This window comes from Streptantibioticus ferralitis, assembly GCF_029223525.1.
Taxonomy (GTDB): domain Bacteria; phylum Actinomycetota; class Actinomycetes; order Streptomycetales; family Streptomycetaceae; genus Streptantibioticus_A; species Streptantibioticus_A ferralitis.
Genome location: NZ_JARHTQ010000013.1, coordinates 112,506 through 170,176, shown reverse-complemented (window position 1 = coordinate 170,176; position 57,671 = coordinate 112,506). Strand labels below are relative to the sequence as shown.

Below are 57,671 nucleotides of genomic sequence, written 5' to 3'. Positions count from 1 at the left end.
ACATATGCGCCGATCCGGTACGTCATCGTCTGGCCGTGCCCTTCCACGCCGTGTCGATTTCGTCTGCGGTCGATTCAACGACCCTTCGGCGCGGTCAACTTGCACAGACCTTGCACAACCGAAGAGCGTCTTGAGGCGTGGCCTGTAACTATGGGACGTAAGGGAACGGCGATCGGGAAGACGTGACCCATGACTGGTACGACTAGGATCCCTGGGCCAGGCACCAACGTTGCGATCCTGCGCAAGGCGCGGGAGATGAGCCAGGCGAAGCTGGCGCGTCGGGCGGGTGTCTCCGTCTCCTTGCTGAGCAAGATCGAGGTGGGGGACCGCGCACTGAGTCAGGGCGTCGCCGCCGCGTTGGCGACCGCCATGGGTGTGACGCTCGACGAGCTGCTTGGGAAGGCTCCCGTCGAACGCCAGAACGCGAGCAGCCTCAAAGAGCTGGATGCCGCGATGCGACGCTTCGACCTTCCCGGCGACGCGCCCCACACGCCGGAGACGATCCGCGACGACCTGGCCGAAGTGATCAGGCTTCGCGGTGAAGCGGATATCTCTGGCGTCACGCACAAGCTACCTGGGCTGTTGGCCAAGGCTCAAAACCATGCACATGCGACCGGTCAGCGGGGAGACTGGGCGGTGGTGGCGGATGTCTACAGCGCGGTCTACTGGCTGGCGGCCCGGCACCGTTGGATGCACATGGCAGAGCTGGCAGTGATGAAACAGGCCCGCGCGGCCGAGCGTGGCACCCCGCTTGCCGCCGCCATCAGCGCTCGCGACGAAGCGGGCACCTTCCTCAACGGCGGTGATTTCGCCGGGGGTTTGGCGGTCGTCGACAGGGCGATCGTTCAAGCCGAGTCGTCCCTGGAAGGCCGTGACAGGGCTTTCGGCTTGGGCCTGCTCCATCTACGTGGACTTACTCTCGCGGGTCGCCTCAAGGACAAGGCCGCTGCGACGCAGCACTCCAAGGCGGCTTGGCGCGTGGCGGATGAGTTTGCCGAGGATGTGCACGATCACGGCATCACGTTCGGTCTGAACAACACGGCAACTCACGTCATCGCCACCAACGTTGACATGGAACAGCATCGGAAAGCGCTGGACACCGCCGAAGACCTGATGCGTGACGCCAGCGACCTGCCAGCCACGCGCCTCGGGCCGCTGCACATGAACATCGCCAGAGCGAAGCTGGCACTTCATGACCGAGATGGGGCCCTGAGCTCCCTCAAGGAGGCCTGGGACGCGGCGCCGCAGATGGCGAAGGTACATCCCACCAGCCAGGAACTGATGCGGGTACTCACCTCCCTGCACAAACGCAGCAATCCCACGCTCTTGGCGTTGGCCAAACGCGCAGGGGTGAAGCTCTGAACGCGACCGAAGGGTCCAACGTCTGGCAGACACGTGCGTTTGGCGCTGGTTGATGGGACAGCGTTCCTTGCGCGGCAAACGTGGCTGCGGTGCTTACTGCATAGCCGCAGTCTTGTGGCGTCTTCGCATCAACGTAGGGCCAGGGTCCGCGCCTGACGATATTCGCGCGAAGGGGATGATACGGCGGTTGTCGTGCAGGTTGTATGTGTGGTTTCGCGTACTTGATCTGGATTGGCTGAGTGGTCGTGCGGGCGCTGGCATGACTGTAAACGATCAAGGGGGCTGGCCTCGAAGATCCGTTCTGGCATGGTCCTGCCGACCAGCCTCTTCGTTCAAGGGGGAACCGCTATGCGTAGGACCTGGAAGAGGGCGGCAACGGCCGCTGGGGTGACTCTTGCCGCGGCGGCCATTCCGCTGACTGTGGCCACGTCCGCACAGGCCGATCAGATGCAGTGCCTGAACTATCTGAAGGCTCACGGCTATGTGGTCGGCTCAGGCGTCGAGCGCGGGTGCAGTGCTGGTTCCCATTCTGGGGGCGTCGCGGGGATCGGGGGCTATGCGGGTTGCTACAGCGATCTTCAGATCTTGCACGTCAAGAGCAACGACGCGGCGGAGGCGTGCGCCCTTGCGAGGGGAGACGGCTGAAGCCGTGACCGCGTAGGCGTGTCGCATGGCTGAGGGTGCCCCAAGGCGCTGGGGCACCCTCCATGTCTACGGCACTTACTTCTTGACGCGTATCTCGCTGCGGAGCTTCGCGGTGGTCTGCGCCCAGTCGGAGATGGACGGCGCCGTCGGAATGTTCCCCGTGGCGGCCGTGGTGGGGTTGGGCGTCCACATCAGGATGCCGACGGTGCTGCTGTCACCCCACGCGCAGAAAGGCGACTTGTAGACGCCGAAGTCCCTCGCGCCGCACTTCATGACCTTGCCGTCGAATCCGGACGGAGTCTCGCTGGTGGTCGTGGCGCCACCGCCCACCCCCGACGTCGCCGCGTCGATCGCGGCCGAGGGGTCGGTGATGTTGCCGTAGGCGCCACCGAAGATGAGCTCGTCGGAGTCGCTCTTCCAGGCGCCGTTGACGGTCGTGCCGTTCGTGATGCCCTTGTCGTTGCCGGAGGTCGACGCGGGCATCTTCGATGCCATCGACGGGTCCTTGCTGTACTTACCGCCCAGCACCGTGTCCGGCGTCGTCAGCTTGTAGTCGCCGCCGCCGCTGGCGCCGCCGCCCAGTACCGCGAAGGCGATGCCGCCGCCCGCCACCACGACCAGTGCGGCGACGATGGCGATGATCTTGCCCGCGTTGCTCTTCTGCACCGGCGGGGGCGGCGGGACCTGGCCACCCCAACCGGGCTGCTGGCCCTGGGGGTTCATGCCCTGGGGCGGTACGCCGTACGGGGCGTTGGCCGGGGGCTGGCCATACGGGTTGGTGGAAGCCTGCGGCGGCTGGCCCGGCTGACCGTACGGGTTCGGCTGCGGGGGGACGCCACCTTGCGGGGGGACGCCACCCTGCTGGGGGTAGCCGTAGCCGGGCTGCGGGCCGGGCTGCTGGCCGTATGGGTTCGGTGGCGGCTGGTTGAAGCTCATGGGTGTTGCGTCCTCCCGTTGAATGTCTTACGAGCGCCACATCCTTCCTCATCCCATGAGCACGTCAAAAGCCGGGTCCCCGTCCTGTTACGTCACTAAAGCCGTTCGGAGACCGGGCGGTGCCGCCCCTAGAATTGCCGCGTGACCGACATGAACCAGCGCCCCCAAGGCGGGGCCAACAGCAGCCCTGACCACCTGCCGACCCAGTACGTTCCGGCCGAGGTAGAGGGGAAGCTGTACGAGCGCTGGGTAGAGCGCGGTTACTTCGAGGCGGACGCCAAGAGCGACAAGGAGCCGTACACCGTCGTCATCCCGCCGCCGAACGTCACCGGCAGCCTGCACCTCGGCCACGCCTTCGAGCACACGCTGATCGACGCCCTGACCCGCCGCAAGCGGATGCAGGGGTACGAGACGCTGTGGCAGCCCGGTATGGATCACGCCGGTATCGCCACCCAGAACGTCGTCGAGCGCGAGCTGGCCAAGGAGGGCAAGTCCCGCCACGACCTGGGCCGGGAGGCGTTCGTCGAGCGGGTGTGGCAGTGGAAGGCCGAGTCCGGCGGCCAGATCTCGGGGCAGATGCGGCGCCTCGGCGATGGCGTCGACTGGTCCCGTGAGCGGTTCACCATGGACGAGGGCCTCTCCCAGGCCGTCCAGACGATCTTCAAGAAGCTCTACGACGACGGACTGATCTACCGCGCCGAGCGCATCATCAACTGGTGCCCGCGCTGTCTGACCGCCATCTCGGACATCGAGGTGGAGTACCAGGACGACGACGGCGAGCTGGTCTCGATCCGGTACGGCGACGTCAATGACGGCATCGTGGTGGCCACGACCCGCGCCGAGACGATGCTGGGCGACACCGCGGTCGCCGTCCACCCCGAGGACGAGCGCTACAAGCACCTCATCGGCACCGAGATCGAGCTCCCGCTCACCGGCCGTCGGATCCCGATCGTCGCCGACGCCCATGTCGACCCCGAGTTCGGCACCGGCGCGGTCAAGGTCACCCCGGCCCACGACCCCAACGACTTCGAGATCGGCCAGCGGCACAACCTGCCGTCGCTCAACGTGCTGGACGAGCACGGCATCATCACCGCACACGGCCCGTTCCAGGGCCTGGACCGCTTCGAGGCCCGCTCGACGATCGTCGGCGCACTGCGCGCCGAAGGCCGGATCGTCGCCGAGAAGCGCCCGTACACGCACTCCGTCGGGCACTGCTCGCGCTGCAAGACCACCATCGAGCCGCGGCTTTCGCTGCAGTGGTGGGTCAAGGTCGGCCCGCTGGCGAAGGCCGCCGGTGACGCGGTCCGCGACGGCCGGGTGAAGATCCACCCGAAGGAGATGGAGTCCCGCTACTTCGGCTGGGTCGACAACCTCCACGACTGGTGCATCTCACGGCAGTTGTGGTGGGGGCACCGCATCCCGGTCTGGTACGGGCCGAACGGCGAGGTCGTCTGCGTCGGTCCGGACGAGCAGCCGCCGACAGGTGACGGCTGGCACCAGGACACCGACGTGCTGGACACCTGGTTCTCCTCCGGCCTGTGGCCGTTCTCCACGCTCGGCTGGCCGGAGCAGACCGACAGCCTGGCGAAGTTCTACCCGAACTCCGTCCTGGTCACCGGCTACGACATCCTCTTCTTCTGGGTCGCCCGGATGATGATGTTCGGCCTGTACGCGATGGAGGGCACACCGCCGTTCCACACCATCGTGCTGCACGGCATGGTCCGCGACCAGTTCGGCAAGAAGATGTCGAAGTCCTTCGGCAACGCGGTCAACCCGCTGGACTGGATGGACGCCTACGGTTCGGACGCCGTCCGCTTCACGCTGGCCCGCGGCGCCAACCCCGGTGTCGACGTGCCGATCGGCGAGGACTGGGTGCAGGGCTCCCGCAACTTCGCCAACAAGATCTGGAACGCGACGCGCTTCGCGCTGATGAACGGCGCCACGGTCGAGGGCGAACTGCCGCCCGCCGAGCGGCAGTCGACGGCCGACCGGTGGATCCTGTCCCGGTTGAACTCGGTGGTCGCCGAGGTGGACGCGTACTACGACGACTACCAGTTCGCCAAGCTCTCCGACACCCTGTTCCACTTCGCCTGGGACGAGGTCTTCGACTGGTACGTGGAGCTCATCAAGACCACGTTCGCGGCGGGCGGCGAGGCCGCCGACGTCTCGCGCCGGGTCCTCGGTGAGGTCCTGGACGTCACGCTGCGGCTGCTGCACCCGGTCGTCCCGTTCGTCACCGAGACGCTGTGGACCTCGCTGACCGGCGGCGAGTCGCTCGTCATCGCCGACTGGCCGAGCGACAGCGGCTTCCGGGACGCGGCCGCCGAGCAGGAGATCGCCACCCTGCAGCAGGTGATCACCGAGGTCCGCCGGTTCCGCTCCGACCAGGGCCTGCAGCCGGGCCAGCGGGTCCCGGCGCGGCTCGACCTGGACGGTACGCCGCTGGCGCCGCACGAGGACGCCATCCGCTCGCTGCTGCGCCTCCAGCCCGCGGGCGAGGGCTTCCACGCCACCGCGTCGCTGCCGGTCGCGGGTGCCACGGTGGCCCTCGACCTGTCCGGGGCGATCGACTTCGCGGCGGAGCGCAAGCGGCTGACCAAGGACCTGGCCGCCGCTGAGAAGGAGTTGGCACAGGCCACGGCGAAGCTGGGCAACGAGGCGTTCCTGGCCAAGGCGCCCGACCACGTCGTGGACAAGATCCGCGCGCGGCGCGAGGCCGCCGAGGCCGATATCGCCCGTATCGGCGCCCAGTTGAAGAGCCTGCCGGAGGCCTGAGCGCCCCCGCCAAGCCGACCGTCAAGGCCCCGGAGCACCTGCTCGGGGGCCTTGACCGTTTCTGTCGGTCCCCCTCCGTAGACTGGTCACCGTGAGCGAGCGCCCCCAAAACGATGCCCCTGGTCCGGACGAGTTCGAAGAGATCGTGGCGAACGAGACCGAGCGGGACCCCGACCTTGCCGTGATCGAGGCCGGGAGCCGGACGCTGCGCGCACAGGTCCCCCCGACACCCGCCGACGACGCGCCCGCCGGGCCCAGGACGCCCGAGGAGGCCCAGGCGCTGCGCGAGGTCGAGGCCGAGCTGGCCAGCCGCTGGCCGGAGACCAAGCTCGACCCCTCGCTGGACCGGATGACCGCGCTGATGGACATCCTCGGCGAGCCCCAGCGCTCCTACCCGTCGATCCACATCACCGGCACCAACGGCAAGACCAGCACCGCTCGCATGATCGAGACGCTGCTGCGCACCTTCGAACTGCGCACCGGCCGCTACACCAGCCCGCACGTCCAGTCGGTGACCGAGCGGATCAGTCTGGACGGCGCGCCGATCTCCGTGGAGCGGTTCGTCGCCACGCACCGGGACATCAAGCCGTACATCGACATGGTGGACGGATCCCAGCCGCACCGGATGTCGTTCTTCGAGGTCCTCACGGGCATGGCGTACGCGGCCTTCGCGGACGCGCCGGTCGATGTGGCGGTCGTCGAGGTCGGCATGGGCGGCAGCTGGGACGCGACGAACGTGGTGGACGGCGGCGTCGCCGTGGTCACCCCGATAGCGCTCGACCACACCGACCGGCTCGGCGAGACGCCCGGTGAGATCGCCGAGGAGAAGGCCGGGATCATCAAGCAGGGCGCCACGGTGGTGCTGGCCCAGCAGCCGGTCGACGCGGCGCAGGTGCTGCTCAAGCGCGCCGTCGAGGTGGACGCCACGGTGGCCCGGGAGGGCATGGAGTTCGGCGTGACGTCCCGCGAGGTCGCGGTCGGCGGGCAGATGCTGACGTTGCGCGGGCTCGGCGGGGAGTACGACCAGATCTTCCTGCCGCTGCACGGCGCGCACCAGGCGCACAACGCGGCGGTCGCGCTCGCCGCGGTCGAGGCGTTCTTCGGCGTCGGCTCCACCAGGGCCGCCCGCCCGCTGGACGTCGACACGGTACGCGCCGCGTTCGCCTCGGTCACCTCACCGGGCCGCCTGGAGGTCGTACGCCGCAGCCCCACCGTGGTGCTGGACGCGGCGCACAACCCGGCGGGCGCCCAGGCGACGGCCGAGGCGGTCCAGGAGGCCTTCGGCTTCACCCATCTGGTCGGAGTGATCGGCCCCAGCGCGGACAAGGACGTACGCGGGCTGCTGGAGGCGTTCGAGCCGATCTTCGCCGAAGTGGTGGTGACCCGGAACTCCAGCCCTCGTTCCATGGACGTGGACGAGCTCGCGGCGGTCGCGGTCGAGGTCTTCGGCTCCGAGCGGGTGCAGGTCGAGCCGCGGCTCGACGACGCGCTGGAGGCGGCGATCACGCTCGCCGAGGAAGAGGGCGAATACGCGGGCGCGGGCGTGCTGGTGGCCGGTTCCGTGATCACCGTTGGAGAGGCCCGGCTGCTGCTGGGCCGGAAGTGAGGGCCGATGCGAACGCTGTGTGCGAGCACCCTGATTGGTGAGGCCTTCGTCATCGGCCTGGCGGGTCTGGTCGCGATGAACCTCTCCGGCTATTCGACGGCCACCGTGTGGACGGTATGCGGCGTCGCGATGGCGGTGTGCGTGCTGCTGTGCGCGATGATCACTCGGCCGGGCGGGGTCGCGGTGGGCTGGCTGCTCCAGGTCGGCCTGGTGGCGTCGGGGTTCGTGGTGTCGATGATGTTCTTCCTGGGTGCGGCGTTCGCCGGTCTGTGGTGGGCCGCGGTGCACTACGGCCGAAAGATCGATGAATTCAAGGCGAAGCACGCCGCGTCGGCCGCGTAGCCGCTGGTCAAAGGTGCTGCTTCGCCCGATAGGGTCAGTGCACTTCGGAAGCACCGTGTAATGCAAGGAGCCGCAGCATGAGCCAGCGCACCCTCGTCCTCCTCAAGCCGGACGCCGTACGGCGCGGCCTGGTCGGCGAGATCATCGGCCGTATCGAGCGCAAGGCCGGTTGGACCGTCGGCGCGTTGGAAATGCGCACCCTGCAGCGCGCCACGCTGGAGCAGCACTACGCCGAGCATGTCGGCAAGCCGTTCTACGAGCCGCTGGTGGAGTTCATGTCCTCGGGGCCGTCCGTCGCCCTGGTCGTCGAGGGCGAGCGGGTGATCGAGGGGCTGCGGGCGATGGCGGGCCCGACCGACCCGATCGCCGCCGCGCCCGGGAGCATTCGTGGTGATTTCGGCACCATCGTGCGCGAGAACCTCATCCACGCCTCGGATTCCGCGGAGTCCGCGGAGCGGGAGATCAAGATTTTCTTCCCCGAGCTCGGCTGAGCCCGGTTGACAATCCGTCATACGGCGACCGGCGGATTTCCGGTCGCCGTAGGGCATACGTCGAGCTGTTTCGGGAACCAATAGCCCCGACACGTCGTCACCATTACAGGGGACGACCGCGTGTTCTGCTGACAATGGCCGAGGCGTCCTCGCGCCCCGTCCCGCGGGCACACTTAAGATGGACCCGCCGCTACGGACCCCGCAGCACATCGCACCTCCGCGCCCTCAAGTCCCCATCGCTCCAGCTCGGGAAGGCCAGACGTATCCTCATGGCGAACAACATGTCGTTCATCGGCCGTGACATGGCTGTCGACCTCGGCACCGCCAACACGCTGGTGTACGTCAGGGGTCGCGGGATCGTCCTCAATGAACCGTCTGTCGTCGCCATCAACACCAATACCGGCGGCATCCTGGCGGTCGGCGCCGAAGCCAAGAAGATGATCGGCCGCACCCCTGGCAACATCGTTGCGGTCCGCCCGCTCAAGGACGGCGTGATCGCGGACTTCGAGATCACGGAGCGGATGCTCCGCTATTTCATCCTCAAGATCCATAAGCGGCGTTATCTCGCCCGCCCGCGCGTTGTGGTCTGTGTTCCCTCCGGTATCACCGGAGTTGAGCGCCGCGCCGTGATCGAGGCGTCCAGCCAGGCCGGTGCCCGCCAGGTGCACATCATCGAGGAGCCGATGGCGGCCGCGATCGGCGCCGGGCTGCCGGTGCACGAGGCCACCGGCAACATGGTCGTCGACATCGGCGGCGGCACCACCGAGGTTGCCGTCATCTCGCTCGGCGGCATCGTGACCGCGCAGTCGATCCGGGTGGCGGGCGACGAGCTGGACAACGCGATCATCCAGCACATCAAGAAGGAGTACAGCCTCCTCCTCGGCGAGCGCACCGCCGAGCAAATCAAGATCACCATCGGCTCGGCCCATGACTTCGACAAGGACGATCACACCGAGATCCGCGGCCGCGACCTGGTCAGCGGTCTGCCCAAGACCGTTGTGATCTCGGCGGGCGAGGTCCGCAAGGCGATCGAGGAGCCGGTCAACGCGATCGTCGACGCGGTCAAGACCACCCTCGACAAGTGCCCGCCGGAGCTGTCCGGCGACATCATGGACCGCGGCATCGTCCTCACCGGCGGCGGCGCCATGCTGCGCGGCCTGGACGAGCGGCTGCGCCGCGAGACCGGTATGCCCATCCACATCGCCGAGGATCCGCTGGACTCGGTCGCCCTCGGCTCCGGCAAGTGCGTCGAGGAGTTCGAGGCCCTGCAGCAGGTGCTGGACGCCCAGCCCCGGCGGTAGAGCCCAGGCGATCCGCCGTACGGGTGACCGCCCGGCCCGGCGGCGGATCGTTTCCCAACCGACAACGACACATCCCAGGTTCGCCCAGGTACGACATCGCTGACCGGCCGAGGCCCGCAGCCGACCGGTCCGACGAGGAAGGCACGGCCGCCGCACGTGAGGGACACACGAGAGAGCCGGTTGCTCTTGGTTCTACTGGTCGCCGTCGCGTTCGCGCTGATCACCGTGGACATCCGCGGCGGCGACCAGTCCCCGCTGGACGGCGTGCGGTCCGCCGCCGCGTCCGTCTTCGGGCCCGTGGAGAACGGGGTCGCGTCCGCCGTCAACCCGGTCGGCAACGCCATCGAGGCGGTACGGGACTCCGGCGCCCGACACGACAAGATCGCCGAACTCCAGCAGCAGAACGAGGAGCTGAAGCAGAAGCTCGGCAGCAGCGATGTCACCCGCAACCGTGCGACCGAGCTGGACAAGCTGCTGAAGACCGCCGGAGCGGGCCAGTACGGCATCAAGGCTGCCCAGGTCATCGCCATAGGAGCCACCCAGGGCTTCTCCTGGACGATCACCATCGACGCCGGAAGCAATGACGGCATCCAGCGCGACCAGACGGTCATCAACGGCGATGGCCTGGTCGGCCGGGTGACCACGGTCGGACCGTCGACGTCCACGGTGCTGCTCGCCGTCGACCCGGACTTCACCGTCGGCGCCCGGATGGAGAAGTCGATGGAGCTCGGCTTCAGCACCGGTCAGGGCGACCGCCCGATGCGCGTCCAACTGCTCAACGGCAAGGCCAATGTGAAGCCCGGCGACCGCATGGTCACCTTTGGCTCGCAGGGCGACAAGCCGTTCGTCCCCGGGGTGCCGCTCGGCCAGGTCGTCGGGCTCGACCCGGGCGCTGGCGGGCTGACCAGGACCGTCGAGGTCCAGCCGTTCGTCGCCTTCAGCCGACTGGACATCGTCGGCGTCGTTGTGGTGGCGCCGCGTCAGGATCCGCGCGACTCGGTGCTGCCGCCCGCTCCCAAGGCGACGCCCACACCGACGGTCACCGTCACGGTGTCCCCGAGCGCCTCGGGGTCCGCGTCGCCGTCCTCGTCCGACTCGCCGTCCCCCTCCGGGTCCCCGTCCCCGTCTCCGTCTGCGAGCTGACCGATGCGCCTCAACCGGATCCTGCTCACCACCGTTCTGGTGGTCGTCGCCCTCGTCCTGCAGGTCAGCGTCCTCGCCCGGCTCCATCTGCCGGGCGCCGTCCCCGACCTGATGCTGCTCGTCGTCCTCGGCCTGGCCATCACCTACGGCCATGTCGGCGGCGCTCTGGTCGGCTTCGGCGCGGGACTGCTGTCCGACCTGGCCCCGCCCGCCGACCATGCCGCCGGGCGCTACGCCCTGGTGCTGTGCGTCATCGGCTACCTGGCCGGCCTCGCCAAGCCGGAGAGCGGCCAACTGCGCTCCGCCGTCATGCCGATGGTGGTGGTGGGCGCCGCCGCGATCGGCTCCACTCTGCTGTACGCGGGCGTGGGGGCGCTGGTCGGCGACACCGCCGCCCGCCATGTCGGCATGGTGAAGCTGCTGTTCACCGCCACCGTGTACGACCTGCTGCTGGCGCCGTTCACCGTGCCGTGGATCATGGCGCTGGCCCGGCGGGTGGAGAACGACCCCATCGCCGGCGACACTTCGGGCGGCGCCGGAGCCGGCCCGTACCGCTGGCTGACACCCGGCACGCTGCGTACCTCCCGCCCCGGCCGGGGCGGAAGACTCACCCGCGGCGGCATCGGCAGCCAACGCGGAAGCCTGCTGAAGGGCGGCCGGAAGCTGTGACGCCCACCACCGCGCCCACCTCAGGCCCCACGGGCCGCCGCTCCCGCCCGTCGCCCACCACCACCCTCATCGGAGGCCCTACGGGCCGCCCCGACGTCCCCAAGTCGCCCACCACGACCCTCAACGGAGGCGCTGGCGCGCCATGAGCAACATCCCTGAGACCGGCCGCACCCAGCGCGTCACCATCCGGCTGATCATCCTGCAGATCCTGGTCGTCTCACTGCTGCTCACCCTGGGCGGCCGCCTGTGGTACCTGCAGATCCGCAACGGCCAGCAGTACACCCAGCAAGCCGCCAACAACCACATCCAGGAAGTCGTGGACCCGGCGACCCGCGGCCAGATCCTCGACGCCCGGGGCGTCCCGCTGGCCGACAACCAGACCCGACTGGTCGTCACCGTCAACCGTACCGACATCATGAAGATGAAGGACGGCGGCAAGGCCGTGCTGCGGCGGCTCGGCGGCGTGCTCGGCATGAAGTACCAGGACGTCGCCGACAAGGTCCGGCTGTGCGACGCCAAGACCCCCCGCCCCTGCTGGAACGGCTCCCCGTACCAGCCGATCCCGATCACGGACACGGCCACCACCCAGCAGGCCCTGCAGATCATGGAGCGCCGCGAGGACTTCCCCGGCATCGCCGCGCAGCCCACCGCGGTACGCCGCTACGCGGGTCCGGACGGCTCCAACACCGCCCAGGCCCTCGGCTATCTCTCGCCGGTCACCGACGACGAGATCCAGGCCTCGATGAAGAACGGCCAGCCCACCCTCCAACGCTCCGACCAGGTGGGCCGTTCCGGCCTTGAGCACACCTACGACAGCCAACTGCGCGGCAAGGCCGGGATCATCCGCTACGAGGTCGACAACCGCGGCCGGGTGATCGGCGACGCGGGCGACACCCCGGCGGTGCCCGGCGACTCGATAGTGACCAGCATCGACTCCCGAGTGCAGGCCATAACCGAGCAGCAGCTCGCCGCCGCGATGAAGGACGCCCGCAACACCTACGACAACGTCACCCACGAGAACTACAAGGCCGACTCCGGCGCGGCCGTGGTGATGGACGTCCACACCGGCCGGGTCATCGCGATGGCCAGCGCGCCCACCTACGACCCCAACGAATGGGTGGGCGGCATCTCCGCCAAGGACTACGCCGCGCTCACCGGCAAGGACTCCGACTACCCGCTGCTCAACCGGGCCATCCAGGGACAGTCCGCGCCCGGCTCGACCTTCAAGGTCATCTCCACCTCGGCGGCGGTCAACGCCGGGTACGACATCAACGGCCACTACTCCTGCCCGGCGAGCATGAGCATCGGCGGTCAGGTCTTCAAGAACTTCGAGGGCGAGCAGGCCGGTGACATCAGCCTGGCGCACGCCCTGGAGATCTCCTGCGACACCGTCTTCTACGGTCTCTCCTACGACCAGTGGCTCAAGGACGGCGGAAACAACCCGAAGAACCCCGCCGACTGGTTCTACAAGACGGCCCACCAGTTCGGCCTCGGCGCCAAGACCGGTATCGACCTGCCGTCCGAACTCTCCGGCCGCGTCCCGGACCGGCAGTGGAAGCAGGCGGAGTACGACGCGATGAAGAAGTCCTGGTGCGCCCAGGCCGCGAGCGGCAAGCACGACTACGCCACCGACATCGCCCGCGAGGACTGCACCGACGGCAACCGGATGCGCGCCGGTGACTCCGTCAACTACGCCATCGGCCAGGGCGACACGCTCGTCACCCCGATCCAGATGGCCAGGATCTACTCCGCCATCTCCAACGGCGGCACCCTCTACCAGCCGGCCATCGGCAAGGCCATCGTCAGCCCGGACGGCAAGCACGTCGAGCAGATCCCGCCGAAGCCGGTCGGCAAGCTGCCGGACTCACCGCAGACCATCCACTACATCGACGACGCGCTGGCCGGAGTGGTCACCAGCGGTACCGCCGCCTGGAAGTTCGGCGGCTGGCCGCAGGACAAGATCACCCTGCACGCCAAGACCGGTACCGCGGAGGTCTACGGCAAGCAGACCACCTCATGGTTCGATACGTACAGCAAGGACTACGCGATCGTCATGACCATCTCCCAGGGTGGTACCGGTTCCGGTGGTTCCGGCCAGGCGGTGCGCAACATCTACTCCGCGCTGTACGGCGTGCAGTCGAACGGCTCGATCGACCAGAAGAAGGCACTGCTGCCGGCACCGCAGCAGCGCCTGCCGAAGTTCGGCCCCGACGGGCTGGTCCAGCAGGCCGACCTCACCACGCCCGACCCGAAAGCGTTCGCCTACCCGGGCAACGCCTCCGGTGGTCCCACCGACGCGACACCGGTCGTCGCGCTGGCCCCGGAGCGCAATGAGAAGCTGCTGCTCGGGCGGAGGTACCACGCATGACCAGCAGCCTCGGCGGCTACTCCATCCGCCGGTTCACCCCGGAACGCTCCATGGTGGGCAAGTTGCTGGCCCGGGACTCGGTGGTGCGCCGGATGGACTGGATACTGACGGCCGCCGCCATAGCGCTGTCCGCCGTCGGCTCGCTGCTCGTCTGGTCGGCGACGCGTGGCCGCACCTCGATCAACCACGGCGACCCGCAGTACTTCCTGATCCGGCATCTGATGAACCTGGCGATCGGGATCGGGCTCGCCGTGGGCACCATCGCGGTCGGCCACCGCAGGGTGCGCGGGGTCATCCCGATCCTGTACGGGGTGTCGATCCTGCTGCTGCTCGCGGTGCTCTCGCCGCTCGGCTCCACGGTCAACGGCGCGCACTCCTGGATCGTGATCGGCGGCGGCTTCTCACTGCAGCCGTCCGAGTTCGCCAAGATCACCATCGTGCTGGGCATGGCGATGATCCTGTCCGGCCGCGTTGACGCGGGCGACCAGATGCATCCCGACAACCGCACCGTGCTGCAGTCCCTCGGCCTGGCCATCGTGCCGATGGGCGTCATCCTGCTGATGCCGGACCTCGGCTCGACCATGGTCATCGTGGTGACGCTGCTGGGGGTGCTGCTCTCCTCCGGTGCGTCCAACCGCTGGGTGTTCGGGCTGCTGACGGTCGGCGCGGCGGGGGCGGTGGCGGTCTGGCAGCTGCACCTGCTCAGCAAGTACCAGATCGACCGCTTCGCGGCCTTCGCCAATCCGGCCCTCGACCCCTCGGGCGTCGGCTACAACACCGCACAGGCGCGGATCGCGATCGGCTCCGGCGGGCTGCTGGGCAAGGGGCTCTTCCACGGCGGCCAAACCACCGGGCAGTTCGTCCCCGAACAGCAGACCGACTTCGTCTTCACCGTGGCGGGGGAGGAACTCGGCTTCGTCGGCGCCGGGCTGATCATTGTGCTGGTCGGCATCATCCTGTGGCGCGCCTGCAGGATCTCCCGGCAGGCCACGGACCTGTACGGGACGATCATCACGGCTGGAATAGTCGCCTGGTTCGCCTTCCAGTCGTTCGAGAACATCGGGATGACCTTGGGGATCATGCCCGTCGCCGGCATTCCGCTGCCGTTCGTCTCCTACGGCGGATCATCGATGTTCGCCGTCTGGATCGGCGTCGGCCTGCTCCAGTCGGTACGGATACAGCGGCCGGTATCGGCCTAGCGGCGCGAAGCGCCTCCATCGGGGGCGATGCCGCCCGGCGCCATTGCGATGGCCGGGCGGCGCTACTACCGTCCAGTCATGGGGAAGCGTCTGCGGGAGACCGAGCGCAAATACGAGGCCGGGGAACGGGTCGCCGAACCCGACCTGTCAGGGTTGCCCGGCGTCGCGTCGGTATGCCTGCTGAACCCGGTCGAACTCGACGCCGTCTACTTCGACACCCCTGACCTCAGGCTCGCCGCCCGCCGGATGATGCTGCGGCGCAGAACCGGCGGCGAGGACGCCGGATGGCATCTCAAACTCCCCACCGGGCAGGCCGACACCCGCACCGAGGTGCACGCCCCGCTCGGCCGGGCCGCCCGCACCGTACCCGCGGACCTGACCGCCGAAGTCCTCGTGCACACCCGAGGACGTCCGCTCGTCCCCGCCGTACGGCTGAAGAACCACCGGGAGCGCTGCCAGTTGCTCGACGCCGACGGCACCGCGCTCGCCGAGATCGCCCAGGACCACGTCACCGCCGAGTACCCCGACGAGCGGGACCCGCTGTCCTGGACGGAGACCGAGGTCGAACTCCTCGACGGCAAGCCGAAGTTGCTCGACGCGGTACAGGACCGGCTGCTCGCCGCGGGCTACCGCCGCTCCGCCTGGCCGTCCAAGCTGCTGCGCGCCCTCGGCGACCGCGTTCCGTCCGCCCCACCCGGCCCGCCCGACACCATCGCCACCGCGGGCGACGTCGTCCTGGCCTACGTCCACGAGCAGGTACGGGCCATCGCGGTGTACGACCCCGCGGTGCGCCGCGACGAGCCCGACGCCGTACACCAGATGCGGGTCGCCACCCGGCGCCTGCGCAGCGCGTTCAAGACCTACGACCGGGAGCTCGACCGCGCCGTCACCGATCCCATCGGCGACGAGCTCAAATGGCTGGCCGAAGTCCTCGGCCTGGAACGGGACCGAGAGGTGCTGGCCGAGCGGCTGGCCGAACGGTCCGCGGAACTGGGATCCGCCTTCCGTACCGAGCCGCTGTGCGACCGGCTCGGCGCGGTGCACACTGCCGGACACCGCACGGCCCGCCGCCAGCTGCTGCGGCAACTGCGCGGCGAGCGGTACTTCGCACTGCTGGACCGCCTCGATGCCCTGCTGGCCGCCCCGCCGCTGCGCGACGCGGCCAAGCGCCCGGCCGACGAGGCGGCCCGGCGGGCGGTACGCCGCGACCACCGCCGCCTTGCCCGACGGGTGACGGAGTCGTTGTCGCTGCCCCCGGGCACCGGCCGCGACCTCGCCCTGCACGACGCCCGCAAGGCGGCCAAGCGGGCCCGCTACGCCGTCGAGTCCGCCCGCCCGGTGCTCGGCACGCCGGCCGAGCGGCATCGCGCCCGCCTTGCCGCGCTGCAGAAGCTGCTCGGGGAGCACCAGGACAGCGTGATGTGCCGGGAGGCGATCCTCCGTCTCGCCGACGAAGCCCGGCGCGCCGAAGAGGACACCTTCCCGTACGGCGCCCTGCACCAGATGGAGCGGGGCCTGGCCGGAGCCGTGGAAGCCGCCCTGCCGAAGGCCTGGCGCAAGACCGACCGCGGGCCGCTCGCGGGCTGAGGAAGTGCGGTCCTCGGTTACTCTGGATGGTCACCCCTGCCAGCTCACGAGAGACAGTCGAGAGACCCCTGTGATGCCTGTCGAGTCGGTCTTCCCGCGCCTGGAAGCGCTTCTCCCGCATGTCCAGAAGCCGATCCAGTACGTCGGCGGAGAACTCAACTCCACCGTCAAGGACTGGGACGCCTGCGATGTGCGCTGGTCACTGATGTACCCCGACGCGTACGAGGTCGGACTGCCCAACCAGGGCGTCATGATCCTCTACGAGGTCCTCAACGAGCGCGAGGGCGTGCTCGCCGAGCGCACCTACAGCGTCTGGCCGGACCTTGAGGCCCTGATGCGCGAGCACGGCATCCCGCAGTTCACCGTGGACGCCCACCGCCCGGTCAAGGCCTTCGACGTGCTCGGTGTGTCCTTCTCCACCGAGCTGGGCTACACCAACCTGCTCACCGCGCTCGACCTGGCCGGCATTCCGCTGGAGGCCAAGGACCGCACCCTGGACGACCCGATCGTGCTCGCGGGCGGCCATGCCGCCTTCAACCCCGAGCCGATCGCCGACTTCATCGACGCCGCCGTGATCGGCGACGGCGAGCAGGCCGTCCTGGAGATCACGGACGTCATCCGTGCCTGGAAGGCCGAGGACCGTCCGGGCGGCCGGGAGGAACTGCTGCTGCGGCTGGCCAAGACCGGCGGGGTCTACGTACCGAAGTTCTACGACGTGGAGTACCTGCCGGACGGCCGGATCGCCCGGGTCGTACCGAACGCCTCCGGGGTGCCGTGGCGGGTCTCCAAGCACACCGTCATGGACCTTGACGAGTGGCCGTACCCCAAGCAGCCGCTGGTCCCGCTCGCCGAGACGGTGCACGAGCGGATGTCGGTGGAGATCTTCCGCGGCTGCACCCGCGGTTGCCGTTTCTGCCAGGCCGGCATGATCACGCGCCCGGTACGGGAGCGAAGCATCACCGGCATCGGCGAGATGGTCGACAAGGGGCTGAAGGCCACCGGCTTCGAGGAGGTCGGCCTGCTGTCGCTGTCCTCCGCCGACCACAGCGAGATCGCGGACGTGGCCAAGGGGCTGGCCGACCGGTACGAGGAAGACAAGATCGGCCTGTCGCTGCCGTCCACCCGGGTTGACGCCTTCAACATCGACCTGGCCAACGAGCTGACCAGGAACGGTCGCCGGTCCGGTCTGACCTTCGCCCCCGAGGGCGGCTCCGAGCGCATCCGCAAGGTCATCAACAAGATGGTCTCGGAGGAGGACCTGATCCGCACCGTCGCCACCTCGTACGGCAACGGCTGGCGGCAGGTGAAGCTGTACTTCATGTGCGGTCTGCCGACCGAGACCGACGAGGACGTGCTGCAGATCGCGGACATGGCGACGAAGGTGATCGCCAAGGGCCGCGAGGTGTCCAAGTCCAACGACATCCGCTGCACGGTCTCCATCGGCGGCTTCGTCCCCAAGCCGCACACCCCGTTCCAGTGGGCGCCGCAGCTGTCCGCCGAGGAGACCGACGCCCGGCTGGAGAAGCTGCGCGACAAGATCCGCGGCGACAAGAAGTACGGCCGCTCCATCGGTTTCCGCTACCACGACGGCAAGCCGGGCATCGTCGAGGGCCTGCTGTCCCGCGGCGACCGCCGCATCGGCGCGGTCATCCGCGCGGTGTACGAGGACGGCGGCCGGTTCGACGGCTGGCGGGAGTACTTCAGTTACGACCGCTGGATGGAGTGCGCCCAGAAGACGCTGCCGGAGTACGGCGTGGACGTCGACTGGTACACCACGCGGGAGCGCAGCTACGAGGAGGTCCTGCCCTGGGACCACCTCGACTCCGGCCTGGACAAGGACTGGCTCTGGGAGGACTGGCAGGACGCCCTCGACGAGTCCGAGGTCGAGGACTGCCGCTGGACGCCTTGTTTCGATTGTGGGGTGTGTCCTCAGATGGACACTCATATCCAGATCGGTCCCACGGGCAAGAAGCTGCTGCCGCTGACCGTGAAGAACGCCGCGACCATCGGAAGCGCCGCTTTGTGAACGACGCTGTGAAGCGCGTCACAGAAGTGCTCGCGGACTATCGCAGGACGAGGCGGTCCTGACCGCGATCTTGGCGAACCTGGGGGTACGGCACGCGCGGGAGTCGAAGCGCGTGGTGACCCCCAGGACGCCTCTCCCGGCCCCTCGGGAGTGCTCCGGCATTCGTAGTGAGGTCGAGTGGCTCTGTGAGGGCCACGCGGCAGGTGTGAACCGCCCCATGGCGCCCGGTGCGGCTGGAAGTCGATCAGTCGTAGTGGGCGCCATGTCCGCTCTGGGCTTAGTTGAAGCAGCCGGGGACCGGGTTGGGGCTCGGGGTGCAGTTGGTCGGAGCGTTGGCGACGATCATGGAGAAGGTGTTCGTGACGGTGCCCGCGTTGTACACCCCGCCCGGTGCGGTGGCGGAGTTGTTTCGGCGGATGCTGCTGAAGTTGAGGTGGGCAGTGGCGCCGATGCCGTTATAGAGGCCACCGGCTCGGTCTCCGGCCGTGTTGCCGCTGATGGTGCTGGCGTTCAGATTCAGAACCCCGGCGAACTCGTTCCGGATGCCTCCTCCGTCGCCGCTGGTGGCCGAGTTGCCGGAAATGGTGGTGGCGTTGATGGTCATCGTCTCGGCGGTGTTGAAGGGGCCGGTCCAGATTCCGCCACCGCCGGGGTGGTTCGATCCCGTGGGCACGCCGAGCGCGCGGTTGTTCGTGATGGTGCTGGCATTGATGGTCATTGGCCCGCCATCGTGGTCGATCCCTCCGCCGGCGAAAGCGGATGTGTTTCCGCTGATGACGGTGGCCGTGATGACGCCGGTGCCGTCGTCCTGGTCGTAGCCGCCGCCTCCGCCGCCGACCAGGGGCGTACCCGCGGTGTTGTCGGTGAGGCGGGATGCGGCCAGGTTGAGGCTTCCGCCGGGATTGTCGATGCCCCCACCGGCGAGTCCGGCGGTGTTGCCGGTGATGGTGGTGGTCCGGATGGTGGCGGTGCCTCCGGCGTTGATCTCCACTCCTCCGCCACGATTGGCACTGTTGTTGCTGATGGTGACGGCGCAGGCTTCGAGTGTGCCGCCGCTCTCGACGAGGATTCCTCCGCCGTCACCGGTGGGGTCGGCCTAGTGGCGGTGCCCCGTCCATGTCGTCGACACCTTCCACGACACCGTCGACCGGCAGCGCGCCCAGTGGCGGCATCCGTAGTGAGGCCGAGTGGTCCGCGGGTTGGCTGACCTCTGAGCCGGCGGCTGGGGCGTGGCTACTGGGGTCGATTGGGGTGCCCGCGCTCCATCCTTGCGGGTCTACGTCGCAGTCGTAGGCTGTGCAACGAGCGAGCAGATCGGCCGAGTGCGCCTGCGTGTACCTCGGCATCCTGTGCGAAGCATCGAGGTCTGCACCGCGCATTCGGCCCCGGCACCCACGCGGCATGACCGCGAGATCTCACCATCACAGAGGGGCCATCCGATGCCGTTCGTCGACATCAGGGTGATCGCAGGAGCGTTCACGCCCGAAGAGAAGCGACAGTTGGTCGAAAAGGTCTCCGAAGCGGTGATCGCCATCGAGGGCGAAGCACTGCGGCCGTCGACCCATGTCTTGATCACCGAGACGCCCAGCGGCGCGTGGGCCATCGGCGGTAAGGCGCTGACAGCCGAAGACGTCCGGGTGAAGCGGGCCGGCGGTGCCCTGTGACAGTGGCGCCAATGCAGACGGGTCTGTCGCCCGCGTGATCTGCCAGCGGCCCGCAGCGCAGTTGGCCGTCTCGGCCTCATGCGCCGCTCCACGCGGGCTTTCGACGTCACGTTCGTGAAAGCGGGGCACGGCTCAAGCTGTGTTGTCCGCGTCATGAGCGAGGTGCCGTGGTCGCGGGCCAAGGCCGTACAGCGGAAGCAGACCGAGTCGGGCTGCCACCGATCCGTGCCGCCGGTCAACCTGCTGGTCGCGGTCACCGCGCTCGACCACGGCCTCACCCTCCTCCACTACGACCGCGACTTCGAGACCATCGCCCAGCACACCGAGCTCAGGACCCGCTGGCCGGCCGAACCCGGATCGCTGGACTGAAGTCCATGTGGGGCGCCCCGGCCGCGTACCCTTGAAAGACGTACGACGGCTCTCATGAAGGACTGAACGACACTGGGCAAGCGACAGCCCGAAGGCCCACCGCCCGCACCCGTGGTGCAGCGCATTCGACTGCGCTACACCAAGCGCGGACGCCTCCGGTTCACCAGCCACCGCGATTTCCAGCGCGCGTTCGAGCGGGCGTTGCGCCGCGCCGAGGTGCCCATGGCGTACTCGGCGGGTTTCACCCCGCACCCCAAGGTCAGCTACGCGAACGCGGCGCCAACCGGCGTCGCCAGCGAGGCCGAGTACCTGGAGATCGCCCTCAGCGCACCGCGTGACCCTGAGAAGCTACGGGTGCTGCTCGATGAGTCGCTGCCGCCCGGCCTTGACGTGATCGACGCGGTGGAGGCGCACACCTCCGGCCTCGCCGACCGGTTGGAGGCTTCGGTGTGGCAGCTGCGGCTGGATGGCGTTGAGCCCTCCGAGGCGCAGCGGGCGGTGGACACGTTCCTCGCCGCCGAGAGCGTTGAGGTCCGGCGTACTACGAAAAACGGTGTACGGACCTTCGACGCGCGCGGCGCCGTGACGGAGCTTGCGGTGGTGCCGCAGGAACCGTCGCAGCAGGCGGTCGACGACGTGATGGCATCCGTAGAACAGAGTGCCGATAGGCCGGGGCGCGGTAGCTGTGCGATACTGCGGCTGGTTGTTCGGCATCTGACACCTGCCGTACGACCCGACGACGTCCTGTCCGGCCTCCGTTCGACGGCCGACCTCGCGCCGCCGGTCCCCGCAGCGGTGACCAGGCTGGCGCAGGGGCCGCTTGACGAGGAGACCGGCACGGTGACCGATCCGTTCGCGCCAGACCGCGACGCCGCCACGGCCGTCCTACCCACGGCCGACGGGCTGTCCGTTGCGACGGTGCCGGGTGGTTCCGCGTAGGACCGTCGTCGACGTGTCGCCGATGCGCCAGGGAGCCGCCCTCTCTGCCCACCCCGGGCAGTCAGGGGCCCAGCGTCCGGAGACGCGCTGACCAGGAGACTTTCGCCGGTCCCGGCCAAAAGGACGGACCCGGCGAGCGAGACAACAGCTCCCGTGTGGCGCCCGCGCCCCGGGCAGCGGAGCCGTGAAGCAGCGGCCCGCAGCCGGATCAGAGCGCGGCGCCCGGGAGCGCGACGGGAGATATGCCCGCATGCTCGATACCCCCGAGCCCGGCAACACGACGCCCGAGGCGTCGAACAGCAACGATTCGGGCGTGAGCGCCGAATCCCAGACCCCGGCGGCTCCCCGCCGTCGGCGCAGGGCCGCGTCGCGTCCGGCCGGCCCACCGGTGGCCGCGTCCGCCGAGGACACCCAGAGCACCGAGAGCGCCAAGAGCACCCCGGAAAGGCCCGCCGACGAGCCGCCCGCCGCCGCGGAGCCGGGCGAGGCCGCGCCCGCGCGTGCCACCACCCGCCGCCGTGCGACCCGCAAGGCCACCGCGCCCGCGGGCCCGCCGAAGTCCGCCGAGGCCGCGGAGGCTGCCGGGCCGGAGCCGCAGCCCGAGGCTGAGGCCGCGCCCGCGCGTACGCCGCGCCGCCGCGCCACCCGTAAGGCCGCCGCTCCAGCGGAGGCGGCGCCCGCTGAGACGGCCGCGGAGGCCGTGGAGGCCCCGCAGCGCACTCGCCGCACCCGCAAGCGCGTCGCCGCCGAGGTGTCCGACGACTCGCGGCGCCTGAAGCCCGGTGCTCTCGCCCCCAAGGAGTCCGAGCCGGAGCCCGCGCCCGCCGAGGCTGCCACCGAGGCCGAGGAGGCCCCGCAGCCCACCCGCCGCCGTGCGACCCGTAAGGCCACCGCGCCGGCCGGTGCGCCCTCGTTCGCCGACACGGACGACGAGGTGAAGGAGCCGCTGGCGTCCATGGCGGCCGAGGAGGACGTCTCGGAGGAGCCGGTACGCGGCCGTCGCCGCGCCGTCCGGCCGCCCACGGCCGTCTTCCAGCCCCCGGTCTTCACCGCTCCCGAGGCCGCCCCGGCCGCCGCTGCCCACGACGAGGAAGAGGAGCTGGAGACCGCTCCGCGCCGCCGTCGCCGCCGTCGGGCCACCGCTGAGGAGACGGCCCCCGCCGAGGAGCCGAAGGCCGCTGAGGAGACCGCCGAGGAGACCGCCGAAGAGGAGGCGGAACCGGAGGCCGAGCACGAGGACGAGACCGGCGAGCGCCCGTCCCGTCGCCGCCGCCGTGGTGGCCGTCGCCGCCGTCGTGGCGAGGCGGCCGAGGCCGAGGGCGAGGAGGAGTCCGAGACCGAGGCCGCTGAGGGCGAGGAGGAGCCCGAGGCCGAGGACGAGGAGACCGAGTACGGCACCAGCACCAGCCGTCGTCGCCGGCGCCGTCGTCGCCGCAGCGGAGACGCGGCCGGCGAGCCGGAGCCCGCGGGCGACGAGGACGGGGTGCGCACCGTCGTCAAGATCCGCGAGCCGCGCAAGAAGAAGGAAGAGCCGTCCGACGAGGTGCAGTCCATCAAGGGCTCGACCCGTCTCGAAGCGAAGAAGCAGCGTCGTCGCGAGGGCCGTGAACAGGGCCGTCGCCGGGTGCCGATCATCACGGAGGCCGAGTTCCTGGCCCGCCGTGAGGCCGTCGAGCGGGTGATGGTGGTCCGCGAGAGTGGCGAGCGCACCCAGATCGGTGTCCTTGAGGACGATGTGCTGGTCGAGCACTTCGTCAACAAGGAGCAGGCCACCTCCTACGTCGGCAACGTCTACCTGGGCAAGGTCCAGAACGTGCTGCCGTCGATGGAGGCAGCCTTCGTCGACATCGGCAAGGGCCGTAACGCCGTGCTCTACGCGGGCGAGGTCAACTTCGAGGCGCTGGGCCTCGCGGGCGGTCCGCGCCGTATCGAGTCCGCGCTGAAGTCCGGCCAGTCGGTGCTGGTCCAGGTCACCAAGGACCCGATCGGCCACAAGGGCGCCCGGCTGACCAGCCAGGTCTCGCTGCCCGGCCGCTACCTGGTCTATGTGCCCGAGGGCTCGATGACCGGCATCAGCCGCAAGCTCCCGGACACCGAGCGGGCGCGGCTGAAGCAGATCCTCAAGAAGATCGTCCCCGAGGACGCGGGCGTCATCGTGCGCACCGCCGCCGAGGGCGCGAGCGAGGACGAGCTGCGGCGCGACGTGGAGCGGCTGCAGGCGCAGTGGGAAGAGATCCAGAAGAAGGCGAAGAACGGCAACGCTCCGACGCTGCTGTACGGCGAGCCGGACATGACCGTCCGGGTCGTCCGCGACATCTTCAACGAGGACTTCTCCAAGGTCATCATCAGTGGCGACAACGCGTGGGAGACGATCCACGGTTACGTCTCCAACGTCGCGCCCGACCTGGTGGACCGGCTGCAGAAGTGGACGTCGGACGTCGACGTCTTCGCCACGTACCGGATCGACGAGCAGCTGCTGAAGGCGCTGGACCGCAAGGTCTGGCTGCCGTCCGGCGGTTCGCTGGTGATCGACCGGACCGAGGCGATGGTCGTCATCGACGTCAACACCGGCAAGTTCACCGGCCAGGGCGGCAACCTGGAGGAGACGGTCACCAGGAACAACCTGGAGGCGGCCGAGGAGATCGTGCGCCAGCTGCGGCTGCGCGACCTCGGCGGCATCATCGTGATCGACTTCATCGACATGGTGCTGGAGTCCAACCGGGACCTGGTCATGCGACGGCTGCTGGAGTGCCTGGGCCGGGACCGCACCAAGCACCAGGTGGCCGAGGTCACCTCGCTGGGGCTGATCCAGATGACCCGCAAGCGGGTCGGCCAGGGCCTGCTGGAGTCGTTCTCCGAGACCTGCGTGCACTGCAACGGGCGCGGCGTCATCGTCCACATGGACCAGGCCACGACCACCGGTGGCGGCGGCAAGCGCAAGAAGAAGGGCCGTGCGGCCGCCGCGCTGCCTGAGGCCGAGGTCGTGGAGGCGGCCGAGGTGGTCGAGCCGGTCGAGGTCACCGAGCACGAGCTGGTGCCCGCGATCGGTGGTGACGAGGAGTGGTTCGGCAGCCCGGCCGAGGCGGAGGCCGCCGCCGCTGCTCCGCGCGGCCGTCGGCGGGCGACGCGTGCCGCGAGCGCTCCGGCGGGTTCGCCGAAACCGGTGGAGGAACCGGCGGAGGCGGAGGTCGTCATCCCGGCTTCGGCCCCCGCGCCGGTGGTGCCTGAGCCCGAGGCCGCGCCCGAGCCGGTACGTCCGCGTCGCCGCGCCCGTAAGGCGACGGCGCCCGCGGGCTCGCCCAAGGCCGCGGAGGAAGCGGCGGCGGCGGAGGTCATCGTGGTCCCGTCGGCACCCGCCGCGGAGGCGCCGGAGGCCGAGGCGGCATCGGCTGAGGCCGCACCGGCCGCTGAGGCGGTCGAGCCGGAGCCGGTACGTCCGCGTCGGCGCGCCCGTAAGGCGTCGGCTCCCGCGGGCCCGCCGCCCGCCTCGGGTGACGCGGCCGTGGTGGTCGTCCCGGCCGCGCCGGCGGCCGAGGAGGAGACCGCGGAGGAGGCGGCGCCCAAGAAGCGGGCGGCGCGGAAGACCGCGACCAAGAAGGTGGCGGCGAAGAAGACCGCGGTCAAGAAGACGACCACGGCGAAGAAGACCGCGGCCAAGAAGACGACCACCGCCAAGAAGGCGACCACGGCGAAGAAGTCCGCTGCCAAGAAGGCCGCGGCGGCTTCGGGCGGCGACGAGTCGTAAGGCTGCGGCGGGGTACGTGGGTGCGGCGGGACTCTTCCCGCCCACCTGCCTCTACGTGCGCACCGCCCCCGTCCAGGGTTCGTCCCCGGGCGGGGGCGGCTTCGTTGCCGCACCGGGCCGCGAGCGCGAGACCCGGCCGGTGCACGGCGGTGCCGCGCCCCGCCGGACGTGGTGGCTACGGCCAGGCGCGGCCGGCTGGGCAACCCCGGTTTGACCCGCCGGGAGGGCGCCCCGTAACCTTGACCTTCGGCGTTTCTGCGCCCACTCCGGAGCAAATCCCTCCCGCGTCGTCGGGAGAGGCTCACACATCACGTCTCGTGCGATGTTACGAGACGTGCGAGCTGGCATCAGGAGTGTCATTTCGAGCGAGAGAGTGAGATCCGCGTTGTACGCAATCGTGCGTAGCGGTGGTCGCCAGCACAAGGTTGCTGTGGGCGACATCGTTGAGGTTGACAAGCTTCCCACCCACAAGGTTGGCGACACGGTCGAGCTCTCGACCCTGCTCGTTGTCGACGGCGACGCCGTCACCAGCGACCCGTGGGTCCTGGCGGGCGTGAAGGTCCAGGCCGAGGTCGTGGACCACCACAAGGGTGCCAAGATCGACATCCTTCGGTACAAGAACAAGACCGGCTACCGCCGGCGCCAGGGTCACCGCCAGCAGTACACGGCGCTGAAGATCACCGGCATCCCCACGGCTGCGAAGTAAGGGACTGAGGAGAGATGGCACACAAGAAGGGCGCATCGTCCACCCGGAACGGTCGCGACTCCAACGCTCAGCGGCTCGGCGTCAAGCGCTTCGGCGGCCAGGCCGTCAACGCCGGTGAGATCCTGGTCCGCCAGCGCGGCACCCACTTCCACCCGGGCCTGAACGTGGGCCGTGGTGGCGACGACACGCTGTTCGCCCTCGCCGCCGGTGCGGTCGAGTTCGGCACCAGCCGTGGCCGCAAGGTCGTGAACATCGTTCCGGTCGCTGAGTAAGTAGCCGCGTTACCGTCCATCGCCCTGCGAGGGATGGCAACCCGGACGATCAGCCGCTGTAGAGCGACACCTAGCGACACATCGAGGGCGGACCGCCGTTTCCCGTACCGGGAAGCGGGTCCGCCCTCGATGCGTTGCGAACCGTAGACATCCCTAGGAGGAGCAGACCATGACCACCTTCGTGGACCGCGTCGAGCTGCATGTCGCCGCGGGTAGCGGAGGCCACGGCTGTGCCTCCGTGCACCGGGAGAAGTTCAAGCCGCTCGGCGGCCCGGACGGCGGCAACGGCGGCCGTGGCGGTGATGTGACCCTCGTGGTCGACACCGGCATCACCACCCTGATCGACTACCACCACTCCCCGCACCGCAAGGCCACCAACGGCAAGCCCGGCGAGGGCGGCAACCGTTCCGGCGCCGACGGCAAGGACCTCGTCCTGCCGGTCCCGGACGGCACCGTCGTCCTCGACCCGCAGGGCAACGTGCTGGCCGACCTGGTCGGCCACGGCACCTCGTTCATCGCGGCCCAGGGCGGTCGCGGCGGTCTGGGCAACGCCGCGCTGGCCTCGGCACGCCGCAAGGCCCCTGGCTTCGCGCTGCTCGGCGAGCCCGGCCAGTCGCAGGACATCGTCCTGGAGCTGAAGACCGTCGCCGACGTGGCGCTGGTCGGTTACCCGAGCGCCGGTAAGTCGTCGCTGATCTCGGTGCTCTCCGCGGCCAAGCCGAAGATCGCCGACTACCCGTTCACCACGCTGGTGCCCAACCTCGGTGTGGTGACGGCCGGTGCGACCGTCTACACCATCGCCGACGTCCCCGGGCTGATCCCGGGCGCCAGCCAGGGCAAGGGCCTCGGCCTGGAGTTCCTGCGGCACGTCGAGCGCTGCTCGGTGCTGGTGCACGTACTGGACACCGCGACGCTGGAGTCGCACCGCGACCCGGTCACCGACCTCGATGTCATCGAGGCCGAACTGGCCGAGTACGGCGGTCTTGAGGACCGGCCGCGGATCGTCGTGCTCAACAAGGTCGACATTCCCGACGGCCAGGACCTCGCCGATCTGATCCGTCCCGACCTGCAGGCCCGCGGCTACCAGGTCTTCGAGGTGTCGGCGGTCTCCCGGCAGGGGCTGAAGGAACTGTCCTACGCGCTGGCGAACATCGTCGCCGAGGCACGGGCCGCCAAGCCGGTCCAGGAGGCGACCCGGATCGTCATCCGCCCGCAGGCCGTGGACGACGCGGGCTTCACGGTCACCGCCGAGGACGGCTTCTACCGGGTACGCGGTGAGAAGCCGGAACGCTGGGTCCGGCAGACCGACTTCAACAACGACGAGGCCGTCGGCTACCTCGCCGACCGGCTCAACCGCCTTGGCGTGGAAGAGGAGTTGGTGAAGGCCGGAGCCCGCGCGGGCGACGAGGTGGTGATCGGTCCGGAGGACAACGCGGTCGTCTTCGACTGGGAGCCCTCGCTGGCCGCCGGTGCCGAGATGCTCGGCCGCCGTGGTGAGGACCACCGCTTCGAGGCCCCGCGGCCCGCCGCCCAGCGCCGCAGGGAGCGCGAGGCCGAGCGCGACGACGCACAGCGCGAGTACGACGAGTTCAACCCGTTCTGAGGCGGCGCCACGAGGTGTTCCGCACCTCGATACTCGGAGGCGAACGGTCCGCTGTTTCCCGTACATTGCGCACGGCGGACCGAGACCAGCAGAAGGTTGTGGGGTGCACGCGGTGGTAGGGCGACAGGACGCACGCTTCAGGGCCGATGTGGCGACCGCTCGCCGGGTCGTCGTCAAGGTCGGCTCGTCCTCGCTGACCACCGCCGCGGGCGGCCTTGACGCCGACCGGGTGGACGCGCTGGTGGACGTCCTGGCGAAGTCCCGGGACAGCAAGGAGATCGTGCTGGTCTCCTCGGGTGCGATCGCCGCCGGGCTGGCTCCGCTGGGTCTGGCCAAACGACCGCGCGATCTGGCCCGGCAGCAGGCGGCCGCAAGCGTCGGCCAGGGACTGCTGGTCGCCCGCTACACCGCGTCCTTCGCACGGTACGGGATCCGCGTCGGCCAGGTGCTGCTGACCACCGACGACGTCAGCCGCCGGGCCCACTACCGCAACGCCGTCCGCACCCTGGACAAGCTGCTGGCCATGGGCGCCCTGCCGATCGTCAACGAGAACGACACCGTCGCCACCGACGAGATCCGGTTCGGCGACAACGACCGGTTGGCGGCGCTCGTCGCCCACCTCGTGCGCGCGGACCTGCTGGTGCTGCTCTCCGATGTGGACGGGCTGTACGACGGCGATCCGCGCAGCCCGGGCGCCCAGCGGATCGACGAGGTGGCGGGCCCCGAGGACCTCGACGGTGTGTCGATCGGCAGCGCGGGCAAGGCCGGGGTTGGCACCGGGGGCATGGTGACCAAGGTGGAGGCGGCTCGTATCGCCGCGGCAGCCGGTGTCCCGGTGGTGCTCACCTCGGCGACGCACGCCGCGGACGCGCTGGCCGGGCGCCCGACGGGCACCCTGTTCCACCGCACCGGCAAGCGCTCGGCGGACCGGCTGCTGTGGCTGGCGCACGCGTCGAGCCCGCGCGGCGCGCTGCGGCTGGACGCCGGCGCGGTCAAGGCGGTCGTGGAACGGCGCACCTCGCTGCTGCCCGCTGGACTGACCGGAGTTGAGGGCCATTTCTCGGCGGGCGACCCGGTGGATCTGGTGGACGAGACCGGCCGGGCCGTCGCCCGCGGTCTGGTCAACTTCGACGCCAAGGAACTGCCGAGGCTGCTCGGCCGTTCCACCAGAGAGCTCGCCGCGGAACTCGGCCCCGCGTACGAGCGCGAGGTCGTGCACCGCGACGACCTCGTTGTGCTGCGGTGAAGGCGGTGTGAAGGCTGGTGAGCTGGTCGACGATCCGAGGGCTTCTTGAGGAAAAACGCCCCGCGGTCGGCCCGGGACTGGTCAACTTTGATGCGGGGGACCGTTTCCACACAGGAAACTCCAAACAAGAACGCCCGTTGGACGACCAAGGCACAAGCGCCAGACCCCCGCACCACAACCCGCTTACCCCAAGGCGGAGAACGCATACAGGAGGCCGCCGGTGAGACGAGGGCGCCCAGGGGCGCTGCCCCGAGGTGGGGGTCCCTCCCACGCACGAAGTGCTGTGGGCGAGGAACGGACCCTGACCAGCGTCGACGGCATACAGACGGACCGTCCCGCGCAGGGTCCGGAGCCGGAATCGCAGACCCGGGAGCGCAACGCCTCCCGCTTGTGGCATGTCACGCTCAGCGTCTCGGGCGACGAGGCGCCGCTGGCGGAGGTCCGGCGGGCGCTGGAGCAGCTTGCCCATGACCACCCGTTCCTGCTCACCAGCCGCTACGCCACCAACCACGCGGAGATCCGCTACTGGGAGGAGGCGCGCGATCTGCACGACGCGGCGGCCATCGCGCTGCGGCTGTGGGGTGAGCACCGCGCCACAGCCAAGCTGCCGCCCTGGGAGATCGTCGGCCTTGAGGTCATCGACCGCGAGACGTACCACCAACGTGTCGCGGAGGGCTACGGCCCACCCCCGGCCACGCCGGTCGGCGTGCACCCCTATTGAGGGTCCGCTCGAATCGGGGTTAGCCGGTGCGTACCAGCACGCGTCTTGCATGGCGGAATCATGGCCGGCATGCCGCCGCGGCTCAGTAGGCTTCCCTCATGACCAGTAGCGCAACCTCGCCCGTACTCGACACCGCCCGCCGTGCGAAGGCGGCCGCCGCCGTGCTCGCGCCGCTGCCGCGGGCCGTGCGCGACGGTGCGCTGCTCGTGATCGCCGACGCGCTGCGCGCCCGTACCGAGGAGATCGTCGCGGCCAACGCCGAGGACATCGCCAAGGCCCGGGTCAACAGGACCAGCGAGGCGATCATCGATCGGCTGACCCTGACCCCCGAGCGGATCGAGGCCATCGCCGCGGATGTGGCCAAGGTGGTGGCGCTGCCGGACCCGGTCGGTGAGGTGGTCCGCGGCTCCACGCTGCCCAACGGTCTGGAACTGCGCCAGGTCCGGGTGCCGCTCGGTGTTGTCGGCATCATCTACGAGGCCCGTCCCAACGTCACCGTGGACGCCGCCGCGCTCTGCCTGAAGTCGGGCAACGCGGTGCTGCTGCGCGGCTCCTCGTCCGCGTACGCCTCGAACACCGCGCTGGTCGCGGTGTTGCGGGACGCGGTGGAGTCGGCCGGGCTGCCCGCCGACGCCGTGCAACTGGTGCCCGGCGAGAGCCGTGAGTCCGTCAAGGAGCTGATGCGAGCCCGCGGCCTGGTGGACGTCCTCATTCCGCGCGGTGGCGCCTCGCTGATCAGGACGGTCGTGGAGGAGTCCACGGTGCCGGTCATCGAGACCGGTGTCGGCAACTGCCATGTGTACGTGGACGAGCACGCCGACCTCGACATGGCCGTGCGGGTCCTGGTCAACGCCAAGGCGTCGCGGCCCAGTGTGTGCAATGCCGCGGAGACGGTACTGGTGCACACGGCCGTCGCCGATGCCTTCCTGCCGCGGGCGCTGGCCGCGCTCGCCGAGGCGGGGGTGACCGTGCACGGCGACCCGAGCTGGCAGCGCGCGTCGGACACCGTCGTTCCGGCGACCGACGAGGACTGGGCGACCGAGTACCTGTCGTACGACATCGCGGCCGCCGTCGTCCCGGACCTGGACGCGGCCGTGGCGCACATCCGGCAGTGGTCCTCGGGGCACACCGAGGCCATCATCACCCGCGACCAGGCCGCGGCCCGCCGCTTCGTCTCCCTGGTGGACTCCACCGCCGTGATGGTGAACGCCTCGACCCGGTTCACCGACGGCAGCCAGTTCGGCTTCGGTGCCGAAATCGGCATCTCCACACAGAAGTTGCACGCCCGCGGGCCGATGGGCCTGCCCGAGCTGACCTCCACGAAGTACGTGGTGACCGGCGACGGCCATATCCGCTGAGACCGCACCTTTCTGGCGCGAAGTGGCGGTCACCACTGCCGAATTCGCCTTCTCCCTGCCCAACGCGACCATCCCGGGCTTACCCTGGACGGGTGCCTGAGGATGTGGGCGGTAAGCCGTTCCCGGACGGTGAGGACCACGGCGGCGCGGACGACGAGTTCGCATCCGTGGTCTTCGACGAGGCCTTCGTGCGGGCGGCGACGCTCCATGAGCCGACCGCGCACGAGCGACTGCTCGCCGCCGCCCAGGCCCTGGCGGAAGCCGACGCAGCGCGGACCAGGATCGGCGGCGCCGAGGACGACGGCCTCGACGACGAGACCCTCCGCCACGACGGCTACCGGCCCGGCCGCTTCGCGGACGACGCCGACCAGGACCACTTCGGCGGTTACGGTCGCCCGCACCGCCACGCCTATCGCAGCCACACCCGCTGGCACCGCACCATCGCATGGGTGCTGGCGTTGGTGATGGGTATCGGGGTGATCGCTTTGACCTTCGTCGCCGTCTACCGTGGCGCCGGGGGCGGCGGTCGGCAGCCCGCGCCCCTGCCCGCGACCGGACGGGTGGACACCGCGCCACCGCAGGTCAGGGTGGCCTCCTCCACCGGGCCCTGAGGCGGCGGGCCCGGGATGCCTGCCGGGCCGATGTCCTGGTGCCCGCGGGGGGACGGCTCCGAGCGGTTTGTGACGCTTGCTCAAAACTTGTCTGGTACCGGGGCGTTCACCTGCGGCATGGCCGACCTACTCTTGTTGTATGGCCGGGCATGCAGACCCTCCGGAGGGGACACCCGAGGGCGTCCCGGGGGGCGGTGACGACGAGTACCGATCCGTCGTGTTCGACGAGTCGTTTGTCCGGGCTGCCCGCATACAGGAGTTCTCGGCGCAGGAACGTATGGGCGGAATGTCCCGTGCGGTGCGGACCCGGCGTCCGCTGGGCCGGGCGGGCGCCGGACGCCAGGCGCTCGTCCTGGTCCTGCTGATCGCGCTCGCCTTCGGTACCGCCATCTACCTGGGCATACGTCACCCGTACCGGCCCACCGCGCCTCCGGATGTCGATCCGCTGCGGATAACCCTGGTTCCGCTGACACCGCAGGGCCCGGTGCCGGTCGCCGCCGCCGGCCGGCTCTTCGCCGCCGATGACGTGGCGCGCTACCAGGTGGGCGCCGAGGGCATCACCCTGCCCCAGATCAGCGCCACCGACCACTTCTCCCAGAGCCAGGTCCTACAGGCCCTGACCACCGCGAAGGAGTACCTGGTCGCCTCCTCGGTCGAACAGGCCGCGCTCACCGGCGGCGATGTACGCGCCGTCCGCGAGCTGCTCAACCCCGGCCAGCTCGACCAGTTCGACCGCAGCCTCGCCCGCCCGGCAGACGACGGACAGTACGCCGCGACCGGTTGGCTGGTCCGCTTCGACCCCGCCCGGATCGCGCTGGCCGACCCGGGCGTGCGGGTGCGCGGCACCATGACCGTGAGCGAGCAGGGCGCCGACGGCCTGCAGATCTTCACCGACCACACCATGGTCTACGCGGTGCGGGCCATCGGCACCGGGCCCGGCCAGGCCTCGCTGTTCACCGTGCGGCGGCAGCTGAAGCTGTACTTCGACCGCGCCGACCTGGGCAACCGCCAGGTCCAGGTGCAGCAGGCAGCGGTCGAGGCCGGGCCGCTCACCTGCGCGGGCGACCCGGCCGGGTACTTCCGACCGCTGCTGGCCGGGCAGAGCGTGAGCTCGGGGGCCGGAGTGGACCCCTACGACCACGGCAAGCCGGTCACCTCGGTCTGCGGGCTGCTCAGGACCGGTCCGAGCCCGAGCCCGAGCCGCCGGTGAACCGGTCGCGGAGCTTGCCGCCGATGTCCCCGGCGCCCGACGCGATGTCGCTGATCAGGCCCATCAGCGGGTCCTTGCTGGACTTCACATGGTCCGCGTAGTGGTTCGCGGACTCCTTGAAGGAGTCGTACACCGAGGTGTCCTTGTCCTCCTCGCGGCGCGGGTAGTTCCCGTCCAGGATCCGCTGGTAGTCGGGGCTGTCCGCCCACTTCTTCAGCTCGGCCGCCCGGACCGTGGTGAAGGGGTGGCTGCGCGGCAGCACGTTGAGGATCTTCAGCACCGAGTCGCGCAGATCGCCGCCGGACTCGTACTCCTCCGCCTGCTTGAGGAACTCGTCCACGTTCATCTCGTGCAGGTGGTTGCCGCCGGCCAGCTTCATCAGTCCGCGCATGGACGCCTGCAGGTCCTGGCCGACCAGCAGCCCCGCCCGGTCCGCCGACAGCTCCGACTTGCGGAACCACTCGCGCAGTGCGGTGACGATCGCCATGATCGCCACGTTGCCCAGCGGGATCCACGCCACCCGAAGTGCCAGATTGGTGAGGAACAGCAGAATCGTGCGGTACACCGCATGGCCGGACAGTGCGTGGCCCACCTCGTGTCCGACGACCGCTCGCATCTCCTCCTCGTCGAGGAGCTCCACCAGACCGGTGGTGACCACGATGATCGGCTCGTCCAGGCCGATGCACATGGCGTTGGGCTGCGGGTCCTGGTTGACGTACATCGGCGGGACCTTCTCCAGGTCCAGGATGTAGCAGGCGTCCCGCAGCATGGTGTGCAGGTGCGGGAACTGCTGCTCGCTGACCCGCACCGAGTCCGACAGGAACAGCAGCCGCAGTGACCGCTCGGGCAGCAGCCCGCTGAGTGCCTTGAACACGGTGTCGAAACCGCTCAGCTTGCGCAGCGCCACCAGCGCCGAGCGGTCCGCGGGATGCTCGTAGGCACGCGACGAGATCCCCGGGAAGCGGGTGCGGTTACGGCTCGGCACCTTGTCGTTCGATTCGTTCGGCACGGTCATTGGGCCTCAATCCCCTGATAGCCAGTTCGTGCTCGTCCCCCTGACACACCCCACGATAGGGCCCGTCTGTGACAGGACTACGCTGAGAAGCATGCAGAACGCCGTGATGTACCACCTCGCCGACGGGGCACCGGTCTCCAGCGAGCTCTTGCCCATCGTCATCGTCGTCGCGGTGCTTGGAGTGGCCTTCCTCGCGTGGTTCCTGCTGCGTGGTTACGGGGACAAGGACTGACGGTCGGTTACTCGGTTCGGTGTTCGGGTACGCGAAGGCGTACGAAGTCAGGACGCGCGGGGGCTGCGTAGGGTTCCTGACGCCCCGCACGTACCATGTGGCACGAGTTTCCGGCCCGGTCCGCCGCCCGGCGACTCACCGCGACTCGACCGCATCCTCGACCGCAAGGGGTCCTGCCGACCATGACCGCAAACCTCCCAGCAGCTCTGACGCAGCTCGCCGAAGGCGGCAACCACGAGAGCCTGAGCCCGTACCTCACCGGCGGCGGCGCGCTGTTCATCCTGCTGCTCCTGCTGTGGATCACCACGCGCTTCAACCGGGACCGCTGATCCGGGTCGGCGCTCCCCGAGGGGCCAAGTAGGGTGTGCTCGCATGGGAGAGCAGGCGGCGTCCGTGCGCCCCTCCGCGACCGCTGACGGAGGGGCTGGGCCAGTGAAGAAACGACTCGGTGTGATGGGCGGGACATTCGATCCCATCCACCACGGTCACCTGGTGGCGGCTAGCGAGGTCGCGAGCCTCTTCCATCTCGACGAGGTCGTGTTCGTGCCGACCGGTCAGCCCTGGCAGAAGGAACACAAGCGCGTCTCCCCGGCGGAAGACCGCTATCTGATGACGGTCATCGCGACCGCGTCGAACCCGCAGTTCTCGGTGAGCCGCATCGACATCGACCGCGGCGGTCGTACCTACACCCTCGACACCCTGCGGGACCTGCGGGCCGAGTACGGCGACGTGGACCTCTTCTTCATCACCGGCGCCGACGCGCTGGCACAGATCTTCTCCTGGCGGGACGCCCAGGAACTCTTCTCGATGGCACACTTCATCGGCGTGACCAGGCCCGGGCACACCCTGTCCGACCCGGGCATCCCCAACGGGGGCGTGTCACTGGTCGAGGTACCCGCTCTGGCGATCTCGTCGACCGAGATCAGAGACCGCGTGGCGCAGGGCGAACCGGTCTGGTATCTGGTGCCCGACGGTGTGGTGCGCTACATCAACAAGCGGAATCTGTACCGGGACGTCGGGTAGCGAATGCCCGCGGAACTCGTCTACTGATCTGGAGGGCACCACCCGTGAGCGGCGACCAGGAGCACTACGGCCAGGACCCGTACGCGGGTGGATACCGGCAGCAGGGGCAGCAGGGCTACGACCCGTACCCGCAGGCCCCGCAGCAGCAGGCCCCGCAGCAGGAATACGACCCGGCGTACTACCAGGGCCAGCAGCAGTACGCCCCGTACCCGGATCCGCAGTACCCGCAGCAGGGGTACGTCCAGCAGCCGTACCCCCCGGACTACCAGCAGCCGGGCGGCTACCAGGGCCACGAGGGCTACCAGACCTACCAGCAGCCGGGCTATCAGGACCCGGCGGCGTACCCCCAGCCGTCCTATGACGAACAGCGGTACCAGGTTCCGCAGCCGCGCCAACAGGAGCCGCCGCCCGCGGCGGAGCGGCAGTCCCCGCCGACCGTGCCGCCGCGCCGCGACGAGGAGGCGCCCCGCGAGTTCCAGACCGAGCAGTTCGCCTTCGTCGAGGACGAGGACGAGCAGGCCGAGGACGTCATCGACTGGCTGGCGTTCTCCGAGTCCCGCACCGAGCGCCGCGATGAACGCAAGCGGCGCGGCCGCACCCGGGTCGTGGCCCTGGTCGTGCTGCTGGTGCTGGCTCTCGTCGGCGGTGTCGGCTACCTCTGGCAGGCCGGAAAGCTGCCGGGGTTCGGCAAGGGCGGCGCCGCGGCGCAGGCGACCGGCGCCCAGAAGCGTGATGTCATCGTGGTGCATCTACGCCAGGTCGACAGCAACGACAGCTCCACCGCGCTCCTGGTGGGCAACGAGACCACCGGCAAGGGCACCACCGTCCTGCTCCCCAACTCCCTTTCCGTGAACGCCGATGGCGGCACCACGACGCTCGGCAAGTCGGTCGTGGACCAGGGCGCCGGCCCCACCCGCGACGCCCTCAACGCCTTGCTGGGCGCGAACATCCAGGGCACCTGGCGGCTGGACACGCCCTATCTGGAGATCCTGGTCGATGCGGTGGGCGGCATCACCGTCGACACCGACACCGCGGTCACCTCCGGCGGCAAGACCCTGGTGAACGCGGGCCGGCAGCAGGAGCTGAACGGGCAGGCGGCGGTGGCGTACGCCGGCTACCGCGGCCCCGGTGAGCCGCAGAACAAGCAGCTGACGCGGTTCGGGCAGGTCATGCAGGGGGTGCTGATGAAGCTGCCGAGCGACGGCGCCACCGCCACCAAGATCGTCGACAGCCTGGGCGCCATCCCCGACCCGTCACTGAGCGACGCCCAGCTCGGCGCCACCTTGGCGCACCTCGCCGACCAGGAGAAGTCCGGCCACTACGCGACCGCCATGCTGCCCGTCCAGCCCGACGGCACCCTCAGCGAGCAGGCCACCAACAGCGTGGTCAAGGACGTCCTCGGCGGCACCGTGAAGAACACCAACCCCAGCGGCATCCCGCGGGTCGCGGTGCGCGACGCCACCGGCGGCAAGAAGGCGGCGGCCGCCGCCCAGGTCGCGGTGGTCAACTCCGGCTACACCTATGTGGACGGCGGGTCCGCTACGCCGCAGACCAGGTCGCAGGTGCTCTACAGCTCCGACAACCAGGCAAAGACCGCCAAGGAGCTGGCCAAGACCCTGGGACTGCCGGACAGCGCCGTCACCAAGGGGCAGGGCGCCAACAACGCGGACGTCACGGTGGTGCTGGGCGGCGACTACAAGGGGTGACCCAACAAGCGAGCCGAAAACTCGCGAGTGGGCACTGCGCCCCGGAGGGTGTCGGTTGAGGGTGGTGGTGGGCGACGGGTGTGGGCGCTGCGCCCCGAGGGGGCTCCGTTGAGGGTGGGGGTGGGCGACGGGAGGGCATGTCACCGCGGCATGAGACCCTGGAGGCGTACCCGTTCCCGATCGGAAAGCTTGGCTTGTGACCGCCACGGACCGCTCCATCGAGCTGATCACCGCCGCCGCCCAGGCGGCAGCCGACAAGCTCGCGCACGACATCATCGCCTACGACGTCAGCGACGTGCTGGCCATCACGGACGCGTTCCTGCTCGCCTCCGCTCCCAACGACCGCCAGGTCAAGTCGATCGTCGACGAGGTCGAGGAGCGGTTGCACAAGGAGCTGGGCGCCAAGCCGGTGCGCCGCGAGGGCGAGCGTGACGGCCGCTGGGTACTGCTTGACTACGTCGACATCGTGGTGCACGTCCAGCACTCCGAGGAGCGGGTCTTCTACGCGTTGGAGCGGCTGTGGAAGGACTGCCCGGAGATCGAGCTGCCCAAGGACGCCGTGGCGACCCGCGGTAAGGCCGCGGAGTACGCGAAGCAGCGGGCCGCCGAGGTGGACGGAGAGCTGAGCTGAGCGCCCAGGACCAGCCGCCGGTGACCGGCGGGGCACAGCAGGGTACGGCCGAGCGGGAGCCCGGCCGTAAGAACGGCCGCGGGCGTCGCGTCGTCCTGTGGCGGCACGGCCAGACCGCGTGGAACCTGGAGCGCCGCTTCCAGGGCTCCACGGACATCCCGCTGACCGAGACCGGCGTCGCCCAGGCGCGCCGGGCGGCCCGGCTGCTCGCCGCCCTCAAGCCGGATGTGGTGATCTCCTCCGACCTGCGGCGGGCCACGGCCACCGCCGCCGAGCTGACCGCCGTCACCGGTCTTCAGCCGACGTTCTACGAGGCGCTGCGGGAGACCTACGCGGGCGCCTGGCAGGGCCTGACCAGCACCGAGATCAGGGAGCGGTACGGCGAGCAGTACCTGGCCTGGAAGCGCGGGGAGCCGGTGCGGCGCGGTGGCGGCGAGCTGGAGACCGAAGTGGCCGATCGGGCGGCGCCGGTGGTGCTGCGCGAGGTGGAGAAGCTGCCCGAGGACGGCACGCTGCTCGTGGTGAGCCACGGAGGTGCGATCCGGGTCACCATCGGCCGCCTCCTCGGCCTGGAACCGGCGCACTGGGAGTCGCTCGGCGGTCTGTCCAACTGCTGCTGGTCGGTGCTCGGCCAGGGCGCGCGTGGTTGGCGGCTGCTGGAGCACAACGCGGGCACCCTGCCGCAGCCGGTCCTCGGCGACGACGTCTGACCGGCGCTGACCGCCGATTTCGCGAATCAGCAGGTCACCGGCTAAGCTTCTACTCGTTCCCGGCAAGGAGACAAGCTGAGAACAGCGGGGCTATAGCTCAGTTGGTAGAGCGCTTGCATGGCATGCAAGAGGTCAGGAGTTCAATTCTCCTTAGCTCCACAGCAACGGGTCATCCAATGGATGGCCCGTTTTGTCATGCGGTCTTGTTGAGGCCGCGCCCCCGTCGCTCTTCGGGCCGGAGGCCCCGCCGGACCGGCGCTACCCCTCCCGGGCCTTCTCGCGTTCCGCCAGGATGCGGGAGACCGGGCGGCCGCGTACCGGGCAGCCGATCACCGGGTCGTCCAGGGTGCGGAGTTGCTCAAGGCGGGTGTGGGTGTCCTCGTCCTCCGGGTTGTAGACGACGATGCGGTGTTCCGGCATGCCGTCGATCGCCAACGAGGTTGACACCAGGCGCAGTTCGCCCACCCCCGGATAGTCGATGATCTTGACTCGCCGCCCGGTGGCGCCACGTCGCACGGCGCGGGGGCACTCCACTGATCTCGGCGCGGGTGTTCCGGGCTCCCGGGATACGCACCGCTGTGGTGCAGATCGGTCTGGTCATGGCCCTCAACGCCGGGCTGATGTTCTCCTTCGCGCTGCATCTGCAGTCCGGCCTCGGCCGCGACGCGCTGCACGCCGGGTTGTTGTTCGCGCCCGCCGCGCTCGCCCTCGGCGCGGTCGGTCTCAACTGGCGGCGGATGACGGAGCGTTGGCACGCCGCACTGGTGCCGTCCGGCTTCGTCATCGCGGGCTCGGCCTGCGTACTGTGCGGGCTGCTGCTACGGGACGGCGGCAGCGGCGGTGCGTGGCTCTACGCGGCCATGGCGGCCGCCGGGCTGGGCGTGGGGTTCGCGTACAGCCCGAACCTCACCCGGGCGCTGGGGAGCGTGCCGGCGCAGGACGCCGCCGACGCCAGCGGGCTGCTGGTGACCGTCACCCAGCTCGGCCAGTTGGTCGGCATCGCCACGTTGGGCACGCTGTACCTCAACCGGGTTTCTTACTACGCCCGTTCCGGATCGGCCGGAGCACATGCTTCCGCGCTGGGCGTGTGGGTGACGGCGGTGGCGCTGGCCGGTACCGCGCTGCTGGGGGCGCTGGCCGGGGCGTCACACAGACGCTGATCAGCGGTCGGCGTACGCCTGGTCGCTCCGCCGTCCGCGGGACTGGGCTGGAATGACCGCACGAGGGTGGTCGCGCGGTGTGCGCAGGGCCCGTACCGCCTGCGTTCCGGCGACCGCCAGGAACGCCAGGCCGGCCAGCGGATAGACGGCGGAGAGCAGCATCTCCCCGGCGTTCTGGTGCAGTTCGAAGCGGCGGCCGGGAGTGTGCGGCACCGCCCACAGCAGGAAGGAGCAGAACAGCAGCCCGGTCAGGGCGGCTCCGATGCGCCACAGCGGATCGCGGCGCCGCAGGGCCTCCGAGGCGAGCAGCAGCACCATCGGCACGCACCACACCCAGTGATGCGACCAGGACACCGGGCTGACCAGCAGCGCTGTGACCGCGCAGGCGCAGGCCGCCCAGGCGGCCCCCGACGGCAGCCGGTCGCCGGCCAGCGCGGCCGCCACCGCGACCGCCAGCCCGAGAACCCCGATCACCGCCGCCGTGACCAGCCATGACGCGCTGGGATCCGGCGTGTGCAGTGCGCGGGCGAGCACGCCGCGTACGGACTGGTTGGCGGTCTCCTCGGTATGGCCGACCCGGCTGGCCTCGAAGACCATCCGGGTCCAGAAGTTGTGCGAGTCGCGCGGCAGCGCCACCGCCGCCACGCTCACCGTCGCCGCGAAGGCGGCGACCGCCACCGCGGCCCGGCGCAGCGACGGATTCCACACCCCGCGGCCGGTACGCAGCCGGCGCCAGCCCTGGGCGGCGCCGACGAGCGCGAGGAAGGCGGCGAACAGCGCCGGGGTCAGTTTGATCCCGGCTGCCACGCCGATGCCGACCCCGGCCCAGCGGTGGCCCGCGCGCCGGGTCAGATCCCACAGCACCAGCACCGCGAGCAGGAGGTTGATCTGCCCGTACCGCAGCGTCGTCCACACCGGTTCGCACCACACGGCCACGGCGGCCACGGCGAAGGTCGTCGCGGCACGCGGCACGCGCTGCGGCCGGCCGACCAACCGCAGCGACAGATGCACAACGACCAGCAGCAGTCCGAGGTTGGCCGCCGTGGCCAGGGTCCGCATCGCCGGGACGCCGAGCCACGTCAGGGGCGCGAAGAGCATCGCGGCGAACGGCGGGTAGGTGGTCGGCAGATTGGCCTCGGTGGCCACCATCGTGTACAGGTCGCGGCCGGTGCGCACGGTCCAGCCCTCGGCCCGGTACACCATGAGGTCGATCATCGAGACATGCGCGGCGCGCTGCGCGATCCAGAAGCCGGTGAACGACACCAGGCAGGCCAGGGCGGCGATCATGGTCGGGCGGCGCGCTGTGAACGCCCTCAGCGCGACGGTGCGCGGGTCCGAGGTCGGCTGCGTCGCGGTCACGGTGAGTGGCTCCTGGGGTCCGGGGCGTGGCTCGGCCGGTCCTGTGGTCCGGGTCTTGGGCCGGGCGGCACGGAAGGCCGACAGTACCTTTTGGAGGGGGCGGACAGCAGAGGGCGGTCGCCGGATCGATTTGGCGAAAGGTCCCCCACACCGTGTAATGTTTACCGAGTCGCCGGGAGTTCCCGGCAGAGCGGCAAGACCTGGGGCTATAGCTCAGTTGGTAGAGCGCTTGCATGGCATGCAAGAGGTCAGGGGTTCAATTCCCCTTAGCTCCACAGGAGATGGAATCGAACGGGCCACCCGCAAGGGTGGCCCGTTCGCGTTGGAATCACGCCGTTCGTGTGACTGCGGTCACTGCTCTTCCAGGCGCGGCGCCAGGGCCGGGCAGCGCCGCACCGCCCGTCAGGTGCCCGGGTAGCGGTCCGTCGACGAGCACCGGAAGCCGTCCGGGTCCAGCCGCACGGCTTCCGGCGGTACGTCGGCGCACAGGCCGTGCCCCTCGCACAGCGTCCAGTCCACCGCGAGCCGCCGTCCGGGAGCCTGGTGCGGCGGCGGGCAGCAGGACCGCCGTGGGGCGTCCACAGCCCCCGCCGAGCACATGTGACGCCAGGTCGTCGGTGAAGGCGGCCAGCGCGGACAGCACGAAACGAGACGAGCCGTCCGGAGGTTTGCACGCACCGCGCCCACTGACTGCCCGTGCCGCCTGCCGTACCCCCTCAAGCGCCCCCGGCCCGCCGCCGTCCAGCAGGTCCGCCAGCGCATCGGCGAGCCCGGGCAGCCCATCGCGGCAAGGACCGCACTGGCCCGCGGACTGCCCGGCCAGCCAGCGCGCCACCCGCAGCGTCTCGCTCAGCGGGCACGGACCGGGCGCCAGCGGTGCGCCGTCCAGCACCAGGTGCGGGGCCCGGGTGAGCGGCACGGTGTCCTTGGCGCAGGCGGGCTCGCCCTCGCGGCCGTTGACCACCACCGCGGTCCGGGAGGCCCTGGCCCGGGCGGCGTCGCTCACGGTGCGCAGCTTGCGGGCGATTGGGAAGGCGGCGCCACCGCGCCCCCGTAGGTCGATCGCCTGGCCGGCGCCCCCAGCGCGGAGGGGGTGAGCGGCGGTAGCGAGCCGTGGACGGACAGGTGCGCCGCCCGATCCAGCCGCGGCGCGAGGTGCGGACCGGCGGTCGGCCGCGGTGCGCCGACGGCCGACACGCCGGGCAGGGGCGCGGCGCGGGCGAGTGTGGGGGACAGGTCGGTCAGCGTGGATTGCCCATCGGCTGATCGATCTGCCGACGGCCCGGCGCGGCGGCGGCGGAGGCCATGGACGGCGACCGGTCCGCCGCCGGGGCGCTGCGCTGCGCTTTGCGCCCCCCTGCGCGGTGCGGCCTGCGCCGCCCGCCGAAGCGCGCCCGGTCCGGAGTCCCGCTCCGGGCGGCCCGTACGACGAGCGCCGCGCCCACGGCCACCAGGCAGACCGCGTAGCAGGCGACCACCCAACCCGCTGCCGTGCGGCCCGACTTCAGACCGTGCACCACGGCGGTGAACCACGCCGGATACGCGCAAGCGTGCAGTACTCGCCAGCGAACCGGCCGGCCGCGCGCGGCGAACGCCCCACGCAGCACACCCGTGGCGGTCGCCAGCAGCAGAAGGTATGCGGAGAGCGTGCCCAGTCCGATGAGCAGCGCCCGTCCGCCCACCCCGGACGGAATGAGTCCTTCCATAAGCGTGGTGTGCCGCTCGGCGACCTTGACGGCGATGTGCAGCGCGAGGAAACCCAGCGACGCGACCGTGGCCGCGCGGTGCACGGCCTGTGCCAACAGCCGCTGACGCGGGCCGAGCGCGCGGGTACTCGTGCTGACCAGGCCCCACACCACGGTCGCGGTCAGTGACAGCAGTGCGCCGACCCCCGCGTAGGTGTCGAGCAGGGAGCGCGCGCCGGTGTGGGGGTGCAGGGGGAGCGCGAGCAACAGGGTGGCCGCCGCGGTGGCGAGCGCGCCCGCGCACACGATGGGTACGTACCGCTTGGGTAAACCGGTGGGTCCGGTCGAGCCGGGGCGCGCGGGCGGCCGTCGGCGGGCGCCCGGGCGGTGTCGATGCGTAGGCATGGTGAATGTCTAGGCTGATTCGTCCGGACCGGTGGGGAGTTGCGGTAAACGCGGTCGAGCGTCGCGTCGCGCTGCTAGCGTCGGTTCATTGGTCTTGCGGACGGCAGTCCCAGCCGGGAACCTGTCAACTGCCGTACGGAACCGCCTCTTCCGCTTCCCTGCGCCAACTGCCCGTCAAGGGCCACTCCAACTTCCCGGTCATTACGTCCACTTGACCATTTCTTGACGTAACCATTCCCCTGACGTGAACAGATCAGCGCCAGAGTTTGGCCTTACGGCATGCACCTCACCGCTATTCGGTGAACGCGCTCCGGGTCGCGCGAGCGTGCCGTGACCATTCGTGTCTCTTTGGGGGTTTCATGAAGCTTGTTCGTCACAGAACGCGCGCCGGGCTGGCGGTGGCAGCCACGCTGCCGCTGGTGGCCGGCGCTTTGGCGATGGGTGTACCCACGGCCCAAGCCGACTCGAACAACCGGCAGGTGCTGACCAACACCAAGCCCCTGTGGGCGACCGCACGGGCCGACCACGGCACCGCCGCCGGTTCGACCACGGTGAACGCTCGCGTCTACCTCGCGGGTAAGGACGCCAAGGGCCTCGCGGACTACGCGCGGGCGGTCTCCGACCCCACGTCGGCCAGCTACGGCAAGTACCTGACCGCCAAGCAGGTGCAGGAGCGTTTCGGCTCGACCAAGCAGCAGATAGCCGAGGTCACCGCCTGGCTGAAGAACTCCGGCCTCACGGTGACCGGTTCCAACCAGCACTACATATCGGTGAGCGGCGGCAAGTCCGCCGTCGAGAAGGCCTTCAACACGGAGCTGCGCAACTACTCCAAGGACGGCCAGATCTACCACGCCCCCGCGCAGGCCGCCTCCGTGCCGGCCTCGCTCGACGGCGCGGTGCTCACCATCACCGGCCTGGACAACGCCCCCAAGCAGTCCAAGCACGACGACCTGCCCCCGCCGGAGGCCGTCGCCCGCCAGGCCGGGCCGTTCTCCTCGTACTACGGCTCGAACGTCGCCAAGGGCCTGCCCAAGGCGTACGGCGGTTCCGCGCCCTACGTCATCAAGGGCTACACCGGTAAGCAACTGCGTGCCGCCTACGGTGCCAAGGGCTACACGGGCAAGGGTGTGACCGTCGCCATCACCGACGCGTACGCCTCCCCGTACATCGCCAAGGACGCCGCGGAGTACGCCAAGCGCAACGGTGACGCGGCCTACCGGACCGGCCAGTTCAGCCAGGTACTGCCGACCGCCTACAACAGCATCGACACCTGCAAGGCAGCCGGCTGGTACGGCGAGGAGACGCTGGACGTCGAAGCGGTGCACGCGGTCGCCCCGGCCGCCGACATCGTCTACGCCGGCGCGGCCTCCTGCAACGACGCCGACCTGCTCGACAGCCTCAACAAGGTCGTCGACAACCGCCTCGCCGACATCGTCTCCAACTCCTGGGGCGATGTGGAGGCCAACGAGACCCCGGACGTGGCCGCGGCCTACGACCAGGTCTTCCAGCAGGGCGCCGTTGAGGGCATCGGCTTCTACTTCTCCTCCGGTGACAACGGTGACGAGGTCGCCAACACCGGTACGAAGCAGGTCGACACCCCGGCCAACTCCGCCTGGGCCACCGCGGTCGGCGGCACCTCGCTGGCCATGGGCAAGGGCGACAAGTACCAGTGGGAGACCGGCTGGGGCACCACCAAGTCGCTGCTCTCCGCGGACGGCAAGAACTGGGCCGCGCTCCCCGGCAACTACCTCTACGGGGCCGGCGGCGGTACCAGCAAGCTCACCCCGCAGCCGTTCTACCAGCGCGGTGTCGTGCCGGACACGCTGAGCAAGCAGAACGGCGCCACCCCGCAGCGCGTGGTTCCGGACATCTCGGCGGTCGCCGACCCGTCCACCGGCTTCCTGGTCGGCCAGTCGCAGACCTTCCCCGACGGTTCGGTCAAGTACAGCGAGTACCGCATCGGCGGCACCTCGCTGGCCGCGCCGGTGATCTCCGCGATCCAGGCGCTCGCCCAGCAGGCCCGCGGCGGCGTGCCGATCGGCTTCGCCAACCCGGGCATCTACGACCGGTTCGGCACCTCGGCGTACCACGACGTGACCGACCACCCGCTCGGCCAGGGCCAGTCCATCGCCGATGTGCGCGTCGACTTCAAGAACGGCTTCGACGCCAAGGGCGGCTTCATCACCTCGCTGCGCACCCTGGGCCACGACAGCTCGCTGAACGCGACGTCCGGCTACGACAACGTCACCGGTGTCGGCAGCCCCGCTGACGGCTACGTGGACTCCTACCGTCCGCACGGCCACTGATCGGCACCACGCAACCGCAGAGCGTAGGGGCCCGCACCGGTACACCGGTGCGGGCCCTTCCCGCACTGGGGTACCCTGAGCCCATGCGTGCCGTACGCCTTCTGCTTAGCCAGCCGCGCTGACGAGGAAACAGTCAGTGCGGCGTCCCCTCCTGTGCGAGGGGTTTTTTCGTTTCCGGATCAGGGTCTGGATGTGGGGCCGGGGTCCGGGCGAAACGATCCGAAGGCAGACCGGGCGTACGCCTGTCATGACATCGATGGAGCTTCGAGGGACATGAGCGAGACCACCCCCGCCGCCGAGGCGGCCGCGCCGCACCGCTACACCGCCCAGCTGGCCGCCGACGTCGAGGCCCGCTGGCAGGACTTCTGGGAGCGGGAGGGCACCTTCAACGCCCCCAACCCGCGTGGCGGCGAGCTGGGCGGCCCGGCGGAGGTCACCGACCTGCCGAAGAAGTTCATCATGGACATGTTCCCGTACCCCTCGGGCGCGGGACTGCACGTAGGCCACCCGCTGGGCTACATCGCCACCGATGTCTTCGCCCGCTTCCACCGCATGACCGGCCACAACGTGCTGCACACGCTGGGCTTCGACGCCTTCGGCCTGCCCGCCGAGCAGTACGCGGTACAGACCGGCACCCACCCCCGGGTGACCACCGAGGCCAACATGGCCACCATGAAGGAACAGCTGCGCCGCCTGGGCCTGGGGCATGACAAGCGCCGCTCCTTCGCGACCATCGACCCGGGCTACTACAAGTGGACCCAGTGGATCTTCCTGCAGATCTTCAACTCCTGGTACGACCCCGAGGCGCGTAAGGCCCGCCCGATCGACGAACTGGTCGAGCAGTTCACCTCGGGCGCCCGGCCGACCCCGGACGGCCGCCCCTGGGACGCGCTGACCGCCGTCGAGCGCGCCGACATCCTGAGCGACTACCGGCTGGCCTACGCCTCCGACTCGCCGGTCAACTGGTGCCCGGGCCTGGGCACCGTGCTGGCCAACGAGGAGGTCACCTCGGACGGCCGCTCCGAGCGCGGCAACTTCCCGGTCTTCAAGGCCAAGCTGCGCCAGTGGATGATGCGCATCACCGCGTACGGCGACCGGCTGCTGGAGGACCTGGACGACCTGGACTGGCCCGAGGCCATCAAGCTGCAGCAGCGCAACTGGATCGGGCGCTCCGAGGGCGCCCGGGTGGACTTCCCGATCAGCTTCGACGGCGACGCCAAGATCACCGTCTTCACCACCCGCCCGGACACCCTGTTCGGCGCCACCTACATGGTGCTGGCCCCCGAGCACGACCTGGTGGAGAAGATCGTTCCGGCCGCCTGGCCGGAGGGCACCCACGAAGTGTGGACCGGCGGCCACGCCACCCCGGCCGAGGCGGTCGCCGAGTACCGCAAGCAGGCCGCCGCCAAGTCCGAGGTGGAGCGGCAGGCGGAGGCCAAGGACAAGACCGGTGTCTTCACCGGCGCCTTCGCGGTGAACCCGGTGAGCGGGGAGAACGTTCCGGTCTTCATCGCCGACTACGTGCTGATGGGCTACGGCACCGGCGCCATCATGGCCGTTCCGGCGCACGACGACCGTGACTTCGCCTTCGCCCGCGCCTTCGAGCTGCCGATGCACTGCGTGGTGCAGCCGTCCGACGACCGCGGTACGGACCCGTCGACCTGGGACGAGTCCTTCGACTCGTACGACGCGCGGATCATCAACTCCGCGGGTGCCGAGGTCTCCCTGGACGGTCTGACCGTCCCCGAGGCCAAGACGAAGATCACCGAGTGGCTCGCCGAACGCGGTATCGGCGAGGGCACCGTCAACTTCCGGCTGCGCGACTGGCTGTTCAGCCGCCAGCGCTACTGGGGCGAGCCGTTCCCGATCGTCTACGACGAGGACGGTGTGGCGCACGCCCTGCCCGAGTCGATGCTGCCTGTCGAACTGCCCGAGATCGACGACTACGCGCCGCGCACCTTCGACCCGGACGACGCCGACACCTCCCCGGAGACCCCGCTGTCCCGCAACGAGGACTGGGTCGACGTGGTGCTGGACCTGGGCGACGGGGCTGGTCCGCGGCCTTACCGCCGCGAGACCAACACCATGCCGAACTGGGCGGGTTCGTGCTGGTACGAGCTGCGCTACCTGGACCCGCACAACAGCGACCGGCTGGTCGACCCGGCCGCCGAGGCGTACTGGATGGGCCCGCGCGAGGGCCAGCCCGCGGGCGGCGTCGACCTGTACGTGGGCGGTGCCGAGCACGCCGTGCTGCACCTGCTGTACGCCCGCTTCTGGCACAAGGTGCTGCACGACCTGGGGCACATCTCCTCGTACGAGCCGTTCCACAAGCTCTACAACCAGGGCATGATCCAGGCCTACGTCTACCGGGACAGCCGCGGCTTCCCGGTCCCGGCGGCCGAGGTCGAGGAGCGCGACGGGAAGTACTTCTACGCCGGCGAGCAGGTCAAGCGCGAGCTGGGCAAGATGGGCAAGTCCCTGAAGAACGCGGTCACTCCGGACGAGATCTGCGCCGAGTACGGGGCCGACACACTGCGCCTGTACGAGATGGCGATGGGACCGCTGGACGTGTCCCGGCCCTGGGACACCCGTGCCGTCGTCGGCTCCTACCGCTTCCTGCAGCGGCTGTGGCGCAACGTCGTGGACGAGGCGACCGGCGAGGTCACCGTCGTCGACGAGGAGCCGGACGAGGAGACGCTGCGCGCGCTGCACAAGGCGATCGACGGGGTGCGGGCCGACATGGCGGGGCTGCGCTTCAACACCGCCATCGCCAAGGCCACCGAGCTGAACAACCACGTGACGAAGCTGTCGCGGGTGCCGCGCACGGTCGCCGAGCAGATGGTGCTGCTCGTCGCGCCGCTGGCGCCGCACATCGCCGAGGAGCTGTGGCGCAAGCTGGGGCACACCGAGTCGCTGGCCTACGCCGACTACCCGGTGGCCGACCCGGCGTACGTCCAGGACGAGACCGTCACCTGCGTCGTCCAGGTCAAGGGCAAGGTCAAGGCGCGCCTTGAGGTCCCGCCGGCCATCGCCGACGCCGACCTGGAGCAGCTGGCCCTGGCGGACGAGGCGGTACAGGCGGCGCTGGGCGGAGCGGGCATCCGCAAGGTCATCGTCCGGGCACCGAAGCTGGTGAACATCGTGCCCGCGTGACAGGGCTTCCCCTAGGGGCCGACTCGGGGCCGGTTGAGGGTTCCACTGGAACCCCCGACCGGCCCCGTCGGTCTACCGTGGAGGGACTGGCGTCGGCGTGGTGTGAGAGGGAGCGTCCATGGTTGCCGTTTTCGGTGTGCTCGCGCTGGTCCTGCTGATCGCCGTGGTATTCGGCACCATCGCGACGGTCAGGACCGTACGGGCCGTGCGGCGCGGTGTGGAGCGGACCGGCGCACAGGCGCGCCGGGTGGTCGAGGAGACGACCCTGAAGGCCAAGAAGTACGGACAGCCGGGCGCTCTCGGCGAGCTGGCCTCCCTCCGGCTTGACCTGCGCGACTCCATGATCGGCACCCGGCAGGCGCTGGAGTCGGGCGTCGCGGCCGACCCGTCGCTGGCGGAGGCGCTGGCCCTGCTGAACCGGCTGCGGGAGCACGCGCACACCCTCGACGACGAGTTGAGGCTGCTGGAGCGGGAGCCCGACAAGGGCCGGATCGCCGCCCGCCTGCCGGAACTGCGGCAGCGCACGGAACGGGTCACGCACTCCGCGGACTCGCTGCGCTGGGCGGCCCAGGACCGGGCCCGGCAGTTCGATGACGACGATCTCGCCGCGCTCGGGCGGCAGATCGAGGTGGAGGCGGGGGCGCTGCGGCACTGGGTGCCGACGGAAGTTGAGGCTCCGGATAGCGCCGCGGTACGTTCGGAGCTGGGCCGGGGGCGTTCGCGCAACCGCCGTTGAGCCGGTCGACCGCGATGTCGGCGGTCGGCGCCGCGGGCCCGGTCGCGGTGTTGTCAGCACAGAGTTCACGGGTAGGGTCCCGCTCATGTCTGCCCATGTCGCCATCGTCACCGACTCCACGGCCTACCTGCCGCAGGAGGCGCTGACCCGCCATCACATCACGGTCGTTCCGCTTACCGTGATCCTCGGTGCCGAGGCGCTGGAGGAGGGCACCGAGGGATCGGCCCGCTCGGTCGCCGCCGCGTTGCAGCGCCGCCGACCGGTGACCACCTCGCGGCCCGGGCCCGAGCGGTTCGCCGCCGCGTATCGCGGCGCGGCGGACGCGGGCGCCAGCGCCGTGGTCTCCCTCCATCTGTCCGCCGAGATCTCCGGTACCTACGACGCGGCCTGCGTCGCGGCCGAGTCGGCGCCGGTTCCGGTACGGGTGGTGGACACCGGCATGGTGGCGATGGCACTGGGCTTTCCGGTGCTGGCGGCGGCCGAGGCGGCGGAGTCGGGCGGCACGGTGGACGACGCCGTGGCGGCGGCCGAGAAGCGTGCCGCGGGGACGTCCGCCTACTTCTACGTGGACACCCTCGACTATCTGCGGCGCGGCGGCCGGATCGGCGCGGCGCAGGCCCTGTTGGGCTCGGCGCTGGCGGTCAAGCCGCTGTTGCAGCTCGCGGAGGGGCGGATCCAACTGCTGGAGAAGGTGCGCACGGCCTCCCGTGCCATCGCGCGCCTGGAGGAGATCGTGGCGGAGCGGGCGGGGCAGGCCACGGTGGACATCGCCGTCCACCATCTGGCCGCCGCCGACCGGGCCGAGGCACTGGCCGAGCGCCTTCGGGCACGTGTGCCGGGGCTGGCGGACCTGCATGTGAGCGAGGTCGGTGCGGTGATCGGCGCGCATACCGGGCCGGGGCTGCTGGGGGCGGTTGTCTCACCGCGGTGAGACCACCAGGCCCGGCCTCGATTTCGCTCGGCCGGGTGATGGAGTTATCCACAACTGCTGGGTAATCCACGGGATTCGGCGGGGCGGAACGGAGATCGGCCAGGGCGCCTACCGTCGGTTGGCATGGGAACGCACACCGTAACCGCCCCTCGCCCAAGCGATGTCGACAGCGCCGCCCGAGCGCGTGCGGGCGCGCTCTTCGACAGGCCACCGCCGGTACGGGAGCCGCTGGCCGCAGATTCCGCTGCGGAGCCGGGCCCGGTGCGGTCGCGCCGTCCGTCGGGCCGCTCGTCGTGGCGGGAGGCCGTCGTCGAACGGCTGCCGGTGTGGGTGCAGTTGAGATGCGGGATGGAACTGCGCACGGTCGCCGCCCTCGCCGGTGTACTGGTGCTCGCTGCCGCCTTCGCGGTGCACCACTTCTGGGCGGGCAGACCACGGACCGTGCAGCCGCCACCCGTCACGCGGGCCGTCACATCCCCCGTGGGGCAGCTGAGCGGCGCGTCGGCGCCGCCGACGGGCAGACCGTCGCCCGCGGACGTGGTGGTGGACATCGCGGGCAAGGTGCGCACCCCGGGGGTGCGGCACCTCCCGACCGGTGCACGTGTCACCGACGCGCTCAAGGCGGCGGGCGGACCGCTGCCGGGCGCCGACACCAGCGGCCTCAACCTCGCCCGGCTGCTCACGGACGGGGAACAGGTCGTGGTCGGGCAGCCCCCGCCGCCGCCCAACGATGCCGCGGGCATCCGAGGCGGCGGCGCGGCGGGCCCGGGGCCGCTCAGTCTCAACACCGCCACGGCCGAGCAGCTTGACGCCCTCCCCGGCGTCGGCCCGGTCCTCGCCCGCCACATCGTCGAATACCGCACCCAGCACGGCGGTTTCACCTCCGTCAGCCAGCTGCGCCAGGTCAGCGGGGTGGGGGAGCGTCGTTTCCAGGAACTACAGCCCTTGGTTCGGCCATGAACGCGGAGCGGTCGACATCTTCCGCTTCCGCACCGGCGCGGGATCGGCGGGGACGGGCCGCGGCGGGCGGTCGGCTCGGAGCGTCCCGGCCGCAGCAGGACGGCCCGGCCGATCTCCGCCTCGTGCCGCCAGCGCTGGCGACCTGGCTAGCCGCCATCATCGCGCTCAGCGCTCCGGGCCGCTGGGTCGCCATCGGGGCCGGAGCGTGCCTCGCCGCCGCCCTCGCCCTGTGTGTCGCGCATCGCAGGGGCACCCGGGGGTTGTCCGGCGCGGCGGCCGGGTGGATCCCGACCCGGCCGGGCGCCGGCACCGCCGCGGTGGCGGCCGCCACTCTCCTGTGCGCCTGCGTGGCCGCGGGCGTGGCCGGGCTGAGTGTGGCGGGGCTGCACCGAGGGCCGATTCCGGCGTTGGCCACCCAACATGCCCGGGTCACCGTCCAGTTGACGCTCACCGGTGACCCGCGGGCGGCGCACCCCCGGGTACGCGGTTCGGCCCCGGCCCCGGCATCCGTCCTCGCGGAAGCCGAAGCCGCACACGTCACGTCCCGCGGTACGACCACCGCTGTGCACACCCCTGTGCTGCTGATCGCCCAGCCCGGCGACAGCACACCGGCCTGGCTGGGCCTGCTGCCCTCCACCGGCCTCACCCTGGAGGGCCAACTCGCCCCCACCACACGGGAGGTGGACCGCAGCGCCGCCGTCCTCCAGGTGCGCGGTCCGCCGCATGTCACCCGGCCGCCCTCGGCGATCCAGCGCCTGGCCGGAGCGCTGCGCGGCGGACTGCGGGACGCGACCGACCAACTGACGCCGGACGCACGGGCGTTGCTCCCCGGTTTCGTGGTCGGAGACACCTCCCGCGTTCCGCCCGACCTCCAGGAAGCCTTCGCCGCCACCGATCTCACCCATCTGCTCGCGGTCAGCGGATCCAATCTCACCGTGATCCTCGCCCTGCTGATCGGCCCCTCCTCCCTCGCGGTACGCGCGGAACGCCGCGGGATCGCCGCCCGGCTGGGCTTGTCGCTGCGGCTCACCGCCGTGCTCGGTGGATTGCTGACCATCGGCTTCGTGGTGCTGTGCCGCCCGGACCCCAGCGTGCTACGAGCCGCTGTCTGCGGCCTGATCACCCTCCTGGCGATCGGCACCGGCCGTCGCCGCGCTCTGCTGCCCGCGCTCGCGGCCGCCGTCATCGCCCTCGTCCTCTACGATCCATGGCTCGCCCGCTCGTACGGTTTCGCGCTGTCGGTGCTGGCCACGGCCGCGCTGCTGACGCTCGCCCCGGGGTGGAGCGCGGCCCTGCGACGGCGCCGCGTGCCAGCCCACTTGGCGGAGGCCTTGGCGGCCGCCGCGGCCGCCCAGGCGCTGTGCGCGCCGCTGGTCGCCGTGCTTGCCGCGCACATCAGCCTGGTGGCCATCCCGTGCAACCTGCTGGCCGAGTTGGCGGTACCCCCGGCGACCGTGCTGGGCTTCGGGGCCCTGCTGGCCGCGCCGGTATCGATGCCGGCTGCCAAAGGCCTTGCCTGGCTGGCGGGTTGGCCGGTGGTGTGGGTCTCCACGGTGGCCCGCAAGGGCGCCGCACTTCCCGGTGCGGCGCTGGACTGGCCCGGCGGCTGGACCGGCGGACTGCTGCTCGCCGCCGTCACCGCCGCCGTGCTGCTGTGCTCCCGGCGCATCGCCCGCCACCCATGGATCTGCGCGGCACTGGCGGTGCTGCTGCTGGTCGCGGTGCTGGCGCCCGCCCCGCTCACCCGGCTCACCACGGGCTGGCCGCCCGCGGGATGGCGGATGGCGGCGTGCGATGTCGGCCAGGGGGACGCCCTGGTGCTCAACTCCGGTGACGGTGACGGCTCGGCCGTTGTGGTCGACACCGGCCCCGAGCCGATGCTCGCCGACCGCTGTCTGAGATCGCTCGCCGTGACGACGATCCCGCTGCTGATCCTGACCCACTTCCACGCCGATCATGTCGCCGGACTCCCCGGCGTCCTGACCGGTCGCACCGTCGGCGCGATCGAGACCACCACCGTGGACGCACCGCCCGGCGAAGCCGCGTCCGTACGACGCCGCGCCGCGGCCGCACACATCCCCGTGGTCCGGGCAGCGGCGGGGGAGCGGCGGCGGCTCGGCGAACTGGACTGGCAGGTGCTCTGGCCGCCGCTGCCGGGCACGGCCGGGGCGGGCGCCGCCGAGCCCGCGGCCGACTACCGCACCGCGGGCCTGCCGGACGCGGGCCCCAACGACTCCAGCGTCACACTCCTGGTCAGGACGGCGGGCCTCACCCTGATACTCCTCGGCGACCTGGAGCCCCCGGCGCAGCGGGAGTTGCTCACCCAGCACCCCGAACTACCGCCGGTCGACGTGCTCAAGGTCGCCCACCACGGTTCGTCCAACCAGGACCCGGCCCTACTCACCCGACTCCACCCCCGCCTAGCCCTGATCTCCTGCGGCGCAGGCAACAGATACGGCCACCCGTCCCCCCGCACGATCACCGCCCTCCACGCGGAGGGCACCACAGTGCTGCGCACCGACACGGACGGCCCGATCGCGATCACGGGAGATGGACCGGAGGGACTACGGGCGAGCCTTGTAAAGGGATCTTTATAAAGATATCTTTAGATACATGACCGAGCCTTCTGTCTCGCGCCACGACAGCACCATCCATCTCACCGACCCCCGCGCCCTGCGTGCCTATGCCCATCCGACACGGATGGCGCTCGTCGGCCTGTTGCGCCGTGAAGGCCCCCTCACCGCCACCCGGGCGGCCGAACTGACCGGGGAATCCGTCGCCAGCTGCTCGTACCACCTGCGGATGCTCGCCAAGTACGGGTTGGTGGAGACAGCCGAGGGCGGCCAGGGGAGGGAGAAGCCGTGGCGGGCGACCGCACGCTTCACCAACTGGCCGAACTTCTCCGAGGACCCGGCGGTCGCTGAGGCATCCGATGCGCTCAGCCTCGCGGTCGTCGAGCGGTACTTCGAGCTGATGACGGCGCGACTGGAGGCGCGGCAGAGCGATACCCGTGAGTGGCGGGAGGCCGAGCAGCTCAGCGATGTCCTGCTGTACCTGACGGCTGCCGAACTGACCGAACTGGGGGAGCGAATGAACGAGTTGCTGGAACCGTACGCCGATCGGCTGGCGGATCCAGACCGCCGACCGGACGGCGCCCGTCTCATCACGCTGATCCGCGCGGCCCTTCCGTCATCGACCCGCACCGTGGAGCAGCCGTGATGAGGATCCCCGCGTTACTGAGGGAGCGGGCGTTCCGCCGTTACTGGACCGGCCAGACCGTCTCGCTCCTCGGCGACCAGGTATCCCAGATCGCCATCCCACTCACCGCCGTTCTCACGTTGCACGCCAACGCGGCACGAATGAGCTGGCTCTCGACGGCGGAGCTACTTCCCGCGCTGGTGTTCTCGCTGCTGGTCGGTGCGTTGGTGGACGGCCGCGCACGGCGTAGACAACTCATGATCACTGCCGATCTCGGCCGGGCCCTGCTCCTCGCGTCCCTGCCGATCGGTTACGTGCTGGGAGGCTTGAGCCTCGGCCAGCTCTACGGGGCGGCGTTCGGCATCGGCACGCTGGCGGTGCTGTTCGATGTGTGCGATGCGGCCCTGTATCCCTCACTCGTACCCGCCACCGCATATGTGGAGGGGAGCTCGCTACTCAGCGGCAGCCGCGCCATGTCCTTCGTCGTCGGCCCGAGCATCGGCGGCTTCCTCGTGCAGATATTCGCGGCGCCGGTCGCGCTGCTCGTGGACGCGGTCTCCTATCTCGTCTCCGCCGCCTGCCTGTCCCGCGTCCAACCCGTGGAGCCGCCATCCACCCGCCCGGGCAGGGGACAACTGACCGCGGGGCTGCGCTGGATAGCCCGCAACCGCGTCATGCGAGCCACTCTCGCCGCCGTCGCCACCGTCAATTTCTTCAACTTCGTCTTCTTCACGCTCTTCGCGCTCTACGCGACCGAGGATCTGCACCTGCAACCCGTCTTCCTCGGCGCGGTGTTGGGCGCCGGAGCGATCGGCAGCGTCATCGGCGCGTTCCTCACCGCCCGCCTCATCCGCCGTATCGGCATCGGGCCGGCCGTCGTCGCCGGTTGTGCCGCGTTTCCGGCGCCGCTGCTCCTCGTCCCCCTCGCGGGCGGGCCGACGCCGCTCGTCCTGGCGCTGCTGTTCCTCGCCGAGTTCGGCTCGGGGTTCGGCGTGATGGTGCTGGACATCGCCATGAACACCCTGCGTGCCGCAATCGTCCCGAATACTCTGCGCTCCAGTGTCATGGGCGCCCACCGCACCCTCAACTACGGAGTGCGGTCGCTTGGGGCGATGGTTGCCGGTGTGCTGGGCACCGTGCTCGGGGTGCACGTCACGATCTGGATCGGGGCAGCCGGGGCTCTCACGGCCGTGCTCTGGTTGCTGCCCTCGCCGGTGCCGAAGCTCCGCGAACTTCCGGAACCGGCGGAGGAGCGGCAGGCGGCCCCGGCGGGCGTGACACGTGTGACGTAGGCCTGCCGGAGCCGTTGGCGTTACTCCTCCTCGCGCCAGCCGTCGTACTCCTCGGCCAGGGCGTCGAGCTGGGTCGGGTCGAGTTGTCCGTCCGCGTCCTCGATGACGACCAGCCACTGGGCGTCCTCGGCGTCGTCCTCGCCTGCCAGCGCTTCCCTTACCAGCTGCGGCTCATGATCAAGGCCGAAACGCTCCGCCGCTTCTTCGGCCACCTCCTCCGCCGCGTCGCGGTCGGGGAGTACCAGCACATGTCGAACATCGCTCACGGCCACATTGTCGGATACGGCCGGAGCCCGCCTTCCGGCAGGTACGGGTGGACTGTCAGTGGCACGTGGGATGCTGGAGCGCGATGGCCAAGAAGACGTCGACCGATGACCCGCTCGCCCCTGTGACGCTCGCCGTCGGACAGGAGGAGCTGCTGCTCGACCGTGCCGTGGCGCAGGTCGTGGCGGCCGCCCGAGCCGCCGACTCCGACACCGACGTGCGGGACCTGACCCCGGACGCGCTCCAGCCCGGCACGCTCGCCGAGCTGGTCAGCCCGTCGCTGTTCGCGGAGCGCAAGGTCGTCGTGGTGCGCGCGGCACAGGACCTGTCGGCCGACACGGTCAAGGACGTCAAGGCGTATCTCGACGCGCCCGCCGAGGAGATCACGCTGGTCCTGCTGCACGCGGGCGGCGCCAAGGGCAAGGGGCTGCTGGACGCCGCCCGGAAGGCGGGCGCCCGTGAGGTCGCCTGCCCGAAGATGACCAAGCCGGCCGACCGACTGGCCTTCGTACGGGCTGAGTTCCGCACCGTGGGCCGGTCGGCGACTCCGGAGGCGTGCCAGTCGCTTGTCGACGCCATCGGCAGCGACCTGCGGGAACTGGCCTCCGCCTGTGCGCAGCTGGCCGCGGATGTGGACGGCACGATCGACGAGGCCGTGGTCGCCCGCTACTACACCGGCCGCGCCGAGGCGACCGGCTTCGAGGTCGCCGACCTTGCCGTCACCGGCCGTACGGCGGAAGCACTTGAGCGCTTGCGGTGGGCTCTCGCGGTGGGACAGCCGCTGCCGGGCATCACCTTCGCGCTGGCCTCCGGGGTGCGGGCGATCGGCAAGCTCGCGACCGCCCCGCGGGGTGCGCGTCCCGGCGATCTGGCCCGTGAGCTCGGGATGCCGCCGTGGAAGATCGACCGGGTCCGGCAGCAGATGCGCGGCTGGTCCGGGGATGGCGTTGCGGCCGCGCTGCGGGCGGTCGCCGAGGCGGACGCGGCGGTCAAGGGCGCGGGCGCCGACCCGGCGTACGCGCTGGAAAAGGCGGTCGTCACCATCGCCCGCGCGGCCCGCTCCCGGCGGTAGCCCCTGCGGGGCGGGCTTGGGGGACGGGCAGTCCCCAGGCCCGCGGGCTCGAAGCGAGTTCCCCTGCCGGGCGGGCTCGGGACGAGAGGGGCCCGTCGCGAAGTGGTCCGACGGCGGAGCCCCGAAGCACCCCGCTCGACGTGACGCCCCGAGAAGCACCCCGCTCGACGGCGTGGCCCCGAACAGCAGCCCCCGACTGCGGTGCCCCCAGAAGTCCCCCCACGGCGGAGCCCCCGGCCACCCCCAGACACGGCGAAGGCCCCGTTGCCGTCGGGGAATGACGGTGGCGGGGCCTTCGGCCGGACTGCTTGTGCGCCGCACCCGCGTGGCGAACGCAGGCCGCGTGCGGCGCGATTCCGCGACTAGGCGGAGGGGGTTGTCGGCGTGGAGCGGTTGAGAGGGTCCGCTTGGGTCCCTACCGACGGAAAGCTGAGATTCAGCCCTTGAGCGAGGACACCGAGCCGGCCAGCGCCGACTTCTTGTTGGCGGCCGCGTTCTTGTGGATGACACCCTTGCTGACAGCCTTGTCCAGCTTGCGCGAGGCGGCGCGCGCGGCCTCGGTGGCCTTCTCGACATCGCCGGCCGCGACGGCCTCACGGGTGCGGCGGATCAGGGTCTTGAGCTCCGACTTGACGGCCTTGTTCCGCTGACGGGCCTTCTCGTTGGTCTTGATCCGCTTGATCTGGGACTTGATGTTCGCCACGAATGAGCCTTTTCAGGTTTGACTGAGTAAATCGACTGAGCGCCTCGGGTTAGAGGGCACGAGGCACAGTGGTCCAGGCTACCAGCAGGTCCATACGGCTCCCAAACCGCTGTCCACCCGTCGTGCATGGGACTATGGAGGGCAACGTATCGATCCGCCCACAGACGTCGACCATGAGTCGAGAATCAGGACCCTGCGTGCCCGCGACCCCAACCCACGTGCCGGAGCCGAGCCGT

At 70.4% G+C, this 57,671-nt stretch carries 49 protein-coding genes, 2 tRNA genes and 2 pseudogenes (1 of these 53 only partly in view); 43 read left to right on the top strand and 10 right to left on the bottom strand.

What is annotated here, in order from left to right:
* The first annotated feature begins 189 nt into the window (after positions 1–189).
* The gene (locus P2L57_RS21170; protein ID WP_275816831.1) at positions 190–1,362 is read left to right on the top strand and encodes a helix-turn-helix domain-containing protein; all 1,173 of its coding nucleotides are present in this window, start codon (positions 190–192) and stop codon (positions 1,360–1,362) included.
* A gap of 720 nt (positions 1,363–2,082) precedes the next feature.
* On the opposite strand, the gene P2L57_RS21165 is transcribed toward P2L57_RS21170, so the two are convergent.
* Entirely contained in the window at positions 2,083–2,943 is an 861-nt protein-coding gene (locus P2L57_RS21165) for a hypothetical protein (RefSeq protein WP_275816829.1), read from the bottom strand.
* A gap of 150 nt (positions 2,944–3,093) precedes the next feature.
* On the opposite strand from P2L57_RS21165, the gene P2L57_RS21160 reads away from it, so the two are divergent.
* From P2L57_RS21160 to P2L57_RS21110, 11 genes are all read left to right on the top strand, one after another.
* Positions 3,094–5,718: a valine--tRNA ligase gene (locus P2L57_RS21160; protein ID WP_275816889.1), complete on the top strand. Its 2,625-nt coding sequence runs from the start codon at positions 3,094–3,096 to the stop codon at positions 5,716–5,718.
* Positions 5,719–5,809: 91 nt separating this feature from the next.
* Entirely contained in the window at positions 5,810–7,324 is a 1,515-nt protein-coding gene (gene folC, locus P2L57_RS21155; protein ID WP_275816827.1) for a bifunctional tetrahydrofolate synthase/dihydrofolate synthase, read from the top strand.
* Between the two features lie 6 nt (positions 7,325–7,330).
* Positions 7,331–7,666 carry a DUF4233 domain-containing protein gene (locus tag P2L57_RS21150; RefSeq protein WP_275816825.1) on the top strand — a complete coding sequence of 112 codons (336 nt, stop codon included), beginning with the start codon at positions 7,331–7,333 and terminating at the stop codon, positions 7,664–7,666.
* 77 nt (positions 7,667–7,743) lie between these two features.
* A complete protein-coding gene (gene ndk / locus P2L57_RS21145) occupies positions 7,744–8,157 on the top strand; it encodes a nucleoside-diphosphate kinase (RefSeq protein ID WP_275816823.1) in 414 nt (137 codons plus the stop codon).
* A 281-nt stretch (positions 8,158–8,438) separates the two neighbouring features.
* Positions 8,439–9,458, top strand: a complete 1,020-nt coding sequence (locus tag P2L57_RS21140) for a rod shape-determining protein (RefSeq protein WP_275816887.1) — start codon at positions 8,439–8,441, stop codon at positions 9,456–9,458.
* Positions 9,459–9,614: 156 nt separating this feature from the next.
* Positions 9,615–10,601 carry a rod shape-determining protein MreC gene (gene mreC, locus P2L57_RS21135; RefSeq protein ID WP_275816821.1) on the top strand — a complete coding sequence of 329 codons (987 nt, stop codon included), beginning with the start codon at positions 9,615–9,617 and terminating at the stop codon, positions 10,599–10,601.
* 3 nt (positions 10,602–10,604) lie between these two features.
* Entirely contained in the window at positions 10,605–11,270 is a 666-nt protein-coding gene (mreD, locus tag P2L57_RS21130; protein WP_275816819.1) for a rod shape-determining protein MreD, read from the top strand.
* Between the two features lie 142 nt (positions 11,271–11,412).
* Positions 11,413–13,638, top strand: a complete 2,226-nt coding sequence (mrdA, locus tag P2L57_RS21125) for a penicillin-binding protein 2 (protein ID WP_275816817.1) — start codon at positions 11,413–11,415, stop codon at positions 13,636–13,638.
* 50 nt (positions 13,639–13,688) lie between these two features.
* Positions 13,689–14,837: a rod shape-determining protein RodA gene (gene rodA, locus P2L57_RS21120; RefSeq protein WP_372515825.1), complete on the top strand. Its 1,149-nt coding sequence runs from the start codon at positions 13,689–13,691 to the stop codon at positions 14,835–14,837.
* A 78-nt stretch (positions 14,838–14,915) separates the two neighbouring features.
* Entirely contained in the window at positions 14,916–16,424 is a 1,509-nt protein-coding gene (locus tag P2L57_RS21115; RefSeq protein WP_275816813.1) for a CYTH and CHAD domain-containing protein, read from the top strand.
* Between the two features lie 73 nt (positions 16,425–16,497).
* Entirely contained in the window at positions 16,498–18,450 is a 1,953-nt protein-coding gene (locus P2L57_RS21110; protein ID WP_275816811.1) for a TIGR03960 family B12-binding radical SAM protein, read from the top strand.
* Between the two features lie 277 nt (positions 18,451–18,727).
* Here the strand turns inward: P2L57_RS21110 and P2L57_RS21105 are convergent, their stop codons facing one another.
* The gene (locus P2L57_RS21105) at positions 18,728–19,441 is read right to left on the bottom strand and encodes a hypothetical protein (protein ID WP_275816809.1); all 714 of its coding nucleotides are present in this window, start codon (positions 19,439–19,441) and stop codon (positions 18,728–18,730) included.
* Positions 19,442–19,889: 448 nt separating this feature from the next.
* Here P2L57_RS21105 and P2L57_RS21100 point away from each other — a divergent pair, with 448 nt between their 5' ends.
* From P2L57_RS21100 to P2L57_RS21045, 12 genes are all read left to right on the top strand, one after another.
* A complete protein-coding gene (locus tag P2L57_RS21100) occupies positions 19,890–20,114 on the top strand; it encodes a tautomerase family protein (RefSeq protein ID WP_275816807.1) in 225 nt (74 codons plus the stop codon).
* Positions 20,115–20,267: 153 nt separating this feature from the next.
* A complete protein-coding gene (locus P2L57_RS21095) occupies positions 20,268–20,483 on the top strand; it encodes a PIN domain-containing protein (protein ID WP_275816805.1) in 216 nt (71 codons plus the stop codon).
* Positions 20,484–20,597: 114 nt separating this feature from the next.
* Positions 20,598–21,422 (top strand): TIGR03936 family radical SAM-associated protein, encoded by an 825-nt coding sequence (locus tag P2L57_RS21090; protein ID WP_275816885.1) that lies wholly within the window; start codon positions 20,598–20,600, stop codon positions 21,420–21,422.
* Between the two features lie 250 nt (positions 21,423–21,672).
* On the top strand, positions 21,673–25,167 hold the full coding sequence (locus P2L57_RS21085) for an Rne/Rng family ribonuclease (RefSeq protein ID WP_275816803.1): 3,495 nt from the start codon (positions 21,673–21,675) through the stop codon (positions 25,165–25,167).
* A gap of 385 nt (positions 25,168–25,552) precedes the next feature.
* Positions 25,553–25,873 carry a 50S ribosomal protein L21 gene (gene rplU, locus P2L57_RS21080; RefSeq protein ID WP_275816883.1) on the top strand — a complete coding sequence of 107 codons (321 nt, stop codon included), beginning with the start codon at positions 25,553–25,555 and terminating at the stop codon, positions 25,871–25,873.
* Positions 25,874–25,887: 14 nt separating this feature from the next.
* Complete coding sequence (rpmA, locus tag P2L57_RS21075) at positions 25,888–26,145, top strand: 50S ribosomal protein L27 (RefSeq protein ID WP_275816801.1); 258 nt, start codon at positions 25,888–25,890, stop codon at positions 26,143–26,145.
* Between the two features lie 169 nt (positions 26,146–26,314).
* Entirely contained in the window at positions 26,315–27,748 is a 1,434-nt protein-coding gene (gene obgE / locus P2L57_RS21070) for a GTPase ObgE (protein ID WP_275816798.1), read from the top strand.
* 148 nt (positions 27,749–27,896) lie between these two features.
* Entirely contained in the window at positions 27,897–28,994 is a 1,098-nt protein-coding gene (gene proB, locus P2L57_RS21065; protein ID WP_275816881.1) for a glutamate 5-kinase, read from the top strand.
* A 220-nt stretch (positions 28,995–29,214) separates the two neighbouring features.
* Positions 29,215–29,715: a DUF8830 family protein gene (locus tag P2L57_RS21060; protein ID WP_275816796.1), complete on the top strand. Its 501-nt coding sequence runs from the start codon at positions 29,215–29,217 to the stop codon at positions 29,713–29,715.
* 98 nt (positions 29,716–29,813) lie between these two features.
* Complete coding sequence (locus P2L57_RS21055; RefSeq protein WP_275816794.1) at positions 29,814–31,073, top strand: glutamate-5-semialdehyde dehydrogenase; 1,260 nt, start codon at positions 29,814–29,816, stop codon at positions 31,071–31,073.
* 92 nt (positions 31,074–31,165) lie between these two features.
* The gene (locus tag P2L57_RS21050; RefSeq protein WP_275816792.1) at positions 31,166–31,684 is read left to right on the top strand and encodes an SCO2584 family spore wall biosynthesis protein; all 519 of its coding nucleotides are present in this window, start codon (positions 31,166–31,168) and stop codon (positions 31,682–31,684) included.
* Positions 31,685–31,823: 139 nt separating this feature from the next.
* Positions 31,824–32,894 (top strand): SCO2583 family membrane protein, encoded by a 1,071-nt coding sequence (locus tag P2L57_RS21045; RefSeq protein ID WP_275816790.1) that lies wholly within the window; start codon positions 31,824–31,826, stop codon positions 32,892–32,894.
* Here P2L57_RS21045 and P2L57_RS21040 read toward each other — a convergent pair.
* Positions 32,857–33,909 carry a M48 family metallopeptidase gene (locus P2L57_RS21040; protein WP_275816788.1) on the bottom strand — a complete coding sequence of 351 codons (1,053 nt, stop codon included), beginning with the start codon at positions 33,907–33,909 and terminating at the stop codon, positions 32,857–32,859. The two genes, P2L57_RS21045 and P2L57_RS21040, sit on opposite strands and share 38 nt — an antisense overlap.
* Before the next feature lie 91 nt (positions 33,910–34,000).
* On the opposite strand from P2L57_RS21040, the gene P2L57_RS21035 reads away from it, so the two are divergent.
* The 7 genes from P2L57_RS21035 (at position 34,001) to P2L57_RS21005 (ending at position 38,370) form a co-directional block, all read left to right on the top strand.
* Positions 34,001–34,141 carry a hypothetical protein gene (locus P2L57_RS21035; RefSeq protein ID WP_275816893.1) on the top strand — a complete coding sequence of 47 codons (141 nt, stop codon included), beginning with the start codon at positions 34,001–34,003 and terminating at the stop codon, positions 34,139–34,141.
* Between the two features lie 182 nt (positions 34,142–34,323).
* Positions 34,324–34,470 carry a hypothetical protein gene (locus tag P2L57_RS21030; RefSeq protein WP_275816786.1) on the top strand — a complete coding sequence of 49 codons (147 nt, stop codon included), beginning with the start codon at positions 34,324–34,326 and terminating at the stop codon, positions 34,468–34,470.
* 43 nt (positions 34,471–34,513) lie between these two features.
* Positions 34,514–35,164: a nicotinate-nucleotide adenylyltransferase gene (gene nadD / locus P2L57_RS21025; RefSeq protein ID WP_372515820.1), complete on the top strand. Its 651-nt coding sequence runs from the start codon at positions 34,514–34,516 to the stop codon at positions 35,162–35,164.
* A 44-nt stretch (positions 35,165–35,208) separates the two neighbouring features.
* Complete coding sequence (locus P2L57_RS21020) at positions 35,209–36,870, top strand: LCP family protein (protein ID WP_308292497.1); 1,662 nt, start codon at positions 35,209–35,211, stop codon at positions 36,868–36,870.
* A 196-nt stretch (positions 36,871–37,066) separates the two neighbouring features.
* Positions 37,067–37,501 carry a ribosome silencing factor gene (gene rsfS, locus P2L57_RS21015; RefSeq protein WP_275816784.1) on the top strand — a complete coding sequence of 145 codons (435 nt, stop codon included), beginning with the start codon at positions 37,067–37,069 and terminating at the stop codon, positions 37,499–37,501.
* A gap of 20 nt (positions 37,502–37,521) precedes the next feature.
* A complete protein-coding gene (locus P2L57_RS21010) occupies positions 37,522–38,211 on the top strand; it encodes a histidine phosphatase family protein (protein WP_275816782.1) in 690 nt (229 codons plus the stop codon).
* Between the two features lie 86 nt (positions 38,212–38,297).
* Positions 38,298–38,370, top strand: a tRNA-Ala gene (locus tag P2L57_RS21005).
* A gap of 99 nt (positions 38,371–38,469) precedes the next feature.
* On the opposite strand, the gene P2L57_RS21000 is transcribed toward P2L57_RS21005, so the two are convergent.
* A complete protein-coding gene (locus P2L57_RS21000) occupies positions 38,470–38,727 on the bottom strand; it encodes an MmyB family transcriptional regulator (RefSeq protein ID WP_275816780.1) in 258 nt (85 codons plus the stop codon).
* A 17-nt stretch (positions 38,728–38,744) separates the two neighbouring features.
* On the opposite strand from P2L57_RS21000, the gene P2L57_RS20995 reads away from it, so the two are divergent.
* Entirely contained in the window at positions 38,745–39,371 is a 627-nt protein-coding gene (locus P2L57_RS20995; RefSeq protein ID WP_303656521.1) for an MFS transporter, read from the top strand.
* Here P2L57_RS20995 and P2L57_RS20990 read toward each other — a convergent pair whose 3' ends face one another.
* The gene (locus P2L57_RS20990) at positions 39,372–40,730 is read right to left on the bottom strand and encodes a glycosyltransferase 87 family protein (protein WP_372515818.1); all 1,359 of its coding nucleotides are present in this window, start codon (positions 40,728–40,730) and stop codon (positions 39,372–39,374) included.
* 202 nt (positions 40,731–40,932) lie between these two features.
* Between P2L57_RS20990 and P2L57_RS20985 the strand changes: the two genes are divergently transcribed.
* Positions 40,933–41,005: transfer RNA gene (locus tag P2L57_RS20985), tRNA-Ala, on the top strand.
* A gap of 76 nt (positions 41,006–41,081) precedes the next feature.
* Here the strand turns inward: P2L57_RS20985 and P2L57_RS41145 are convergent.
* The 3 genes and pseudogenes from P2L57_RS41145 to P2L57_RS20975 form a co-directional block, all read right to left on the bottom strand.
* A pseudogene (locus tag P2L57_RS41145) lies at positions 41,082–41,607 on the bottom strand (NADH-ubiquinone oxidoreductase-F iron-sulfur binding region domain-containing protein); the annotation flags it as partial.
* 54 nt (positions 41,608–41,661) lie between these two features.
* Positions 41,662–41,736: pseudogene (locus tag P2L57_RS41140) on the bottom strand (hypothetical protein); the annotation flags it as partial.
* 235 nt (positions 41,737–41,971) lie between these two features.
* The gene (locus tag P2L57_RS20975) at positions 41,972–42,820 is read right to left on the bottom strand and encodes a ferric reductase-like transmembrane domain-containing protein (protein WP_275816778.1); all 849 of its coding nucleotides are present in this window, start codon (positions 42,818–42,820) and stop codon (positions 41,972–41,974) included.
* 359 nt (positions 42,821–43,179) lie between these two features.
* Between P2L57_RS20975 and P2L57_RS20970 the strand changes: the two genes are divergently transcribed.
* The 8 genes from P2L57_RS20970 (at position 43,180) to P2L57_RS20935 (ending at position 55,396) form a co-directional block, all read left to right on the top strand.
* Positions 43,180–45,126, top strand: a complete 1,947-nt coding sequence (locus tag P2L57_RS20970) for a S53 family peptidase (RefSeq protein ID WP_275816776.1) — start codon at positions 43,180–43,182, stop codon at positions 45,124–45,126.
* Between the two features lie 273 nt (positions 45,127–45,399).
* Positions 45,400–48,279 (top strand): leucine--tRNA ligase, encoded by a 2,880-nt coding sequence (gene leuS / locus P2L57_RS20965; protein WP_275816774.1) that lies wholly within the window; start codon positions 45,400–45,402, stop codon positions 48,277–48,279.
* A gap of 118 nt (positions 48,280–48,397) precedes the next feature.
* The gene (locus P2L57_RS20960) at positions 48,398–49,015 is read left to right on the top strand and encodes a hypothetical protein (protein ID WP_308292495.1); all 618 of its coding nucleotides are present in this window, start codon (positions 48,398–48,400) and stop codon (positions 49,013–49,015) included.
* Positions 49,016–49,100: 85 nt separating this feature from the next.
* Positions 49,101–49,946, top strand: a complete 846-nt coding sequence (locus P2L57_RS20955; protein ID WP_275816772.1) for a DegV family protein — start codon at positions 49,101–49,103, stop codon at positions 49,944–49,946.
* Positions 49,947–50,069: 123 nt separating this feature from the next.
* On the top strand, positions 50,070–50,906 hold the full coding sequence (locus P2L57_RS20950; protein ID WP_275816770.1) for a ComEA family DNA-binding protein: 837 nt from the start codon (positions 50,070–50,072) through the stop codon (positions 50,904–50,906).
* Positions 50,903–53,503 carry a ComEC/Rec2 family competence protein gene (locus P2L57_RS20945; RefSeq protein WP_275816768.1) on the top strand — a complete coding sequence of 867 codons (2,601 nt, stop codon included), beginning with the start codon at positions 50,903–50,905 and terminating at the stop codon, positions 53,501–53,503. The genes P2L57_RS20950 and P2L57_RS20945 overlap by 4 nt, the downstream gene beginning before the upstream one ends.
* A 16-nt stretch (positions 53,504–53,519) precedes the next feature.
* Positions 53,520–54,125: a winged helix-turn-helix domain-containing protein gene (locus P2L57_RS20940; RefSeq protein ID WP_275816766.1), complete on the top strand. Its 606-nt coding sequence runs from the start codon at positions 53,520–53,522 to the stop codon at positions 54,123–54,125.
* Positions 54,125–55,396, top strand: a complete 1,272-nt coding sequence (locus P2L57_RS20935) for an MFS transporter (protein ID WP_275816764.1) — start codon at positions 54,125–54,127, stop codon at positions 55,394–55,396. Before P2L57_RS20940 ends, P2L57_RS20935 begins: the two co-directional genes overlap by 1 nt.
* Positions 55,397–55,416: 20 nt before the next feature.
* Here the strand turns inward: P2L57_RS20935 and P2L57_RS20930 are convergent, their stop codons facing one another.
* Entirely contained in the window at positions 55,417–55,662 is a 246-nt protein-coding gene (locus P2L57_RS20930) for a hypothetical protein (protein ID WP_275816762.1), read from the bottom strand.
* A gap of 83 nt (positions 55,663–55,745) precedes the next feature.
* Between P2L57_RS20930 and holA the strand changes: the two genes are divergently transcribed.
* The gene (gene holA, locus P2L57_RS20925) at positions 55,746–56,732 is read left to right on the top strand and encodes a DNA polymerase III subunit delta (RefSeq protein ID WP_275816760.1); all 987 of its coding nucleotides are present in this window, start codon (positions 55,746–55,748) and stop codon (positions 56,730–56,732) included.
* 436 nt (positions 56,733–57,168) lie between these two features.
* Here holA and rpsT read toward each other — a convergent pair whose 3' ends face one another.
* On the bottom strand, positions 57,169–57,435 hold the full coding sequence (gene rpsT, locus P2L57_RS20920) for a 30S ribosomal protein S20 (protein WP_275816758.1): 267 nt from the start codon (positions 57,433–57,435) through the stop codon (positions 57,169–57,171).
* Positions 57,436–57,632: 197 nt separating this feature from the next.
* Here rpsT and lepA point away from each other — a divergent pair, with 197 nt between their 5' ends.
* Positions 57,633–57,671: the 5' end (the start) of a translation elongation factor 4 gene (gene lepA / locus P2L57_RS20915; RefSeq protein ID WP_275816755.1), read on the top strand. Its footprint extends 1,830 nt past the window's final position; 39 of the gene's 1,869 nt are visible here — the first part of the coding sequence; its start codon is at positions 57,633–57,635; the stop codon falls past the right edge of the window.

What these genes read in the sequence shown, in the direction of transcription:
- P2L57_RS21170 (WP_275816831.1), top strand. Translation starts at nt 190, where the DNA reads ATGACTGGTACGACTAGGATCCCTGGGCCAGGCACCAACGTTGCGATC.
- P2L57_RS21165 (WP_275816829.1), bottom strand. Translation starts at nt 2,943, where the DNA reads ATGAGCTTCAACCAGCCGCCACCGAACCCATACGGCCAGCAGCCCGGC.
- P2L57_RS21160 (WP_275816889.1), top strand. Translation starts at nt 3,094, where the DNA reads ATGAACCAGCGCCCCCAAGGCGGGGCCAACAGCAGCCCTGACCACCTG.
- P2L57_RS21150 (WP_275816825.1), top strand. Translation starts at nt 7,331, where the DNA reads ATGCGAACGCTGTGTGCGAGCACCCTGATTGGTGAGGCCTTCGTCATC.
- ndk (WP_275816823.1), top strand. Translation starts at nt 7,744, where the DNA reads ATGAGCCAGCGCACCCTCGTCCTCCTCAAGCCGGACGCCGTACGGCGC.
- P2L57_RS21140 (WP_275816887.1), top strand. Translation starts at nt 8,439, where the DNA reads ATGTCGTTCATCGGCCGTGACATGGCTGTCGACCTCGGCACCGCCAAC.
- mreD (WP_275816819.1), top strand. Translation starts at nt 10,605, where the DNA reads ATGCGCCTCAACCGGATCCTGCTCACCACCGTTCTGGTGGTCGTCGCC.
- mrdA (WP_275816817.1), top strand. Translation starts at nt 11,413, where the DNA reads ATGAGCAACATCCCTGAGACCGGCCGCACCCAGCGCGTCACCATCCGG.
- rodA (WP_372515825.1), top strand. Translation starts at nt 13,689, where the DNA reads ATGGTGGGCAAGTTGCTGGCCCGGGACTCGGTGGTGCGCCGGATGGAC.
- P2L57_RS21115 (WP_275816813.1), top strand. Translation starts at nt 14,916, where the DNA reads ATGGGGAAGCGTCTGCGGGAGACCGAGCGCAAATACGAGGCCGGGGAA.
- P2L57_RS21110 (WP_275816811.1), top strand. Translation starts at nt 16,498, where the DNA reads ATGCCTGTCGAGTCGGTCTTCCCGCGCCTGGAAGCGCTTCTCCCGCAT.
- P2L57_RS21100 (WP_275816807.1), top strand. Translation starts at nt 19,890, where the DNA reads ATGCCGTTCGTCGACATCAGGGTGATCGCAGGAGCGTTCACGCCCGAA.
- P2L57_RS21095 (WP_275816805.1), top strand. Translation starts at nt 20,268, where the DNA reads ATGAGCGAGGTGCCGTGGTCGCGGGCCAAGGCCGTACAGCGGAAGCAG.
- P2L57_RS21085 (WP_275816803.1), top strand. Translation starts at nt 21,673, where the DNA reads ATGCTCGATACCCCCGAGCCCGGCAACACGACGCCCGAGGCGTCGAAC.
- rpmA (WP_275816801.1), top strand. Translation starts at nt 25,888, where the DNA reads ATGGCACACAAGAAGGGCGCATCGTCCACCCGGAACGGTCGCGACTCC.
- obgE (WP_275816798.1), top strand. Translation starts at nt 26,315, where the DNA reads ATGACCACCTTCGTGGACCGCGTCGAGCTGCATGTCGCCGCGGGTAGC.
- P2L57_RS21055 (WP_275816794.1), top strand. Translation starts at nt 29,814, where the DNA reads ATGACCAGTAGCGCAACCTCGCCCGTACTCGACACCGCCCGCCGTGCG.
- P2L57_RS21045 (WP_275816790.1), top strand. Translation starts at nt 31,824, where the DNA reads ATGGCCGGGCATGCAGACCCTCCGGAGGGGACACCCGAGGGCGTCCCG.
- P2L57_RS21040 (WP_275816788.1), bottom strand. Translation starts at nt 33,909, where the DNA reads ATGACCGTGCCGAACGAATCGAACGACAAGGTGCCGAGCCGTAACCGC.
- P2L57_RS21035 (WP_275816893.1), top strand. Translation starts at nt 34,001, where the DNA reads ATGCAGAACGCCGTGATGTACCACCTCGCCGACGGGGCACCGGTCTCC.
- P2L57_RS21030 (WP_275816786.1), top strand. Translation starts at nt 34,324, where the DNA reads ATGACCGCAAACCTCCCAGCAGCTCTGACGCAGCTCGCCGAAGGCGGC.
- nadD (WP_372515820.1), top strand. Translation starts at nt 34,514, where the DNA reads ATGGGAGAGCAGGCGGCGTCCGTGCGCCCCTCCGCGACCGCTGACGGA.
- P2L57_RS20975 (WP_275816778.1), bottom strand. Translation starts at nt 42,820, where the DNA reads ATGCCTACGCATCGACACCGCCCGGGCGCCCGCCGACGGCCGCCCGCG.
- P2L57_RS20970 (WP_275816776.1), top strand. Translation starts at nt 43,180, where the DNA reads ATGAAGCTTGTTCGTCACAGAACGCGCGCCGGGCTGGCGGTGGCAGCC.
- leuS (WP_275816774.1), top strand. Translation starts at nt 45,400, where the DNA reads ATGAGCGAGACCACCCCCGCCGCCGAGGCGGCCGCGCCGCACCGCTAC.
- P2L57_RS20960 (WP_308292495.1), top strand. Translation starts at nt 48,398, where the DNA reads ATGGTTGCCGTTTTCGGTGTGCTCGCGCTGGTCCTGCTGATCGCCGTG.
- P2L57_RS20955 (WP_275816772.1), top strand. Translation starts at nt 49,101, where the DNA reads ATGTCTGCCCATGTCGCCATCGTCACCGACTCCACGGCCTACCTGCCG.
- P2L57_RS20950 (WP_275816770.1), top strand. Translation starts at nt 50,070, where the DNA reads ATGGGAACGCACACCGTAACCGCCCCTCGCCCAAGCGATGTCGACAGC.
- P2L57_RS20945 (WP_275816768.1), top strand. Translation starts at nt 50,903, where the DNA reads ATGAACGCGGAGCGGTCGACATCTTCCGCTTCCGCACCGGCGCGGGAT.
- P2L57_RS20940 (WP_275816766.1), top strand. Translation starts at nt 53,520, where the DNA reads ATGACCGAGCCTTCTGTCTCGCGCCACGACAGCACCATCCATCTCACC.
- P2L57_RS20935 (WP_275816764.1), top strand. Translation starts at nt 54,125, where the DNA reads ATGAGGATCCCCGCGTTACTGAGGGAGCGGGCGTTCCGCCGTTACTGG.
- holA (WP_275816760.1), top strand. Translation starts at nt 55,746, where the DNA reads ATGGCCAAGAAGACGTCGACCGATGACCCGCTCGCCCCTGTGACGCTC.